General features: G+C 35.1%; 71 protein-coding genes. 61 read left to right on the forward strand and 10 right to left on the reverse strand.

Annotation, left to right across the window (positions count from 1 at the left end):
• The first annotated feature begins 115 nt into the window (after nt 1-115).
• From AC11ZT_RS13895 to AC11ZT_RS14175, 57 genes are all read left to right on the forward strand, one after another.
• Nucleotides 116-370: a hypothetical protein gene (locus tag AC11ZT_RS13895; protein ID WP_484060166.1), complete on the forward strand. Its 255-nt coding sequence runs from the start codon at nt 116-118 to the stop codon at nt 368-370.
• Nucleotides 357-509 (forward strand): DUF6906 family protein, encoded by a 153-nt coding sequence (locus tag AC11ZT_RS13900; RefSeq protein ID WP_484060167.1) that lies wholly within the window; start codon nt 357-359, stop codon nt 507-509. The genes AC11ZT_RS13895 and AC11ZT_RS13900 overlap by 14 nt, the downstream gene beginning before the upstream one ends.
• A 23-nt stretch (nt 510-532) precedes the next feature.
• A complete protein-coding gene (locus AC11ZT_RS13905) occupies nt 533-994 on the forward strand; it encodes a hypothetical protein (protein WP_484060168.1) in 462 nt (153 codons plus the stop codon).
• Between the two features lie 106 nt (nt 995-1,100).
• Nucleotides 1,101-1,256, forward strand: coding sequence for a hypothetical protein (locus AC11ZT_RS13910; RefSeq protein ID WP_484060169.1), 156 nt, complete (start codon nt 1,101-1,103; stop codon nt 1,254-1,256).
• On the forward strand, nt 1,216-1,719 hold the full coding sequence (locus tag AC11ZT_RS13915) for a dUTP diphosphatase (RefSeq protein ID WP_484060170.1): 504 nt from the start codon (nt 1,216-1,218) through the stop codon (nt 1,717-1,719). The genes AC11ZT_RS13910 and AC11ZT_RS13915 overlap by 41 nt, the downstream gene beginning before the upstream one ends.
• A 238-nt stretch (nt 1,720-1,957) precedes the next feature.
• Nucleotides 1,958-2,239 (forward strand): hypothetical protein, encoded by a 282-nt coding sequence (locus tag AC11ZT_RS13920; RefSeq protein WP_484060171.1) that lies wholly within the window; start codon nt 1,958-1,960, stop codon nt 2,237-2,239.
• 11 nt (nt 2,240-2,250) lie between these two features.
• A complete protein-coding gene (locus tag AC11ZT_RS13925) occupies nt 2,251-2,418 on the forward strand; it encodes a DUF3954 domain-containing protein (protein ID WP_484060172.1) in 168 nt (55 codons plus the stop codon).
• Nucleotides 2,415-2,726, forward strand: coding sequence for a hypothetical protein (locus tag AC11ZT_RS13930; RefSeq protein WP_484060173.1), 312 nt, complete (start codon nt 2,415-2,417; stop codon nt 2,724-2,726). The genes AC11ZT_RS13925 and AC11ZT_RS13930 overlap by 4 nt, the downstream gene beginning before the upstream one ends.
• Nucleotides 2,727-2,976: 250 nt before the next feature.
• Complete coding sequence (locus tag AC11ZT_RS13935; protein ID WP_484060174.1) at nt 2,977-3,249, forward strand: AbrB/MazE/SpoVT family DNA-binding domain-containing protein; 273 nt, start codon at nt 2,977-2,979, stop codon at nt 3,247-3,249.
• 136 nt (nt 3,250-3,385) lie between these two features.
• Nucleotides 3,386-3,664 carry a hypothetical protein gene (locus AC11ZT_RS13940; protein WP_484060175.1) on the forward strand — a complete coding sequence of 93 codons (279 nt, stop codon included), beginning with the start codon at nt 3,386-3,388 and terminating at the stop codon, nt 3,662-3,664.
• Nucleotides 3,665-3,698: 34 nt separating this feature from the next.
• Nucleotides 3,699-4,196, forward strand: a complete 498-nt coding sequence (locus tag AC11ZT_RS13945; RefSeq protein WP_484060176.1) for a hypothetical protein — start codon at nt 3,699-3,701, stop codon at nt 4,194-4,196.
• A gap of 46 nt (nt 4,197-4,242) precedes the next feature.
• Complete coding sequence (locus tag AC11ZT_RS13950; protein WP_484060177.1) at nt 4,243-5,217, forward strand: phosphoadenosine phosphosulfate reductase family protein; 975 nt, start codon at nt 4,243-4,245, stop codon at nt 5,215-5,217.
• 95 nt (nt 5,218-5,312) lie between these two features.
• The gene (locus AC11ZT_RS13955) at nt 5,313-5,489 is read left to right on the forward strand and encodes a hypothetical protein (protein ID WP_484060178.1); all 177 of its coding nucleotides are present in this window, start codon (nt 5,313-5,315) and stop codon (nt 5,487-5,489) included.
• Between the two features lie 44 nt (nt 5,490-5,533).
• Nucleotides 5,534-5,875, forward strand: a complete 342-nt coding sequence (locus AC11ZT_RS13960; RefSeq protein ID WP_484060179.1) for a BC1872 family protein — start codon at nt 5,534-5,536, stop codon at nt 5,873-5,875.
• Between the two features lie 21 nt (nt 5,876-5,896).
• A complete protein-coding gene (locus AC11ZT_RS13965) occupies nt 5,897-6,034 on the forward strand; it encodes a hypothetical protein (protein ID WP_484060180.1) in 138 nt (45 codons plus the stop codon).
• A 28-nt stretch (nt 6,035-6,062) separates the two neighbouring features.
• The gene (locus tag AC11ZT_RS13970) at nt 6,063-6,293 is read left to right on the forward strand and encodes a hypothetical protein (protein ID WP_484060181.1); all 231 of its coding nucleotides are present in this window, start codon (nt 6,063-6,065) and stop codon (nt 6,291-6,293) included.
• A gap of 32 nt (nt 6,294-6,325) precedes the next feature.
• Nucleotides 6,326-6,529 carry a hypothetical protein gene (locus AC11ZT_RS13975; RefSeq protein ID WP_484060182.1) on the forward strand — a complete coding sequence of 68 codons (204 nt, stop codon included), beginning with the start codon at nt 6,326-6,328 and terminating at the stop codon, nt 6,527-6,529.
• A gap of 43 nt (nt 6,530-6,572) precedes the next feature.
• Nucleotides 6,573-6,719, forward strand: coding sequence for a hypothetical protein (locus AC11ZT_RS13980; RefSeq protein ID WP_484060183.1), 147 nt, complete (start codon nt 6,573-6,575; stop codon nt 6,717-6,719).
• 43 nt (nt 6,720-6,762) lie between these two features.
• Nucleotides 6,763-7,170 carry a hypothetical protein gene (locus AC11ZT_RS13985; protein WP_484060184.1) on the forward strand — a complete coding sequence of 136 codons (408 nt, stop codon included), beginning with the start codon at nt 6,763-6,765 and terminating at the stop codon, nt 7,168-7,170.
• Between the two features lie 29 nt (nt 7,171-7,199).
• Entirely contained in the window at nt 7,200-7,358 is a 159-nt protein-coding gene (locus AC11ZT_RS13990; protein ID WP_484060185.1) for a hypothetical protein, read from the forward strand.
• Between the two features lie 702 nt (nt 7,359-8,060).
• On the forward strand, nt 8,061-8,375 hold the full coding sequence (locus AC11ZT_RS13995; RefSeq protein WP_484060186.1) for a hypothetical protein: 315 nt from the start codon (nt 8,061-8,063) through the stop codon (nt 8,373-8,375).
• Nucleotides 8,375-8,584 (forward strand): hypothetical protein, encoded by a 210-nt coding sequence (locus AC11ZT_RS14000; protein ID WP_484060187.1) that lies wholly within the window; start codon nt 8,375-8,377, stop codon nt 8,582-8,584. The genes AC11ZT_RS13995 and AC11ZT_RS14000 overlap by 1 nt, the downstream gene beginning before the upstream one ends.
• Before the next feature lie 152 nt (nt 8,585-8,736).
• Nucleotides 8,737-8,898, forward strand: coding sequence for a hypothetical protein (locus AC11ZT_RS14005; RefSeq protein ID WP_484060188.1), 162 nt, complete (start codon nt 8,737-8,739; stop codon nt 8,896-8,898).
• A gap of 62 nt (nt 8,899-8,960) precedes the next feature.
• Nucleotides 8,961-9,578, forward strand: coding sequence for a sigma factor-like helix-turn-helix DNA-binding protein (locus tag AC11ZT_RS14010; protein ID WP_484060189.1), 618 nt, complete (start codon nt 8,961-8,963; stop codon nt 9,576-9,578).
• On the forward strand, nt 9,578-10,135 hold the full coding sequence (locus AC11ZT_RS14015; protein WP_484060190.1) for a site-specific integrase: 558 nt from the start codon (nt 9,578-9,580) through the stop codon (nt 10,133-10,135). The genes AC11ZT_RS14010 and AC11ZT_RS14015 overlap by 1 nt, the downstream gene beginning before the upstream one ends.
• Before the next feature lie 429 nt (nt 10,136-10,564).
• Nucleotides 10,565-11,131 (forward strand): hypothetical protein, encoded by a 567-nt coding sequence (locus tag AC11ZT_RS14020; protein ID WP_484060191.1) that lies wholly within the window; start codon nt 10,565-10,567, stop codon nt 11,129-11,131.
• A complete protein-coding gene (locus tag AC11ZT_RS14025) occupies nt 11,118-12,911 on the forward strand; it encodes a phage terminase large subunit family protein (RefSeq protein WP_484060192.1) in 1,794 nt (597 codons plus the stop codon). The genes AC11ZT_RS14020 and AC11ZT_RS14025 overlap by 14 nt, the downstream gene beginning before the upstream one ends.
• Nucleotides 12,908-13,132 (forward strand): DUF6148 family protein, encoded by a 225-nt coding sequence (locus AC11ZT_RS14030; protein ID WP_484060193.1) that lies wholly within the window; start codon nt 12,908-12,910, stop codon nt 13,130-13,132. Before AC11ZT_RS14025 ends, AC11ZT_RS14030 begins: the two co-directional genes overlap by 4 nt.
• Nucleotides 13,133-13,144: 12 nt before the next feature.
• Nucleotides 13,145-14,722 carry a phage portal protein gene (locus AC11ZT_RS14035; protein ID WP_484060194.1) on the forward strand — a complete coding sequence of 526 codons (1,578 nt, stop codon included), beginning with the start codon at nt 13,145-13,147 and terminating at the stop codon, nt 14,720-14,722.
• Nucleotides 14,723-14,736: 14 nt separating this feature from the next.
• A complete protein-coding gene (locus AC11ZT_RS14040) occupies nt 14,737-15,783 on the forward strand; it encodes a head maturation protease, ClpP-related (RefSeq protein WP_484060195.1) in 1,047 nt (348 codons plus the stop codon).
• Nucleotides 15,783-16,160 carry a head decoration protein gene (locus AC11ZT_RS14045; RefSeq protein WP_484060196.1) on the forward strand — a complete coding sequence of 126 codons (378 nt, stop codon included), beginning with the start codon at nt 15,783-15,785 and terminating at the stop codon, nt 16,158-16,160. Before AC11ZT_RS14040 ends, AC11ZT_RS14045 begins: the two co-directional genes overlap by 1 nt.
• A 14-nt stretch (nt 16,161-16,174) precedes the next feature.
• Nucleotides 16,175-17,212 carry a major capsid protein gene (locus AC11ZT_RS14050; protein ID WP_484060197.1) on the forward strand — a complete coding sequence of 346 codons (1,038 nt, stop codon included), beginning with the start codon at nt 16,175-16,177 and terminating at the stop codon, nt 17,210-17,212.
• A 13-nt stretch (nt 17,213-17,225) separates the two neighbouring features.
• Entirely contained in the window at nt 17,226-17,591 is a 366-nt protein-coding gene (locus AC11ZT_RS14055; RefSeq protein ID WP_484060198.1) for a DUF7210 family protein, read from the forward strand.
• Nucleotides 17,592-17,594: 3 nt separating this feature from the next.
• Nucleotides 17,595-17,915 carry a hypothetical protein gene (locus tag AC11ZT_RS14060; RefSeq protein WP_484060199.1) on the forward strand — a complete coding sequence of 107 codons (321 nt, stop codon included), beginning with the start codon at nt 17,595-17,597 and terminating at the stop codon, nt 17,913-17,915.
• A complete protein-coding gene (locus AC11ZT_RS14065; protein ID WP_484060200.1) occupies nt 17,912-18,484 on the forward strand; it encodes a phage tail protein in 573 nt (190 codons plus the stop codon). The genes AC11ZT_RS14060 and AC11ZT_RS14065 overlap by 4 nt, the downstream gene beginning before the upstream one ends.
• Nucleotides 18,481-18,951: a hypothetical protein gene (locus tag AC11ZT_RS14070; RefSeq protein ID WP_484060201.1), complete on the forward strand. Its 471-nt coding sequence runs from the start codon at nt 18,481-18,483 to the stop codon at nt 18,949-18,951. The genes AC11ZT_RS14065 and AC11ZT_RS14070 overlap by 4 nt, the downstream gene beginning before the upstream one ends.
• Entirely contained in the window at nt 18,948-19,247 is a 300-nt protein-coding gene (locus AC11ZT_RS14075) for a hypothetical protein (protein WP_484060202.1), read from the forward strand. Before AC11ZT_RS14070 ends, AC11ZT_RS14075 begins: the two co-directional genes overlap by 4 nt.
• The gene (locus AC11ZT_RS14080) at nt 19,247-20,704 is read left to right on the forward strand and encodes a phage tail sheath family protein (protein ID WP_484060203.1); all 1,458 of its coding nucleotides are present in this window, start codon (nt 19,247-19,249) and stop codon (nt 20,702-20,704) included. Before AC11ZT_RS14075 ends, AC11ZT_RS14080 begins: the two co-directional genes overlap by 1 nt.
• 2 nt (nt 20,705-20,706) lie before the next feature.
• Nucleotides 20,707-21,225, forward strand: coding sequence for a phage major tail tube protein (locus tag AC11ZT_RS14085; protein WP_484060204.1), 519 nt, complete (start codon nt 20,707-20,709; stop codon nt 21,223-21,225).
• Nucleotides 21,226-21,239: 14 nt separating this feature from the next.
• The gene (locus AC11ZT_RS14090) at nt 21,240-21,536 is read left to right on the forward strand and encodes a hypothetical protein (RefSeq protein ID WP_484060205.1); all 297 of its coding nucleotides are present in this window, start codon (nt 21,240-21,242) and stop codon (nt 21,534-21,536) included.
• Nucleotides 21,537-21,708: 172 nt separating this feature from the next.
• Nucleotides 21,709-25,098 carry a phage tail tape measure protein gene (locus AC11ZT_RS14095; RefSeq protein ID WP_484060206.1) on the forward strand — a complete coding sequence of 1,130 codons (3,390 nt, stop codon included), beginning with the start codon at nt 21,709-21,711 and terminating at the stop codon, nt 25,096-25,098.
• Nucleotides 25,099-25,110: 12 nt separating this feature from the next.
• Nucleotides 25,111-25,392 carry a tail protein X gene (locus AC11ZT_RS14100; protein ID WP_484060207.1) on the forward strand — a complete coding sequence of 94 codons (282 nt, stop codon included), beginning with the start codon at nt 25,111-25,113 and terminating at the stop codon, nt 25,390-25,392.
• The gene (locus AC11ZT_RS14105) at nt 25,389-26,408 is read left to right on the forward strand and encodes a phage late control D family protein (protein ID WP_484060208.1); all 1,020 of its coding nucleotides are present in this window, start codon (nt 25,389-25,391) and stop codon (nt 26,406-26,408) included. Before AC11ZT_RS14100 ends, AC11ZT_RS14105 begins: the two co-directional genes overlap by 4 nt.
• A complete protein-coding gene (locus AC11ZT_RS14110; RefSeq protein WP_484060209.1) occupies nt 26,408-26,869 on the forward strand; it encodes a phage baseplate assembly protein V in 462 nt (153 codons plus the stop codon). Before AC11ZT_RS14105 ends, AC11ZT_RS14110 begins: the two co-directional genes overlap by 1 nt.
• Before the next feature lie 9 nt (nt 26,870-26,878).
• Nucleotides 26,879-27,547 carry a phage tail protein gene (locus AC11ZT_RS14115; protein ID WP_484060210.1) on the forward strand — a complete coding sequence of 223 codons (669 nt, stop codon included), beginning with the start codon at nt 26,879-26,881 and terminating at the stop codon, nt 27,545-27,547.
• Nucleotides 27,548-27,551: 4 nt separating this feature from the next.
• A complete protein-coding gene (locus AC11ZT_RS14120) occupies nt 27,552-27,860 on the forward strand; it encodes a hypothetical protein (RefSeq protein WP_484060211.1) in 309 nt (102 codons plus the stop codon).
• Nucleotides 27,850-28,965, forward strand: coding sequence for a baseplate assembly protein (locus AC11ZT_RS14125; RefSeq protein ID WP_484060212.1), 1,116 nt, complete (start codon nt 27,850-27,852; stop codon nt 28,963-28,965). The genes AC11ZT_RS14120 and AC11ZT_RS14125 overlap by 11 nt, the downstream gene beginning before the upstream one ends.
• A complete protein-coding gene (locus AC11ZT_RS14130; RefSeq protein WP_484060213.1) occupies nt 28,958-29,836 on the forward strand; it encodes a phage tail protein I in 879 nt (292 codons plus the stop codon). Before AC11ZT_RS14125 ends, AC11ZT_RS14130 begins: the two co-directional genes overlap by 8 nt.
• A gap of 3 nt (nt 29,837-29,839) precedes the next feature.
• Nucleotides 29,840-30,142, forward strand: coding sequence for a hemolysin (locus AC11ZT_RS14135; protein ID WP_484060214.1), 303 nt, complete (start codon nt 29,840-29,842; stop codon nt 30,140-30,142).
• The gene (locus AC11ZT_RS14140; RefSeq protein WP_484060215.1) at nt 30,139-30,645 is read left to right on the forward strand and encodes a signal transduction protein; all 507 of its coding nucleotides are present in this window, start codon (nt 30,139-30,141) and stop codon (nt 30,643-30,645) included. The genes AC11ZT_RS14135 and AC11ZT_RS14140 overlap by 4 nt, the downstream gene beginning before the upstream one ends.
• A gap of 56 nt (nt 30,646-30,701) precedes the next feature.
• Entirely contained in the window at nt 30,702-31,070 is a 369-nt protein-coding gene (locus AC11ZT_RS14145) for an AAA family ATPase (protein ID WP_484060216.1), read from the forward strand.
• The gene (locus AC11ZT_RS14150) at nt 31,070-32,062 is read left to right on the forward strand and encodes an SUMF1/EgtB/PvdO family nonheme iron enzyme (protein ID WP_484060217.1); all 993 of its coding nucleotides are present in this window, start codon (nt 31,070-31,072) and stop codon (nt 32,060-32,062) included. The genes AC11ZT_RS14145 and AC11ZT_RS14150 overlap by 1 nt, the downstream gene beginning before the upstream one ends.
• A 67-nt stretch (nt 32,063-32,129) precedes the next feature.
• Nucleotides 32,130-32,474 carry a diversity-generating retroelement protein Avd gene (gene avd / locus AC11ZT_RS14155; RefSeq protein ID WP_484060218.1) on the forward strand — a complete coding sequence of 115 codons (345 nt, stop codon included), beginning with the start codon at nt 32,130-32,132 and terminating at the stop codon, nt 32,472-32,474.
• 333 nt (nt 32,475-32,807) lie between these two features.
• On the forward strand, nt 32,808-33,881 hold the full coding sequence (locus AC11ZT_RS14160; RefSeq protein ID WP_484060219.1) for a reverse transcriptase domain-containing protein: 1,074 nt from the start codon (nt 32,808-32,810) through the stop codon (nt 33,879-33,881).
• A 63-nt stretch (nt 33,882-33,944) separates the two neighbouring features.
• On the forward strand, nt 33,945-34,235 hold the full coding sequence (locus tag AC11ZT_RS14165) for a hypothetical protein (RefSeq protein WP_484060220.1): 291 nt from the start codon (nt 33,945-33,947) through the stop codon (nt 34,233-34,235).
• Nucleotides 34,232-34,447: a PTS mannose transporter subunit IID gene (locus AC11ZT_RS14170; RefSeq protein WP_484060221.1), complete on the forward strand. Its 216-nt coding sequence runs from the start codon at nt 34,232-34,234 to the stop codon at nt 34,445-34,447. Before AC11ZT_RS14165 ends, AC11ZT_RS14170 begins: the two co-directional genes overlap by 4 nt.
• Nucleotides 34,444-35,106, forward strand: a complete 663-nt coding sequence (locus tag AC11ZT_RS14175; protein WP_484060222.1) for an N-acetylmuramoyl-L-alanine amidase — start codon at nt 34,444-34,446, stop codon at nt 35,104-35,106. The genes AC11ZT_RS14170 and AC11ZT_RS14175 overlap by 4 nt, the downstream gene beginning before the upstream one ends.
• A gap of 41 nt (nt 35,107-35,147) precedes the next feature.
• Here the strand turns inward: AC11ZT_RS14175 and AC11ZT_RS14180 are convergent, their stop codons facing one another.
• Both AC11ZT_RS14180 and AC11ZT_RS14185 read right to left on the reverse strand, forming a co-directional pair.
• A complete protein-coding gene (locus tag AC11ZT_RS14180; RefSeq protein ID WP_484060223.1) occupies nt 35,148-35,732 on the reverse strand; it encodes a DUF5067 domain-containing protein in 585 nt (194 codons plus the stop codon).
• A 435-nt stretch (nt 35,733-36,167) separates the two neighbouring features.
• The gene (locus AC11ZT_RS14185) at nt 36,168-36,335 is read right to left on the reverse strand and encodes a hypothetical protein (protein ID WP_484060224.1); all 168 of its coding nucleotides are present in this window, start codon (nt 36,333-36,335) and stop codon (nt 36,168-36,170) included.
• Between the two features lie 296 nt (nt 36,336-36,631).
• Between AC11ZT_RS14185 and AC11ZT_RS14190 the strand changes: the two genes are divergently transcribed.
• On the forward strand, nt 36,632-37,162 hold the full coding sequence (locus AC11ZT_RS14190; RefSeq protein ID WP_484060225.1) for a MerR family transcriptional regulator: 531 nt from the start codon (nt 36,632-36,634) through the stop codon (nt 37,160-37,162).
• A 43-nt stretch (nt 37,163-37,205) separates the two neighbouring features.
• Here the strand turns inward: AC11ZT_RS14190 and yajC are convergent, their stop codons facing one another.
• The 7 genes from yajC to AC11ZT_RS14225 all read right to left on the reverse strand — a co-directional run bounded on the left by yajC (nt 37,206) and on the right by AC11ZT_RS14225 (nt 43,436).
• Nucleotides 37,206-37,556 carry a preprotein translocase subunit YajC gene (yajC, locus tag AC11ZT_RS14195; RefSeq protein WP_484060226.1) on the reverse strand — a complete coding sequence of 117 codons (351 nt, stop codon included), beginning with the start codon at nt 37,554-37,556 and terminating at the stop codon, nt 37,206-37,208.
• A gap of 51 nt (nt 37,557-37,607) precedes the next feature.
• Nucleotides 37,608-38,186, reverse strand: coding sequence for a hypothetical protein (locus AC11ZT_RS14200; RefSeq protein ID WP_484060227.1), 579 nt, complete (start codon nt 38,184-38,186; stop codon nt 37,608-37,610).
• Between the two features lie 319 nt (nt 38,187-38,505).
• Nucleotides 38,506-38,847: a hypothetical protein gene (locus tag AC11ZT_RS14205; protein WP_484060228.1), complete on the reverse strand. Its 342-nt coding sequence runs from the start codon at nt 38,845-38,847 to the stop codon at nt 38,506-38,508.
• 21 nt (nt 38,848-38,868) lie between these two features.
• Nucleotides 38,869-39,987 carry a ParM/StbA family protein gene (locus AC11ZT_RS14210; protein ID WP_484060229.1) on the reverse strand — a complete coding sequence of 373 codons (1,119 nt, stop codon included), beginning with the start codon at nt 39,985-39,987 and terminating at the stop codon, nt 38,869-38,871.
• A 111-nt stretch (nt 39,988-40,098) separates the two neighbouring features.
• Nucleotides 40,099-41,028 (reverse strand): tyrosine-type recombinase/integrase, encoded by a 930-nt coding sequence (locus AC11ZT_RS14215; protein ID WP_484060230.1) that lies wholly within the window; start codon nt 41,026-41,028, stop codon nt 40,099-40,101.
• A 681-nt stretch (nt 41,029-41,709) separates the two neighbouring features.
• Nucleotides 41,710-42,903, reverse strand: a complete 1,194-nt coding sequence (locus tag AC11ZT_RS14220; RefSeq protein ID WP_484060231.1) for a hypothetical protein — start codon at nt 42,901-42,903, stop codon at nt 41,710-41,712.
• Nucleotides 42,904-43,196: 293 nt separating this feature from the next.
• Nucleotides 43,197-43,436 (reverse strand): XRE family transcriptional regulator, encoded by a 240-nt coding sequence (locus tag AC11ZT_RS14225; protein WP_484060232.1) that lies wholly within the window; start codon nt 43,434-43,436, stop codon nt 43,197-43,199.
• 182 nt (nt 43,437-43,618) lie between these two features.
• On the opposite strand from AC11ZT_RS14225, the gene AC11ZT_RS14230 reads away from it, so the two are divergent.
• Both AC11ZT_RS14230 and AC11ZT_RS14235 read left to right on the forward strand, forming a co-directional pair.
• On the forward strand, nt 43,619-44,245 hold the full coding sequence (locus AC11ZT_RS14230; protein ID WP_484060233.1) for an AimR family lysis-lysogeny pheromone receptor: 627 nt from the start codon (nt 43,619-43,621) through the stop codon (nt 44,243-44,245).
• A 368-nt stretch (nt 44,246-44,613) separates the two neighbouring features.
• Complete coding sequence (locus AC11ZT_RS14235) at nt 44,614-44,808, forward strand: hypothetical protein (protein ID WP_484060234.1); 195 nt, start codon at nt 44,614-44,616, stop codon at nt 44,806-44,808.
• A 34-nt stretch (nt 44,809-44,842) separates the two neighbouring features.
• Here AC11ZT_RS14235 and AC11ZT_RS14240 read toward each other — a convergent pair whose 3' ends face one another.
• Nucleotides 44,843-45,199, reverse strand: coding sequence for a helix-turn-helix domain-containing protein (locus tag AC11ZT_RS14240; RefSeq protein ID WP_484060235.1), 357 nt, complete (start codon nt 45,197-45,199; stop codon nt 44,843-44,845).
• 210 nt (nt 45,200-45,409) lie between these two features.
• Here AC11ZT_RS14240 and AC11ZT_RS14245 point away from each other — a divergent pair, with 210 nt between their 5' ends.
• Nucleotides 45,410-45,613 (forward strand): helix-turn-helix transcriptional regulator, encoded by a 204-nt coding sequence (locus tag AC11ZT_RS14245; RefSeq protein ID WP_484060236.1) that lies wholly within the window; start codon nt 45,410-45,412, stop codon nt 45,611-45,613.
• The last annotated feature ends 126 nt before the right edge of the window (nt 45,614-45,739 follow it).

A 45,739-nucleotide genomic window follows, 5' to 3' on the forward strand; every position in this document is an offset into this window, starting at 1 on the left:
ATTTTTTTTTGCCTTATATGTATTCGGTTTGCGTACATTTTTACTGTTTAGATAAAGAAATATACGCAGTTGTGAATGTAACAAAAAATTCACAAATTTTAAAGGTTGTGACTTTATGACAAGTAAATGGCCAATGTGGATTGATATTTTTTACTACGAAAAAGCTTCTGGACTAATCAGGAGATATGTAGGATGTATGAATAATGCCGTTATGATTCTTGAATCTATACATCGACTGGAACTAAGAGAAGAAAACATCGTTCAATGGATGGCTCATGATAAATTGCTACGAACAGATGAAATATCTCAGCTTTTTAGATTATACGAGAAACATAGAAAGGAGATTGAAAGTAAATATGAAAAACGGTAAACGATTAAGTAGAAAGCAAAAGTCTATAGTAAAACAAGTAAATTTAAATCCTGAAAACTGGCTTGTCACTAAAAATCCACCTGGAGAATTACATATCTTACATAAAAATAGTAACAAAACAAGGATCATACCATGTTAGACCTATACATTGCATTAGAGGATATGGATTTTGAATGGTCTAGATCAAAGATAGAAGAGGTACTTGAGTATTGGAATAAAGGCGATTCATTAGAAAAAATAGCTTATTTAGTGAAACGAGATATTGATGAGATTGCTTTATTAATTATGGATCTTGGAAACAAATTATTTAAGCCAAGAAGTAACGGTATTTATTCATCTAATCGTCTAACTAATTTTTCATCAAAAGAAATTCAAAAAAGGAAACGTTTTTTTCGAAATAAGTCTAGTTATTTAGTCTTTTCTAACTGCGGAAAAGAATTTTTTTGGAAAAGTCATGAGATTTTAACAGTCGAACTACTATGGAATACTGGTTTATCAGTTCAAGTGATAGCCAAAAGAATTAAAAGAAAAGCATTTGAAATTATCCTTTTAATTATGGATCGCTGCAAGAAACAATCGATATATCCAAGAAATCATGGATTAGGAGAACGTCATGTTGGATGAAATCGCTGATTTAACAAATAACCTAGAAACATTTAAGCAACTGCTTGAAGTACAAGATATTGAGGAAATAGATGGGTTTGTTCATAAATAGAAAGGAAGTCACCAGATGAAATGGGAAAAGGCAACTTTAGAACAATTACTTGTCATTCTTTATCATGAAGACTGCCCTTTTTATTTAAAAAAACAAGCATATGAAGATATATATAGGAGGATGTCAATACATGGATTACCAATTCAAACATTTACTTTCACAGCAAGCTGAACTTGATAAACAGATCATATCCAAAAAGAATTTACCAGAAGAGGACCGTCTTTTGAAAAAAGTAGTGGCATTTAATACAGAATTAGCCGAATTTGTAAATGAACTACCTGAATACTTTAAATTTTGGAGTAATAAGTCAAATGATTATAAAAAAGCCATTGTGGAATATGTAGATGGTCTTCATTTTATTTTGAGTATGGCCAATGACATTGGGTTTAAAAATTTGACATTAACACCATATGAAATAGCGGTCTATTCAAAAAAACACTTTATTAATCAAATGATTTATTTGTATTTTGTGTCTAGTAGATTAGCATCGATGAGAAAACCCATTTATATTGAAATGTTATTAGCTGCCTATATCGGATTAGGTAACTTAGTTGGATTTAAATGGGATGATGTCGTACAAGCCTATTTAGATAAGAATAAGGTGAATCATGAAAGACAAGAAAATAACTACTAATAAAGTAGGAAAAACAAGTCAATGTTCATGCTGCACAAGAGTATTCATTATAACCAATCAAGAACAAGTGAACTATTGCAGTACAAAATGTGAAAAGGAACATGATCTTTTTAGGCAGGTGATTCGATGAATCAGATCGATTATCAAAGACAAATTATCCGCGAAGAATATGTAAGCGAAAGCGAAATTCATCAAGCGGCAAAAGAAATCAAAATGGAAATGAAAAGGAGTGCTCCATATGGGGGAAACAGAAGGTCAAGAGTTACTGAACAAGCAAGAAGAGCAAATTCTATCTCTTCAACAAGAAAATAAAACCTTATCAAATGAATTACTTGAATTAAAACAATCCTATAAAGAATTAGATGAGTTAAATGAAAAAAATCAACAAGAACTACGTAAACGAATAGTAAAAGAAGTAGCTTATTCTAAAGCTCTTACTCATATTTTACATAATCACAAATTTACTATAGAAGAAATTGATCCAATCAGCGAGGCTTTGCTTGCATCGTTACAAGGATAAGGGGTGTCCATATGTCAGAAAAAGTAGATCAAGCGTATTTAGTTGTTGATGATAAAACGATCCATTTAAATCCACCAGAATCCGGTTTTGGAAAACAAGAAATCACCTGGGCAGATGGGAAAATAATCGCTTTTGATACAACAAGTAAAAATAAAGTAAGAAAGGGGAAATGTATATGACAGCGATCATGATTGGGATTCTTCCCATACTCATTTTAATATCATTACTTTCATTAGCTATTATTGCAGTCGATCAAAAAAAAGAAAAAAAGATGTATCAGTTAGAAATGGACCAATTTCGTAGAGAAATGGAAAAATTAAAAAAACAAGCACATATAGCTGAATTCAATGCGAAGGTTGCATCAAATATGGTGAATGTAGCTGGAGGAGAAATTTATAAGTTTAGAAATAATATCACATTTGTCGAAAGTGCGATTCGAAAATCGGTTCGAAAGAAAAAAATTCGTTCAAAAAAGAGAAAAAAATAAGCTTCATTATTCATGATTTTATGCACATCGTTCAAACTAATAACAACTTCCTTAAAAAGGTAAATGTTGATGTATCAACGATTTGAAGAGAATGCATAAAAGACAATAAATTTATCATTTGTAAACACCTTGATATAAATGGGTTTGTTGATAAATTAACTGCCGAAAATGTCTATTATGTAAACTAGTAATGTATAAGAGTGTATACAATATTCATATTTATTTTGTCAAATCGAATGGAGGATTCGTAATGAAGGGAACTGGAGTTGTAAGAAAATTAGATGATTTAGGACGTGTTGTAATACCTGTAGAAATTCGAAGGAATAACGGGTGGAGCGAAAATCAACCACTTGAAGTTTTGGTAGAAGAAGACAAAGTCATTTTAAAAGCTTTTAAATCTTCAGAGTTTAGTAACCATAAAACAAATGCTGTAAACAATCTAAACGAAGTATTAAAAAATGCCTCTGAAACAGATCGCAAGTTGATTCGAGAAGCGTTGCAATTTTTAGAAGAGTGGAAATAGCAAACAGAATCAGGTGTTTTAAATACCTGGTTCCTAATAAGCAGAGGATGAGTGACACTATACAGTTCACATGTTCTTTCCCCCTGAACCATCCTCTGTTTATTAGGAATTTTTAAATAAGAAAGGAGATTACACAATGGGAGCTGTCATTCAATATATGAATCAAAATGGAAAAAGTTTTGAAAGATCCTGGTGTAATAGAAATAATTTAAAGTTCAACGCTTTAGTAAAGTGTTTTGTCCAGTATCAAGGAGAACATAAGATTCATATTATTGAAAAACCGTCTACAAGACAAGCTACATTTTACGAATGTTGTAGATTTGCTGAAAAAATAAAAAGTGAATATGGCGATAATTTAAAACAGTTAATCATCTGGAATTTAGATGAACTTAAATCGAAATCAAATTGGTTTTAAACGAAAGAAATTTAATGGTTAGGAGGTATTAGTAATGCAAGGAGTTTGTATTGATCCCTGGCAGTCATTAATGATACAGAAAGATCAAAAATATTATTTATTCGAGCATGGACCGAATAATTATTTAGTTAGCAAATTTAATAAGAAAAGTTCCCATTTCGGAAGCTTTCAACGGAAATATTTTAAATTAATTCAAGAGAATAAAGAAGAATGGCCAGATGAACCAGATTGTTCAAATGGTTTTTATGAGTTAGATCCTGATAAGACATATAAGGCACGTTTAATCTGGAGGAAACCCGGTTATAAAATGACTGAATTAGGATTTTATTATATAAAACCTAAAAAAACTCATTGTTATTTTTGGCATGATCCACAGATGGAACATGCTGGAGGTTGTTATCCATTACATTGGTTTTGTGATTTTATTGAATACACACATGCGGAAATATGTGAGGAACAAGTGATTAAAGAACAATATCATCAAGAATTGCCACCAGATGATTGGCAGCAATTAAATTTGTTTGATTTTTAAGTACATATTCGACACAGAAAGTGTAGCAAAGGAAGAAGGTTTTTTCTTGAAGAACCATATCATATTTTTCAGTGGCGGGAAGTCCTCCTTTTCTGTTGCTGATTGGGTAAAGAATAACTATCCAGATGATAATATCGTCCTCTATTTCACTGATACGCTTTGGGAAGATGAGGATCTATATAGATTCATTTACGAAGCAAGCGACAAATTAGAATTACCTTTGCTTTATCACAGCCGGGGGATCACGCCGCCACAGTTAATGGTCCTACAAAGATTTATGGCTAATAGTAGAGTGGGAACGTGCAGCAAAGAACTGAAAATGAAGGTATCTGCCGATTACTTGAAAAAAGGTATCGTTCCAGAGATTGAAAAGTGGTACAACAAGGAATTTTTAAAGAGTGAGAGTTTTATAGAAGGAGCGACACTGTATTTTGGAATAGGATTCGAGGAAATGCATCGGGAAGGACCAATAAGAGCAAATTGGAAGCAGTTTGATGTATGTATGCCTCATATCGAAAACATTATTGATAACGATGAAATTCTAAAGAAATACAATATTAGACAACCAAGGTTGTACGACATGCAATTCGCTCATAACAACTGCAAGGGTAGATGTGTAAAGGCTGGGCAAGGCCATTTTAAAAATTTGCTGATGAAGGATGAAAAAACTTATCTTCAATTGATGGAGCAAGAAATTGTAATAAGTGACTATATCAGATATACGAAACAGCCTGCTATTAAAAGTGGGAAATCAAAGGATTACATGTTTAAAGATGTTTATGAGTTTATCTCCACTGGAAAGAAATCAGACAAGATAAAAAATATACTTGAAGGTCACAAATATTTAAAAAATGCTCGATTTGGAGAAGACAAGAATGGAAATGACATTAAAAAACCATACACTTTCATGAAAACTAAATCGCTAGTGGAATTAGAAAGAGATCCTATCCAGTGTGATATATGGGACATTGGTGGTTGTGGGTGCTATGTCGATTATGAAGATGCATTTTCCATGGGTTGAATGTTCATGTTTGGATCCTGAATAATGTCTGTGGATCCGTTTGATTATTCGTATTTTATAAATGACACATTATGTTTAGGAAGGGATGGATTTCGATGATTGCTAAATGTATAGATAATAGTCATACATGGAGAAATGTTCTTACAATAGACAAAGAATATGATGTTATAGAGTTATATAATGACCCGAATGCAGGATATAAGATGATAAAAATCAAATGTGATGATGAGGAAATTAGACCTTATAGAGCAAATAGATTTATTTTAGGCTGATGCACATTACGAAGATTTAGCGCAATAAGAAAGAAGGAGAGTTAATGGATAATCGCATGATAGATCGGATGATTGCTGAAAAACTGATGGGATGGGAATATGAAGAAGACCGTTATGGTGCAGGATGGAAAAATGATAGAGGTTTATATTCTCATAGAGTTAATTGTTGGAATCCTTCAACTCGTATTGAGCAGGCTCAAGAAGTCATTAATAAACTTTGTTATGAAAAAGTTGAAACGGGATTTAAACTAGAACTTTTTTATAAAGGATATTGGGCCACTTTTAATATCAATGGAAAAGAATACTTTAGTGGTCAACAAATTTCAGATTCTTTGGCAATATGTATAGCTGCATTGAAGTCAGTAGGTATAGATTATGCCAGATAAAATAAGAGAGAAGGTCGAGAAGTGATAGTTGAGTATAAAGGTCAAAGATATTCAGTTATTGGCGAATCTGAAACAGTTTATATAGCCACTGAACCATTTTTTGAGGTAGATGGAGACACTATTCATATCCCTAAAGAAGAAGCAAAAATTATCAAGTAGTAGAAAGGGCATGTAGAAGGAGTAAATCATGAAGGAATTATTCGAAACATATAATAGACATGCTTTAAAACTAGGACTAAGAATGGAGATTTATCATTCGAGCATTGTTGATTGGAGAATAACGATAGAGCAGAAAGAAATTAGATTAAAGCAGGATTCTGTAATTGTCGATGTACAGAATTGTGATTATGAATATGTTTTAGCAAAAGCTCAAGTTGAACTGAAAGAATGGCTATCCAAAAATAATGGCGGTTACTGAATATTACGTTACAAAAATGAAGGAGGTAAACGATGGCAAAGATAATTATTAATACTGAGTTTGCGAAGTCTGTTGAAAGATTGTTGAGTAAAGGGAAAGACCCTTTGTATGAATATTCGTGTTATGAGTGTGGTGCAGAGTATGTTACTGAAGATCGAGATCTTATATATTGCAACTCCGAGAAGTGTTTAGATAAAGATCATCGTTTACATGGACCATATCTATTTGAACAATGATTCATATTCCGACCATTAACAGTACATTGAAAGGATGACAAAAATGGAGAAAATGAAATTCCATTGGGAAAAAGGAGAAAAGTCAGGTCACTTTACTGTTACAGCTTGTAGTATTGACAAGTGTATTGAAATAGCCAAAGAAGAGATAGAAAAAGATGGTGGAGAAATGGTTGATTGGTATTCAATTTAATTCGTAGTTTGTTAAAACTTTGATATAGGAAGGAACATGAATTTTGAAGCAGATTGAAGTTATGGTTTCACCAGACGCAGAGGAATTCTATTTAGCGTGCAGCACTGGTTGGGCAAAGGTAGTAGGTCACTTAATTGAAGTTGGAGAATTACAATTTAGTGCTGTTCCAATAAAAGACTTTATACGAGTCTCAGAAGTTGAATCAGGTGCAAAACTATTAGATATACCTGTACCCGAAACAATTGAAAGTTATGAGGAAACATTAATGTTTCTAGAAATAAATGTATCGGCAAATATCGTAATGTTGATTGAGAAAGCTGGTATTGAAAAAGTACAAAATAAAATTAATCTCATGAAGAAAACTGTTTTTGATAAATTTGGGCAGAAACCTACCGGTCAAAAAATTAATACAGAATGGATTAAAGCAGACGTAAGTGATGTATTGAATTAATATACATCACATTAGAAGGGAGTAAAAGGATGGCTAATACAGATGGTATGACAAAGAAGTTTACAGTGATCAAGGATAGTGATATATGGAATGCCAATGCTGTCGCTAGAACTCAACTAGAATGTGCTTTAGATTCTATCAAAGCAGATAGGAAAAGGAAGGCAAGAAAGAAAATACTTACCTTGTAATCAATATAGACGAGCCTTATGCAAATGAAGTTATTAAAATAATGAAACAGCATGGTCACTGGGGTTAAACTAATGCAAATATATATTGGAAAAGGTCGTTGTGCTTATTGTTTACAGAATAAAAAAGTTGTGAAGATTGGCAGTTATGATGCAAAACAAGCACTATGTAGAAAATGCTTAAAGGATCTTTCTGAAGATAAAGATCTTAAATGATAGTGTTGTGTTCCGTAGAAATAACTAAGTAAGAGGCGATTTAAAACTATGCTAAAAGACACTAATTATTATGTGTGTCCAAAATGTAAATCTCGTTCAGGAGACACAATGATACCAACTGGAAGACTATACGGAAACTATACTGAGTATCATTTGAATGAAGAATGTAAATGCAGAAAATGTAGTTGGATTGGTACATTTACTAATATGGATAAAGAAAAAGATTCATAAAGTTTAATACGTAATATGAGGAATGATATAAGGAGATGTAGATTTTAAAATAAACAAAGAGGATTTTGCATATTGTGAAAGCAAACGTCAAAACGAACAAATAATTCGTTCTATTGTCGTAACTTGCGAAATATCATATAGCATACATACAATGCTATGATTTTATATCATCCTATAAATCGGTGAAATCATAGCAGACAACACCTAAAAAAGAAGAAGATTCATGCCATATTTTAATAGATTAGGAGAACATATAGGATGGAATTACAAAATGCTTTAACATTCGCTACACCAAAAGGTTTATCGTTAGAAGATATGTCAAAGGTACAAAATCAATTAATCGGTGAATTTGATTGGTTAGCGCCTCGCGATTTAACCGTACAAAATATCATTCAATCCGAAAAGGATGGAACCATTACATTTCTATATGGGGATGAACCATATGAACAAATCGTTTGTATCACGTTTGATAAAAATGGGGAAAATCTGTTTGTTCATTCGAACGACGCAGATGTAGCCATTGATATCTATAAATCATTATGTGAACTCGAATGGGGATGGGTGGAGATCTAATGCATGCAGCTATCAAACCAAGAAAAATGAGGCCAACGATTGTCAGTCGTCGGAGAAAAGAAGAAGCTGAGAAAGCCATTGATGAACTACTGATGAGAGGATTTATCGTAATGTATCCCTTAACACGTTGCACAAATGGGTGTTATGTCGCCAAGTTAAAACGAAATGAATCCATTACTGAAAGTAATCAAACCGATCATTCTTCATGAAACAAATAGTTAATGCGCCTGAGCGCGTTATAGCGACATGCTACCGAATCAAACAAAATACGAATTGTCTGGCCAGACCTGGAGGACATCATTTGGAAACGGAAATCCCGTTCAAATGATGTCCTCTTTTTTTATGCCAAGGAGGAGTTTATATGTCCAATCAACCATCTAATCAACGAAAAATGAAGCATGTCATCAAATGGACCGTTCATCCTATGCGAAGAGATAAACGAACAGGAGCCACGCGTCCTGTACCAATGGATTCCTATACAAAATATGCATTCGATGAAATCGAAAGACAGTTCAAAAAATGAGGAGCTTAAAGTACTCACTTACATGTTCTTTATAAAGAAATTCAGCTAGGAGGTGACTTGTTTTGTCCATTTATGAAGCCGCAACATCCATCGAAGACTTACTGATCCAATACAAGGATACACTGAAAGATACAAAGAAAATCATCGCTTCTTTAGAAAAAGAAATCGAACCTTACAAACGGATCTATGATGATACGGATCAACCGAAAGAAAGTAGAATGCAAGCAAAAGAAGAGGCCACTCCTCTTCTACATGACAAAACAATCTATGCCAGTATGAAAAATGAAATCGAATTTGCGATGGAGTGGATGAAAACAGGTCACTGTCCGAACCACACAAGAGGCATCGAGAGACGGGCTTCTTATGAAAAAGAAAAACCATTCGATCCTTTAGTCATGCAGAAGTTTTTTAGAAGTGAAGAGAATACATACGAATGGGACCGGGAACCGAAGCAACAGGTCATCGGAACCTATGATAAAACGATGGTAAAGGAAGTCTTATCTGTCTTAACGGACCGGGAAAAAGAAGCCTATCTCTTATCAAGAGGTCATGCATTTACCCAACGGAAAGTGGCGGATATGATGGGCGTCACGCGTGATAGCATCAAAACGATGTTAAAACGAGCTGAGAAGAAAATCGGAAAGAAGGTTGTGCAGCTGAAAGAAAGGAGTGGGGCCTGATGGAATATGTTCAACCGATTCGAGATATGGAAACCGTTGAGAAAATGAAAGCGTATCTGAAAGAAAAGAATGAACGGGATTATGTCATGTTCATGGTGGGGATTAACACAGGCTTACGAATCTCCGATATTTTAGATTTAAAAGTAGGGGATGTGAAAGGAGACTACATTCGAAGAAAAGAAATCAAGACAGGAAAAGGAAGAAGAACACCGATTAATAAGAGTTTACGAAAGGCACTTGATCCGTATATCAAAGGAAAAGACGACGAGGACTACTTAATCAAAAGCCGGCAAAAGAATCAAGAAGGACTGGTGAAAAGTATTAATCGAACGACGGCCTACCGGATTGTGAAAGAAGCAGCACTTCATGCTGGATTTAAAGATAATTGCGGGACTCATACGATGCGAAAAACATTCGGCTACATGCATTATCAACAAGAAGGGAACCTAGCAGCCTTACAGAAAATTTTCAATCATGACAATGAACTCGTGACGATGACCTACATTGGACTCGAGGATGACTACTTAGATAAAACAATTATGGGACTGAATCTCTAACCCCATTGCGTTTTATCTTTTTTTATTCACAAATCTCTTTAGTGCAACACAATCTTTCGATTGTTCACTCATGAATAAAATATTTTTAAAAACCAGTGATAGCAAGGGATGAAGAGGCGTAAACGACTGCAACACTATTCTAAGATATGATGCACTGAAAAATATCTGTCCCCCAAATGCCCCTAATAAGTGAAAGAGTAAAATGTAAACATTTATATAAAAGTGGGTTGAAGCCTTGATACAGATGGGTTTTCACCACTTTTTTAACAGTTGGAATAATCAGGGAAAAACAATGGGTCCTCCTGGCGATTTGAAAAGCCTACGGGTGCATACGACCCCAAAAAGCGTCCAGTTTCTGGGCGCAAAAGCCGATTGCGGATTCAGGAGCCAAGCCTCTTGGGAAATAATTTCAAAAGGAGGGGTGGAGCCTTGACACAAAAGGATTCTGAAAATGAAAAATACATTATCACAACAAGCGAAATGTGCGAAATCCTTGGGTTAAAATCCAGAAGAATTCAGCAATTAGCGAACGAAAAAGCGCTTGTGAAAGTTGGATTTGGTAAATTTCACCTTCCTGCCTCGATTTCTGCTTATATCGAGTATCAAGTGAATAAGGTGAAGCCGACAGGAGAAGAAATTGACAATGGAGTGGAAACGGCGCTTTGGACTCGGGCCAGAAAAGAAAAAACCCAGCTGGAAGTCCAGATTATTAAAGGAGAATTACACCGATCAAGCGATGTCGAGCGTGTCATGAATGATATGTTAGGGGGATTTCGGGCGAAATTATTGTCGCTTCCAACGAAACTTGCCCCAAAAATCGTCGGGCAAACCGAGATTCCGGCGGTCAAAGACCTCTTAAAAGAAGCGATTTATGAAGCGATGAATGAATTATCCGATTATGATCCTCAAGTTTTCTATGATTATAGTACGGATAAAATGTTCTTAGAAGAAGAGGTCGAAATAGAAGGAAATCAAGCGCATCATGAACGGAAATAATCCGAAAAAGGACACGATTTCTCTTTTTACACGCTTGGCAAAAGACATTTTATCGCCGCCTCCTGATTTAACGGTAGCCGAATGGGCGGATTCTTACCGGAAACTATCGAGCGAATCGAGTGCAGAACCGGGTCAATGGAATACAGACCGGGCTCCTTATCAACGAGAGATTATGAATGCCATTACAGACCCGAAGTATGAGGACATTGTCATCATGGCCAGTGCCCAGGTCGGGAAAAGTGAATTGATTTTGAATGCGGTCGGATATCATATTGATTTTGACCCGGCTCCGATGTTAATCATTCAACCAACCGAGCAAAAGGCAAAAGATTTTTCAAAAGAACGGTTAGCACCGATGATTCGAGATACACCGAACCTACGAAATAAAGTAGCGGATTCGAAAACGAGAGACGGGGGAAACACCACCTTACAAAAAACCTTCCCGGGTGGATATGTCGCACTTGGTGGAGCAAATGCCCCGAGCGGTCTTGCTTCTCGTCCGATTCGGATTCTGCTTGCGGATGAAATCGACCGATTCCCGGCGAGTGCTGGAAGTGAAGGGGACCCGTTAGATCTCGCCGAAAAACGGACGAACAACTTTTATAATCGGAAAAAGATTAAAGTATCGACTCCAACCAATAAAGGAAGTTCACGGATTGAAGCCGAGTTTTTATTGAGTACAAAAGAATATTATCACTTGCCTTGCCCGAATTGCGGAGAGTATCAGCCGTTACGCTGGGAACAGATTGACTTTGAAAGTGAGTGTCATCGATGCCGAGAGTGTGGGATGCTTCATAATGAGTATCAGTGGAAAAACCAAAAGGGAAAATGGGTAGCAGAAGACCCGGACGCGTCGATTCGAGGATTTCATTTAAATGAATTGTTAAGTCCTTGGCGGAAATGGCGAGAAATTATTGAGGCGTTTAAAAAAGCCAAAATAAAAGGAAACGAAGCCATGAAAGTATGGGTGAATACCTCTCTTGGCGAAACATGGGAAGAAGAAGGGCAAGAGCTGGACCAAGATGATTTATTTAATCGCCGGGAAGAGTATGAAGCGGATGTACCCGAACCCGTCAAACTCTTAACAGCTGCCGTCGATGTGCAGGATGATCGCTTTGAAATTGAAGTAGTTGGATGGGGCGCTGGAAAAGAATCATGGGGCATCGAATACCATCAACTATACGGGGACTTGAAACAGCAAAAGATATGGGAAGAGCTGGATGAGTATTTGTCTCGCACATGGGAAAAAGAAGACGGCCGTAAGTTTGGAATTGCTTGTACCTGTATGGATAGTGGCGGTCACTTTACACAAGAAGTCTACCAGTTTACGAAACCAAGAGAAGCCCGTCGCATTTATGCGATTAAAGGGAAATCTGTTCAAATGGGCGAATATGTGCCTCTGATTGCTGGATATATCAGACCGAAACCAAGTAAAACGCTTCTCATTCATTTAGGCGTCAATGATGGGAAATCTCGGGTCATGTCGAATCTACAATTAGTCGATTTTGGTCCGAACTACTGTCATTTCCCGGAAGGACGTGGGTATGGTCCCAAATATTTTGAAGGGTTAACCGCCGAACGACTCGAGACAAGGTATTCAAAAGGGGTACCGTATCAAGTATGGAAAAAGATTCGGGCCCGAAACGAACCACTCGATTTACGGGTGTATAATACGGCAGCGCTTGAGATTTTAAACCCGAATCTCGAAAAAGAATATACGCTTATCCCGAAACGAAAGGTCCGAAAACGAAAAGTAGCCTCGAAAGGAGTGAGTAAATGAATGGGATTACATTAGAACGAGCAAACATTCACTTAAATGCTTGGCTCGATGCGGAGCTTGCGGTGACAACCGGGCAAAGCTACAGCCTCGGGACGAGGCAACTTACACGAGCGAATCTAACGGAAATTAGTAAACAAATCACGTTTTGGCGAAATGAAGTAGCAAAGTTAAGTGGGAATAGTCGAAAGAGAGTCATGCGCTATGTGCCACGCGACTTATAGAGGTGAAAATGGATGAATATTTTGGACAAAATGGTGGAAGCCGTGTCACCGAACCTGGCATTGAAGCGTTCCGTTGCCAGGCAACGATTGAAAGTGCTCAATCAAGGGTACGGGGACCACGGAGCGAACACAAAGAAAAAAAGTACAATTGGCTGGCAAAGTCTTTCCGGTTCGGCGCTTGAGGATATTGAGTACAACATCCCGAAATTGCGTGAACGTTCTCGTGATTTGTATATGGGATCACCTCTTGCGACAGGTTCCCTAAAAACCATGCGAACGAACGTGATTGGGTCCGGGTTAAAGCTCAATGCCCAAATCGACTATGAATATTTAGGGATGACCTTAGAAGAAGCCGATCTTTGGGAAACAAAAGTCGAAAGAGAATTTTCCCTATGGGCCGAATCCATCACATGCGATGCACAAAGGATGAACAATTTTTATGAACTGCAGCAATTAGCCTTTTTATCTTGGTTGATGAGTGGGGATTGTTTTGTTTTATTACCGGTTATCCAACGAGTGGGCATGCCCTATGATTTACGGGTTCAAGTGATTGAAGCAGATCGTATTTGTAATCCAGATACCTACATTCATTCGTATGATCATAAGATCGTGAATGGAGTCGAAATCAATACAAGAGGCGAAATCATCGCCTATCATATTGCCCAAAACCATCCTCATTCGCTCTCCCACCAGAAAAATACCTGGACACGGGTTGAAAAGTTTGGAGCGAAAACAGGAAGACCGAATGTGATTCATTTAATGGAATCCGAACGACCGGAACAACGGAGAGGCGTTCCCATTTTAGCGCCTGTTGTCGAAAGTTTAAAACAATTATCTCGTTATACGGATGCAGAACTGATGGCAGCGGTGATTTCAGGGATGTATACCGTATTTGTCACAACCGAATCCAAGGATAAAAACGATGGATTTGGGATGGGCCTTCCTGATGAGGAATTAGTAGATGAAGAAGATGATACCTCTTTAGAAATCGGGAACGGATCTGTTTTATTTTTAGGAGAAAATGAAAAAATCCAAGAGTCAAACCCCGGTCGACCGAATACCGCGTTTGATGGATTTGTCACAAGCATTTGCCGACAAATTGGGGCAGCCATTGAAATTCCTTATGAATTGTTGTTAAAAAACTTCACTTCTTCTTATTCGGCGAGCCGAGGCGCACTACTGGAAGCATGGAAAATGTTCCGAATGAGACGGAATTGGATGGCAAATGATTTCTGTCAGCCAATTTATGAAGAATTTTTAGCGGAAGGGATAGCGAAAGGACGAATTTCAGCCCCTGGTTTTTTCTCGGACCCACTCGCACGAAAAGCTTACTGTACAGCGGAGTGGAATGGACCGTCTCAAGGTCAAATTGACCCATTAAAAGAAGTGAATGCAGCAGAAAAACGGGTTGCTAATGGATTTAGTACACGAGCAAGAGAAACGGTCGAACTAACAGGTGGTGATTTTTATAAAAATCATCGTCAACGAGTGGTCGAAGAACAGTTGCGAAGAGAAGGCGGTGTCATTGAGGATGGAAATCCAGTCCTACCCGTTGAACCACAAGAACCGATTGATCCAATAGAAGATTGAGGGGAGGTGAGAAGATGAAAATTAACATTAAAGGACCGATTATTTCGAATAGCGAGCAATGGATCTATGATTGGTTTGGTATTGATGCCACGAGTCCAGGGAAAGTCATCCAATTGTTAGATGAAGCAAAAAATAAAGATATCGAAGTCGACATTAATAGTGGCGGCGGCTCTGTATTTGATGCTTCTGAAATTTATACGGCGTTAAAAGAGTATAAAGGATTTGTAACAGGGAAAATCGTCGGAATTGCGGCAAGTGCAGCCTCTGTTATTGCAATGGCATCAGACAAATTATTGATGTCTCCGACAGGACAAATGATGGTTCATAATGCGTCCACTACCTCGCAAGGCGATTATCGTGATATGGATAAAACATCATCCTTTTTACAAAACGTCAATCAAACGATTGCGAATGCCTACAGTATGAAAAGTGGAAAGCCCTATACGGAATTATTGGACATGATGGATGAAGAAACCTGGATGACACCACAGCAAGCCTTACAGTATAACCTGATTGATGAAGTCATGTTTGAAAACCAAGCACCAGGCATCACGGCCAGCACGAATCAAATCATGTTGCCGCAAGAAGTCATTGATAAAGTGCGGAATGAAATGGGCAGACAGTCGATGCCGATGGCTGTAAACCAAGTGAATCCCCAAAAGGAGGCGGAAAAACCGATGAATTTGGAAGAATTAAAAAACAATCACCCTGATTTATATGAGCAAGTGAAAAACGAAGGCTATCAAGCCGGAGTCAAAGCGGAAAATAGCCGCATTAAAGCCGTTGAAGATGTAGCCATTACAGGATATGAAGAATTAGTGAATAAAACGAAATTTGAAACGATGGATTCAGCTGAAACACTCGCGATGAACATCATCAAAGCACAAAAAGAGCAAGGACAAACTTTTTTAAATCAGCGAGCTGAAGATGCCGGGACGCTTGATAATGTAGAAGGAAGCGCAGCGCCTGAAAATGGCGGAGAAGATGATGCGGCAAAAGCAGAAAACACAGGAAAAAGCATTGCGGGCTTTATTAACAAAATGCGAGGAGGTCATCAATAATGCCAGAACAATTAGTAACGACACAAGGAACTTTTACAGGTGACAATTTATTCGCTGGAGTCGTACAAAACGTTGTAACGGACGCGATTACAGTAAAAATGGGTGCTTCTTACGTGAGAGGGTCTGTTATAGCACTAGATGCAGCAGGAAAGGCGGTTCTAGTTGATTCGGCATCTGTTACAGAATCGATTAAAAAACCATATGGTATTTTAACAGATGATGTCGATACAACGGCTGCTGATGTGATGTCTACTGTTTATCTTACAGGAGAATTCAACGAGGATGAATTGACATTCGGTGGAACAGATACAAAGGCTACTCATAAAGTGGCATTACGTGAAATCGGCATTTTTCTAAAATCAAACCAAAAAGCCTAGGAGGAAACTAGACCATGACAATTAATTTATATGATACTAGAACACTATTAGCGGCTATTGAGTCTATGATGCCCGTACGAACTTATTTAAAAGATACCTTTTTTCCAGTACCTCAAACATTTACAACCAAACATGTAGATGTAGAGTATCGTAAAGGTCGCAGAAAAATGGCTCCATTTGTCTCCCCACGACTTGCTGGGAAAGTGGAAGACCGCCAAGGATTTACAACAAAAACATTTGAGCCAGCTGTTGTGAAGCCATTACGTATTTTAACAGGTGATGATATTAACAAGCGATCATTTGGGGAAAATATCTATTCTACGAAGAGTCCTAGTGACCGTGCCATTGAAATGGTAGCAAAAGACTTAATGGAAATGGATGAGGAAATTACTCGCCGTGAAGAATGGATGGCCTCTCAAATTCTATTCACTGGGAAGGTAGATATTATTGGTGATGGAGTAGATCAACAGCTTGATTTTGGTTTTACCAATAAGGAAACATTAAGCGGTACCGATTTATGGTCGGATACAACGAATAGTGACCCGATCGCTGACTTAAAACAATGGCGTTTAGCTATTATTCAAAAGTCAGGCGTGACACCAGATGTCGCGATTTTTGCATCCGATGTCATCGATGCCTTTACGAATCATCCAGCTGTACAAAAAGTCATGGATAACAACCGAATTATTTTAGGTAAAATTGAACCTCGTACTCTTCCAAATGGAGTCACATTCATCGGTTCTATTTCTTCTCTAGGTTTAGATATTTATAGTTACGATGAATGGTATTTTGACGAAATTACGCAAACAGAAAAACCAATGGTGCCAGCTGGTAACATTATGATTGGTTCTACTCGTGCTCGTTCTTCTATGTTGTACGGGGCTGTGACGTTAACGGATATCAGAACAAGTGGTTTTATGACGTATGAAGGGGCTCGTATTCCTGACTCATGGATTGAAAAAAGCCCAGCTTCCAGGTTCATTCAATTACACAGTAAACCACTTCCAGTTCCGCATGAAGTCGATTCTTGGTATGTAGCAAAAGTGCTTTAAGGGGTGATGAAACGTGGCTATTAAATTAAAAGGGAATGTCCGACATAATAGAACACTCTATCGTGCTGGGGACATCATCGAAAAAGTGAAAAAAGAAGAAGCACAGCGTCTCGTTGATTTAGGAGTCGCTTTTTTTGTTGGAAATATACCGGATTCAAAAGTGGAACCGGATGATTCAGAAGAGAATTCAGCCAATCTTTCCCCACTCGATGAGGAAGACCCAGCTACACTTTTAGATGAAAGCTTTTCTTATGAGGAGTTAAAAGAAACAGCAGCAGCGGTTGGCATGGAATTCAAAGGCAACATTGGAAAGAAAGGTTTAATCGCGCTGATCATCGAACAAAACAAGATCGATTTGTTTTTTGAAGATGAGGAATAAAACATGCCTAAGCTGAATGAGTATTTTACATCAGACTTAGACAATACGTTCTTTAATTCAGGAGAATTCGCAACAGAAGAGACAATCGATGGAGTGCCCATGCTTGTTGTTATCGATGATGATCAATTGCAAAGGTACAATTTAAAAAATGGTGGAGAAGGGCTTGCACAAGGCGAGCTTCTTTTTCATGTCCAGACATCCAATTTTACGGAACTACCATTCGTCGAGAAGCGGTTGCTGTTTAATAGCGATATTTATGAAATTATTCACCTTTCAGAAAATGAAGGCATGTACACCATTACGCTGGCGAGGTACTACACATGAAAGAAGATCTAGTCAGTTTAGATGAAAAACTATTAAAAGAAGTCCAAGACAAGCTTGGTTCTTTTTCTAAAAAAGCGCCGAATGTACTAGTGAGTGCTCTGAATCGGACCGTGACCAATGTAGCCTCTAATGTAAGCAAGGAAGTAAGAAAAGAGTATACCATCAAAGCGGCAGATATTAAGAGCACATTAACGAAGACCAAAGCAAGTCGTTCGAATCTAAGCGCGGTTGTACAGTCACAAGGCGAGTTACTTCCACTGGATAAGTTCAAAGTTTCACCTCGAACGGTACAGCCGAATAGAAAAAAAGCAATCAAAGTAGGCATCAAGAAAACCGGATTAAAACCCATTTTGCATGCATTTGTGGCAGATGTGAACGGAATAAAAGTATTTGAAAGGAAAGGTAAATCACGTTTACCCGTCCGAAAATTGTTTGGTCCATCCATACCTCAGATGTTAAAAAATGAAGAAGTGCGAAATCGCATCAATCAAGAAAGCTCTGATACCTTTTATCGCCGTTTAGATCATGAAATTAATCGGATTCTTGAAAAAGGAAGTGCTTCATCGTGATTCCTATTCCATTACAAGAGGCCTTAGAATCCAAATTGAAAGAACTATTCACCAGTAGGGAATTTAAAAATCCACTAGGTGGAGAAAATGTAGCTTTGAATATATATAATCAAAGCTTGCCAAAACGAAGTAAAAATGAAATTAGTTTGTATCCATACGTCATTATTAAGCTATCTGAAGGTGAACAAGTAACCTCTACTTCTCCTGATGTGGTCAAAATCATGTTCATTATAGGGGTATTTGATAATGACAACGAGAATCAGGGACATCGTGAAGTGACGAAAATCATGAATCGAATAGCTGAAAATCTCAAGAAACATCCATTGGTTGATAGGGAATACGATTTGATTTATCCATTCCGGTGGGTAATTCATGATGAAGACACGAGCCCCTATTATTTTGGTGGAATTGAAACGATGTGGAATGCTGCTACATTCTCTCGTGAAGATGTGGAGGATTTAATATGAGCGAAACAACGACTAATCGAACAATAAAAGCAACTAAAACGCAAAAAACAGTAGAAAAACAAACGGTGATGTATGTGGGTGCCAGTTTAAATAACGGAAGACTTCACCAATTTTCGGTATTTAATAACGGGTTCCCTGCTTTCCTAACCGAAGATATTGAAAAATGTCCGGCCATTAAGGCACTGATGGTTCCTATTTTAGAATCTGGTGAAGCTAGGCAACGATTATCGCAGCAAGGAACTGCAGAACATACTTTAAACTCACAAATCATTCAATACGTAAGGAGTGAAAATTAATGCCATATGAACACGGGATTACGATTCAAGAGAACGCAACATCCGTCACACCTCCTATAAAAACAAGTGCTGGAGTACAGGTCGTAGTAGGTACAGCTCCTATTCATTTATCACAAGATCCAACGGCTGCCGTTAATAAACCGATTTTGGCTTTTACGTATGATGAAGTAGTTAAAAAGTTAGGAGATAGCGATGATTTTGCCAAGTATACACTTTGTGAATCCATCTATGCCTCTTTTAAACTATTTAAAGTGGCTCCAGTTATTTTTATTAACGTACTGGACCCGGCTATTCATAAAACAGCTGTACCAGATGCTACTGTATCCTTATCAAATGGAGACGGAATGATAGATGCAGAAGGCGTATTGCTTAATACCGTAGTGGTGAAAAGTACAGATGGAATCACAACTTATGTAAAAAATACAGATTATACGATTGCATTTAATACCAATGGAAAACCTGTCATTTCTGTTGTATCAACAGGAGCTATTACGGCTGGAACAGCAAGTGTAAAAGTCACATATGACAAATTAAATCCGAGCGCCGTAACGGAAACTGATATCATCGGTGGATATGACGCAGCAACTGGAAAGTATACAGGTATTGAACTTGTTCGCCAAGTATTTCCTATGTTTAATCTAATTCCAGGGCTTATTTTGGCTCCTGGTTGGAGTCATATCCCAGAAGTGGGCCTTGCTATTGATGCGAAAAGCAGAAAAATTAATGGAAGCTTCAATTGCATGAACATTTTAGACGTGGATACAAGCACAGTAAAAAAATACGAAGATGTATCAGTGTGGAAGTCTACCAATAGCTACACAAGTGAAAAAAGTGTGGTTTTATGGCCTAAAGTAAAAATTGGAGAAAAGGTTTTACACTTTAGTGCTGTTCAAGCGGCATTAATGGCCTTTACGGATGCAAGTAACGAAGATGTTCCATCTGTATCACCATCTAATAAACGTTTACCAATTTCAGCTACAGTTATCGCTGATGGAACAGAAGTATTCCTTGAACAAACTCAAGCGAACTTCCTAAACGGCAATGGTATTTGTACAGCAATCAATTGGAACGGATGGAGAACGTGGGGGAATAACACAGCTATTTATCCAAGTTCAACCGACCCTAAAGACCGATTTATTTCTATTCGTCGCGTATTTGACTGGTGGGGCAATACTTTCATCTTAACGTATTTTGATAAAGTGGATGATAATACGGATTATCGTCTAATCGAAAATGTTGTAGACAGCGAAAACCTAAGAGCTAATGGATTCCAAGCTCGCGGTCAAATTGCTGGTGCTTCTATTGAATTTAGACAAGAACTAAATCCAATCACCGATATCTTGAATGGCAATATTATTTTCATTCAAAAAATTGGCGCGTTTACACCAGCTGAAAATATCGTTAACATTTTAGAATTTGACCCTACTATTCTAAGCAATTCGCTAGGAGGTAATTAATAATGGCTAATCAGATTCCAGAGAAAGTTGTTAATTACAATGTATATGATGATACAGAAAAGTTAATAGGTATTTCAGGTGAAGTCACGATGCCTAATTTAGAAGCCATGTCGGAAACAATTTCTGGTGCCGGTATTTTAGGAGAATACGACAGCCCGAATCCAGGTCATTTTGGACCTATGACCATTGAATTTGCTTTTCGAACACTTTTTAAGAGTTCGTTTTCATTAATGAGGTATCGAGGACGCTCTTTAGTATTACGCGCTGCACAACAAAGCTACGACGTGTCCTCTGGACAAGCTGCCCATCGTGGGTTGAAAATCACTCTTAAAATGCTTCCAAAAGGACTTGAGTTGGGTAAACTTGCAGTCGGTGCAGCTACAGAGTCAAAGAATACATTTGAAGTTATTTACATCAAAGTTGAAGAAGCGGGACAAGTTCTATTAGAGCTTGATAAACTTAATTTTATTTGCAAAATTGACGGAGAAGATATCTTACAAAATATTAATAAATTAATCTAAGCGAGGGATAACTAATGGCTAAAACAAATGAAAATGTAATTGAATTTAAAAATACTTATAATTTCGAAGGAACAGAAATTAAAGAAATAGACCTTACTCCTTTAGAAACATTAACAGCTAATGACTTAATCGAAGCTGATAAAATCTTTGGAGCGTCAGGTCAATTTGCTGTTGTAAACGAGGCATCTCTTGGTTATACAATCATCATTGCTTCTAAAGCTACAAATAAACCTATCGAATTCTTTAATCAATTATTTGCCTCTGATGCGATTAAAGTTAAAAACAAGGTGATGGGTTTTTTGAACAATTAGGGGTTATTGAGAAAAGAGAACAAAAAATAATAAGAGTGATAACAGGACGAATGCTAAGAAAAACATGCATTCGTCTTTCTATTTCTACTTATACGAATTTGTCTTATTTTCTGGGAATGACCTTATTCGAATTAGCTGAATTCATTGATGATATGAAGGAGGCAAAATAACAATGAGTACTGCAAAAGTATATGAAATAGCATTTAAACTCGGTGCTTCTGTTAATTCTTCTGTTAGAACGGCTTTCGCCAACACAAACAAACAATTGTCTAACCTTAGGAAAAATACAGGTGAATTGAGTGGAAAATCTAACCTTCTAAGTGCAGGAATGAAAGGTTTAGCTGGAACAGCAGTGGCAGCTGGTGCAGCGTTTGTTGGATTATGTACTGGAATCGGTGCGGCTGTTATGCAATTTGATGAGTATAATGCCGCCATGAAGCAAATAGAAGCATCAACAGATCCAGCCATTACTAATATAGCTGAAATGAAAGAAATATCGAAAAATCTATACAATAAAAATTTCGGTCAAGACTGGAATGACTTGGCTAATGCTATTTCTCAAACTCAAAGCATAACAGCTTTGTCTGGTAAAGAATTAGAAAAAGCTACTGAAAATGCTCTTGCATATAGGGATGTATGGGGAGCAGATATCTCTGAATCTGTTAAAGCTACTGATACTATGATGCGTAACTTTGGAATATCTAGCGACCAAGCATTTAACTTAATGGCACAAGGAGCGCAACGAGGCCTAAATAAATCAGGTGAATTACTTGATAGTGCAAATGAATATGCTCCACAATTCGCGTCATTAGGCTTTAATGCTAATCAAATGTTTGATGTATTTAGCGCAGGGTTAGAATCAGGTGCCTTTAATCTTGATAAAGTCGGAGATGCAGTAAAAGAGTTTAATATTCGCTCTAAGGATGGTTCTAAAGCCAGTTCAGAAGCTTATCAAGCTTTAGGTATGGATGCTTCTAAAATGACGCAAATATTCGCTAAAGGTGGACTAGAGGCACAAAAATCATTCAATACAGTTGTACAAGCTATTAGCAAAGTAAAAGATCCAGCTGAAAAGAATGCCATTGCTGTTGGACTGTTTGGTACACAAGCGGAGGATTTAGAAAAGAATGTTATTGCTGCTATGGGTACTGCTAGAAGTCAGTTTGATATGACGCAAAAAACCATGGAAAATGTTAAAAATATCAAATATGACACGCTTGGAAATGCGTTGCAAGGAATAGGCCGGCAGATTGAGACAGGATTATTGATGCCGGTTGGTGAAAAGCTTCTTCCGGTATTTCAAAAATTATCCGATTCAATCGGTAAAAACCTACCAGCTATCAAAAAATCATTTTCTAACACGTTTGGACCTGTTGGTAATCTAATTTCCAAAGCATTTGATAATATTGGTCCTGTTTTTGAGTCAATAAAATCAACGGTAGGACCTTTAATAGCTCAAGTTGGCGCAATGGTTATGCCAGTATTCCAACAAATCACCTCATTCTGGGAGAAGAATGGTTCTAAAATAACCAATGCCTTTTCAAATATATTAAAAGTCGGAGGTGCTGTTTTTGGCGGTATAGTCAAAGTGATTCAGTCACTCATTCCAATTGTTCAACCAATCTTATCTAAAATAGTTGGATTTGTTATGGATATATTCGGTCAAGTAGCGGCGTTTTGGAATGAAAATGGAACACAAATTATGCAAGCTGTCCAAAATGTTTTTGGCGGAATAGCTGCCATTATTAAATTTATTTCTCCAGTTATACTTTTTATCGTTAATATGGTATGGGGGAATATAAAGGGCGTTATCCAGGGAGCTCTAAAAATCATTATGGGCGTAGTTAAAATTTTCGCTGGTCTTTTTACTGGTGATTTCGGCAAGATGTGGGAGGGCGTTAAGCAATTATTCAGTGGTGCAATTCAATTCCTCTGGAATGCTGTAAATCTATTATTCTACGGAAAAATACTTGGCGGCATTAGAGCTTTAGCAACAGGCGCTATTTCACGAGTAGTTGGAATGTGGACATCCATCAAGACATTTTTCAGCGGAGGAATCAATAACGTTTGGAAAAATGTTATGGGATTAGGTACGAAAATAAAATTTGGATTTGAAATAGCTAAAACAGCAGCAGTTGATCTAGCTAAATCTATGTGGTCGAATGTAACTAAATGGTTTGACAAAATCGTCGGTGGAGCCAAGTTATTACCTGGAAAAATCGGTTCTGGTATTAAGTCAATGGCTGGAAAAGCTCTCGATGGAGCTATTTCAATGGGTAATAAGTTACTTAAAGGTATCGGAAATATCGTAAATGGTGTTATTAAAGGTCTGAACTGGGCTTCAGCTAAATTAGGTCTAGATATCTCCATTAATCAATGGGATGTACCACAATATGCAAACGGAACAAAAGGACATCCTGGAGGGTTAGCTGTATTAGGTGACGGCGGTGGTCCCGAGCTTTATCGTACCCCACAAGGACATATGGGGTTAAGTCCTGGACATGACACGCTTATGAGCCTTCCTAAAGGGACACAAGTTATTAACGCAAGAGCTACTCAACAAGTTATGAGCTCTATTCCAGCTTATGCTAAAGGTAACGTATTAACTAATGCAGTTAAAACAGGTGCTTCATGGGTAGCTAATAAGGCTTCAGCTGTAAAAGATAAAGCACTAGATATTTGGAGTTATGCATCTGACCCAACAGGACTAATGAAAAAGCTCGTTGAAAAATATGTGGATATACCATCTTTCTCAGGAACGTTTGGGAATATTATGTCTGGTTCTCTTAAATTAGTTAAAAGTAAAGCTACTACTTTCTTAAAAGATAAATTAGGTGATTTCGGAAGCTTTAACGGCAAAGTAGCCGATAATGCACAAGTTAGAGCGTGGGTTACTCAAGCGTTAAATATGACGAATACTCCATTATCTTGGCTACCAGCTATGATGGTTAAAGCTCAAAAAGAATCAGGTTATAATCCAAGAGCCATAAACCTGTGGGATTCAAATGCGAAAGCTGGACATCCGAGTAAAGGTCTATTTCAAACAATTGACTCTACCTTCAGTGCTTACAAAATGAATGGTATGAATGATATCTATAATCCAGTGCATAATGCAGTGGCTGCCATTCGTTACATCAAGTCGCGGTATGGAAATGTATTTAATACGCCAGGTATTAAATCTATGGCTAAAGGCGGAGCTTATAAAGGATATGCAAAAGGTGGAAAAGTTCCAAATTCACAATGGGCATGGGTTGGTGAACAAGGACCCGAATTGATGAACTTGCGTGGTGGTTCAAAGATTTTTCCAAATGAGAAAAGTAAATCGATGATTTCTAATTTGCTTTCATTTGGAAATTCTAACAAAGACACGAATAATCAGTCTATTAAAAATAGCAATATGACTGATCAATTTGTATTCGCTCCAGTGATTCATGTTCCAGAACGTGCTGATAAGACGGAAATAGAATCATTTGTAAAATCCATGATTGGTGATCAATACGAAGAGTTTAAGAAAATGATGAAACAATACAATAAGGACAAAAAAAGACTCGCTTTTGACTAGGAGGGGATTAATTTGAAAATTTATACGACAATTAGTGGAGATACTTTCGATAAAATCGCCTATGATCAGTTAGGAAGCGAGTATCTTTTTCCGTTGATTATAGAAGAAAATCAGCAATACCGTGATGTACTCATTTTTTCGTCAGGTGTCGAGCTTACTATTCCAGAAGTAGAACTAGATGATTACGATAATATTCCTGAGTGGATGTCGGGTGATTTAGAAGACGTATCTGGTGTCGTTACTAAAGAAGATGAAACCACTCCAATTGTTGTCTTAGATGGTGTGGACTCATGAGTAATGGAAGACGTATCGGTTTAGATGTGCTATATGATAATCAAACAATTACTGCAGATATTGCCCCATTTATCATAGATGTCTCATTTACAGATAATTTTTCTGGACAAGCTGATTCCATATCGATTTCACTTGGTGATCGTGAACGAAAATGGACGAATAGTTGGATGCCGAAGAAAGGCGCTTCATTAGAAGCGTCTCTTATTATTTATTCCGATTGGGGAAGTACAAAAACTTCTAAAAGAAAACTTGGTCATTTTGACATTGATGATATTAATACGGGCGGTCCACCTAATAAAGTAACTGTAAACGGTACATCTGTACCTGAATCTAGTTCTCTAAAAGGACAAAAAAAGTATAGGTCTTGGGAGAAGACTACGTTTAAAAAGGTTGCAGAAGATATTTCAGCTAAGAATAAGCTAAAATTATATTTTAGTTCAAATGAAAATCCAACTTACGATAGACTAGATCAGGAAAATGAAACAGATGTAGCGTTTTTAATGCGCATTTGTAATGATAATGGTTTTTCTTTGAAAGTAGCAAATAAGAGTATATCTATCTTTGATGAAATAAAATTTGAAAAAGAAGCTGCTATAGATACCATTAAGCGTACTGATCCACGGGTGAAAGATTATACAGGAAATGATACTCTTACTGGTATTTATAAAGCGTGCAAAGTGTCTTATACAAATACCAAAACAAAAAAAACTATCTCGTATACATTCGCTCCTCCAAAACCTCCTAAAACGGATAAAATTCTATTCGTTAATGAGGAAGCTAAAACTAAATCAGAAGCTATTAAGTTAGCGAAAAAGAATCTTCGGGCTGAAAATAAAGACGGCACTACATTTTCTTTGAAATTAGCTGGTTTTGCTTTGTATTATGCTGGTCAAACAATCAATCTAAAAGAATTTGGTGGTTTTGATGGAAAATATATCATTACTTCAGTAAACGGTAAAGTCGGTGGCGGCTCGGAGACATCCATGGAGCTTAGAAAATGCCTGGAGGGATACTAATGAACAAACCTATCCAGACAGGAAGAATATCAGCTATATATCCAGAACGATGTACAGCAAGGGTATATTTTGAGGATTTAGATAACACATCTAGAGAATTGCCTATTGTCGGTAGAGGTTCACAAAATACTAAAGATTATTGGATGCCTACTGTTGGCGAGCAGGCTATTTGTCTTTTTCTGTCTGATAAATCTAGGGAAGGGTTTATTATTGGGACATTCTTTAGTGATCAAGATAAACCTCCTGTAGCAGATAAAAACAAAAGACATTTTAAATTTGAAGATGGCACCACCATTGAGTATGATTCAAAAACTAAAACTTTAGCAATTGATTGCAAAGGACCTATCACTATCAAAGCGTTAGGAAATATTACGGTATCAGGTGATGTAGTTGCGGATGGAATTAGTTTAAAGAATCATACACATTCAGGAGTATATGGTGAAACTTCTTCGCCAAATTGAGGTGATTAAATGGCGAAAATAGGTAGCTTCGGCGGCGTAAATTTCGAAGTGTCTTCAAAAAAAGTTCTTAATTTTAGCGAGTTTTCCAGGAGTGGTAGCTCTCGATGGTCTATCCACGATATAAACCTTAAGAAACCAATGCCTGAATTTTTAGGACCTGGACAAGATAGTTTATCACTTAAAATCAAGTTAAATGCATATCATGGTGTTAATCCAGAATCTACTTTGAAAAAATTAAGAGATTTTAAGGATAAAGGCAAGTATGGATCATTTGTCATCGGAACCGAACCTATTTCATCAAATTATTGGTACCTGGAAGATGTTTCTGAAGTTTATAACAATATCGATGGAAAAGGTAGAATTATCTCTATTGAAGCAACACTAAGTATTAAAGAATATCCTAAGCCTGTTGCTGCTAATGTAAAGAAAAAAGTTAAATTTAAAAAGACTGGAACAAATACATCTAAGAAGAAAGTATTAGGAACTATAACAATTAAAGCAAGTATGTTAAATTGCCGAGCTTCACCTTCACTAAAAGGAAAAGTTGTAAAAGTACTTAAAAAAAATCAAAAGTATAAAGTGTACGGGACCAAAAAAACAGATATTACTTGGTATAACCTTGGTGGAGGAAAATGGGTTTCTTCCTCAACTAAATATGTAAGTTTTAAAAAGGAGTGATATTTTGGCTATTTATGAAGTATCCTCTTTGGATTCAATTGATTATGGAGCTATAGGCAATGCAGCCGTACTGCAAAGTGTTCGATTTGCTTTAGCATCATTAATTAATACATGTTATATGGATCGAGCTTTTGGGTTAGAAGCAACGGTAGATGATCCACTCAACCAAGTTGCTATAAACTATTCATCTACTATTATTGATTTTCTTGAAAGCACTATTCCAGATATAACCGTTAAAGAGGTAGGTTTTGAAACAAAAATCGAAACTGGTCATATATATCCGCGAGTAAAGGTGGTGATTAATGATGGCTAGATTTGGATTACCAGATATCGATTTTTTAGAAGTAGATGCGGAAGAGCTAGAAAATTTAGCTGTATCTAAGTTTGAGGATTTGCAAAAAGTCACTTTAACCGACGCAGACCCGCGGAGGAAATTCATTCAAGCTAATGTTTTTATAGCAACTTTACTTGCTAATAACATTGATTTTACAGGGAAGCAAAATTTATTAGCTTATGCTGTAGACAACCATTTGGAGCATTTAGGAGTTAAAAAGAATGTTCCTCGTTTGGGTCCTATTGCATCCAGTGCAATCTTTAGGTTTGAAGTGGAACCTCCAGAAGATTTCACCATATCTGTAGGCACGAGATTTTCAATAAATGACCTTTTCTTTACAACGACAGAAGAAAAACTAGTAACTGTCGGAATGACATCCGTAGATATAGCTGGCGAATGTGAAGAAGCAGGAACGGTAGGGAATGGATTTTTACCTGGTCAAATTAATAGTTTAGTTGACCCATTACCTTGGGTGTCGTCGGCTTATAACATTTCAAAAACAGATGGTGGAGTTGATTGGGAAGAAGATGATGATTATGCTGATCGTATTCGCCAATCAAACGCTCAATATAGTACAGCGGGTCCAGAAGACGCTTATCGTTATCACGCTATGTCTACGGATGCTTCTATAGTCGATGTAGAAGTAACAAGCCCTAGTCCTGGGACTATACTCATTGTTCCTTTATTAAAGAATGGTGAAATACCTAACCAAGAGATTATTGACTTAATTCAAGCAAAATTAAGCAACAAACAGGTCAGGCCATTAACGGATTATGTGACTGTCGAACAACCGGAGGAGATATCCTATGATATTGACGTTACCTATTATGTTTCGTCTGATAAATCTAATGTATTGCCAGATGTACAAACATCCGTAAATCAAGCTATAGCTGATTATCAAATTTGGCAAAAAAACAAACTAGGAAGAGGTATTGATCCAAGTGAATTAATTTCTTTAATAAAAGCATCTGGAGCAAAGCGAGTAAGTGTTACTAGCCCAAGCTCATTTGTGGCGCTTAATAAAAACCAAGTGGCTAAATCAAGTGCTATTTCGGTTACTTTTGGAGGAATAGAAGATGATTAAAACTCTGAGTGATTTTCAACTTCGTGATTTTCTTCCAGAGGCATTAAAAAGCGAATCTGATTCTGTAGCCATTGCTGATGCTTTAACGCCTGTCTTTCAATATATTTATGAAAAAACAAACTTATTAAAACAATATGACGGTATTCCTGACCGTTTACTTGATTTTATCGCATATGAGGAAAATGTTGATTTTTACGATACCGACATGAGTATTACTGAAAAAAGAGCATTGATTGATAAATCTCAAAAAGTGCATCAATTAAAAGGAACGCCAGCTGCAGTTGAAGAAATTGCAGCTATTTTCTTTAATGACGCAAAAGTTATGGAATGGTTTGAATATGGTGGCGATCCATTTCATTTTAAAATTGAAGCTGATGATGATTTTAAAGATGAGACAAACATAGCTAAAATGTATCGGCTTGTAGAATCAGTTAAAAACAAACGGTCAAGACTTGAAGCGATTTGGTTCAAAAAAAGCAATGGTTTATATTTCATTGTAGTTAAAAACGATAAATTAAGAATTAAGCCAGTTTTAAGTTTTTATTCTGGAATGAACATGCCAGGCAGTACGTTTGTTAAAAATACATCACTAAATAGCTCTACGAAAAATGGTTTATCAACTGTCCCGTTTTCTGGAGAGTTACGAATAGGTTCGAAAAATGATGTATTGACTGGTACAACATTATCTAGTTACCCATCAATACAAAATCAAATTAATTACGGTGATGGTTTATTTGACAGAATCAAAAGTTATCCAGGGCAATCCCAATCAGCACAGACGATAGATAATACAACAATCAGCCCGATGGTTCAAGATGGCGAATCTACTATTGGTTATTGCGGCAAGACATACGCATCGAAAGGAGAATGATGGATGCTTACGACAGATGCAAAAAATATGATTGCTAAGTTTATTGATGATACCGTCGTTTCAGCTGATTACACAGTGAATGGAGTAACTTATCCAGCTAAATTTAGGCGATCAATTGTATCAGTAAATTCAGTAACGAAACATGTTTATTTAACAACCAAGGACCCAATTGGAATAGTAACAAGAGTTCGATTGTTAACTGCTAACGGTACAGTTTTTGACCAAAATACTATTTCGAAAGTGCATGAAAAAAATAAAGGTCGTTTATTTACATTTGAATATAAAGTTGAGGAGGTAATCGGATGACTATTCCTGATTTACGTAGTAAAAATTATGAGCCTCTATTATGGGAAGATCGTGTACTAAATGAGACAACAGGAGCTGTCATTGTTGAAGGCACACCAGTAGATGAAACAAATCAAAATAACCTAGAAATAGGTATTTTAACTGCTCATCTAGATATCGGCTTGCTTTCATCTTTTTTAATGCAGCAAACTAACCTTAATCGGCTAGAAATCGCTAAATATAAGAATCAACGACTACAGCAAGGTCAAGAAACGCTTACATCAAGCGATACAAATACTTATTTTAGAACGAGCGATCCGTTCGTGACGGTAGCATTAACCGGGTATGCTCAAATTAATGCTCCTAACTACGATGTACAATTAACGGTTGTAAGTGCAGATGATGACGGTAAAATCGGTCAATTAATCGCTTATGACAAAACTCAAAATGGATTTAAAGTTAAGATGACTGGTTCAGCGAAGACAGTCTCTTTTTTATGGACAATAATCAATCCTAATGTGTAATCAAGATTCGTAAAATACGAGTCTTTTTTATTTTAAAAATAGAGGAGGAACAAATTATGATCATCACTCAAGTTAATAATGGTCCTAAAGCAGAGTATTCGTTACAAGGCACAGTTTTAACCATCGGTAATCAAGTACCAATCGACTTAGAAATCCGTCAAACAGATACGCAAAATGTGGTAGATGTTTGCTTAGATAATCAACTGCAAACAATGCGCGAAGGATTAGGAGCTTGGTATGTAGCTACTATCATTATTCCGCCAACTCAAATATTATTGGTTGAATCCGGGGAGTTTGATGAAAATGACAATCCAATCATGGTCGAAACAGAGTTGCCGTTAGATGTGAACAAAGTGGAATTACGTTTATGGAGTTTGCCAGAAGAAACACAAACTACTACTAATACTGAAGGAGTGCTTGCATAATGCCATTTATTTTATCAGTGAAAGATACGTATAGACAAGCAGTAGAGGCAGCGACAGACGGTAAAAATACAGTAATGTATGATGATAAAGGGAATCCATCTATCATGGTATGCATACCTCGTTTTAATCTATCTGATGTAATCACAGGAGCTCCAGCTACACCTCATCCAGCGTTTATTGTGGATGGTGTCGTTAAGAATGAAATTTGGATTTCTAAATTCCAAAATATCGTGCATGATAATCGTGCTTATAGCATTCCAGGCGTAGATCCTAAAACCTATACAACATTTGACCAATCCAGAACATATTGCACGAATAAAGGTACAGGATGGCATTTAATGACGAATGCAGAATGGGCAGCTATTTCATTATGGTGCAAGAAAAACGGCACTATGCCACGAGGAAATAACAATTATGGAGCAGATATTTCGGCAGCTCACGAAAAAGGTCGTGAAACATATAAATCGGGCGCTAATACAGGCCGTGTTGCTACCGGTTCAGGTCCGGCTTCTTGGTCACACGATGGTACAAATGCAGGTATTTTTGATCTTAACGGTAACGTGTGGGAGTGGAACGACGGTTTAAAAATTGTCGACGGTAAAATTTACGTTCATCAAGACAATGACTTCACTACTCCAGATGACATTTTGCAGTGGGTTGATACAGGAGCTTCATTCGACAATGTGAGTGGTCTTGTTCTTAACTCTTCTAGAACAGCCGCAGCTGCTACAGGTTTAAGCAAGACATTTGAAACGTTAGCTCCTGCTTCCGGATACACAGTACCTGATTTACTAAAATATTTAGCGATTTCCCCTATCGACGCGAGCCATGGAGGAGATTCGATATATGTTACTACTGAGGGTGAGCGTGTTGCGTTTCGTGGTGGCTCTTGGGTTTATGGCGCTAGTGCTGGGGTGTTCACTCTGAACTTGGACTGCTTGCGTTCGGATTCGGGTGACGGCCTCGGCTTCCGTTCCGCGTACGTAATCTGAGTTCTGTTATCTGAAAATCTGTTAGAGTCCGCGATAGCGGGCTCTTTATTTTTGAAAGGTGTTTGTAATGGTGAACAAAGAAGATTTAAAAATACTGCAGAAAACGTACGACATGATTGAATATGGATATATCGCTTTGCGGCAATATCCAAAGTCGGAAAAGCATACACTTGCAGCAGAAACAAAGCGTTGTATGTATGATTTATTGAGATTGATGATTAGAGCGAATAAACGATATTACAAGAAGACTACACTTCAAGATATCGACATCGAACTAGAAAATTTACGATACGTTATCAGGTTAGCTAACGGGCTTGGATTCCTTCCGTTTAAGCAATACGAAAATTGGTCTCGTAAATTGAATGAAATAGGAAAAATGTTAGGCGGATGGATAAAATCTATCAATAATTAATTACATAATCGGGGAATAGGTCATATTTGTGAGCGTATTGCGATTCGTGGTGGCAATTGGAATAATGGCGCTAGTGCTGGAGTGTTCAATCTGAACTTGAACAACTTGCGTTCGAATTCGAATGACAACATCGGCTTCCGTTCCGCGGTTCTCCTCATCAGAAACTTCAAGCCCAATGGGCTTATTGGCAGTGTGAAGGAAAACGGACTTATTCCCCTGCCTTCGGGCAAAATAATAAATTGCTGATAAATTAGTTAGTAGTTTGCAACGATTAAAAAACAGGCGAAAGGTGATACAATCAGCGCTTCCTATACAGAAAGAAGGTAAACATCGATGAAACGATTCAAACATCTATTTGAACAAATAATAGATTATGAGAATCTTTGGAACGCTTACTTAAATGCAAGAAGAGGTAAAAGGTTTAGGGGAGAAGTATTAGAGTTTAGTAACAATGCAGAAGATAATTTGATTCAGATACAAAATGAATTGATTTATAAAACTTATCATGTTGGCAGATATCGAGAATTTTATGTATATGAACCAAAGAAACGATTAATCATGGCGCTACCTTTTCGAGATAGAGTAGTTCAATGGGCGATTTATCAAGTAATAGAACCGTTATTAGATAAACAATTCATCATGGATTCATATGCGTGTAGAAAAGGAATGGGAACTCAAAAGGCTGCGGATCGTCTCCAATATTGGATGAGAAAATTAGAAAGAACGAACTCAAATTCTTATCATTTAAAACTCGATATGTCTAAATATTTTTATCGTATCGACCATGAAGTGTTGCTATCTATTTTAGGAAGAAAGATTCATGACGATGAACTTATGTGGCTATTAGAAGTCATTATTCATTCGGAAGATACTAAATTCGGCATTCCGTTAGGTGACCACAGTTTTGAAAAAGAACGTATTGAAGGAATGGGTATGCCAATAGGTAATCTAACCAGTCAGTTATTCGCTAATCTTTATCTAAATGAACTAGATCAATACGCAAAGCATGAGCTCGGACTACATTGCTACATACGTTACATGGATGACATCATTATTCTTCATGAGAGCAAACAGGAATTATGGAGAATATTAGAAGAAATTGATGCATTCCTTAAATTCGAATTAAAGCTACAGTTGAACAATAAAACATCTATTCGACCGAACTCTACTGGTGTTGAATTTGTAGGCTATCGCATTTGGACAACACACAGAAAACTAAAGAAAGCGACTGTAAAGAAAATGAAAAGTCGTTTGAAATACATAAAAAAATCTTATGCTCGTGGGGAGGTGAATATAGATGAAATACGTTCAACGATTGCCAGCTACTTAGGTTTGATGAAACACGCTAATTCTTATCGTCTAATGAAGAAAATATTAAAAGAATTAGTGTTAACGAGAAATCGTTGATATGTATGAGGTTAACTTGATAACAAGAGTTAACCTTTTTATTTTGTAAAAGAGGTGAATTCGTTGGAAATTCAAATCGGAATTATAAGCGCTCTTGTAGGTATATTGATTACATTATTAACATTTACTCGTAATCGCGATAAAGATGTTAAAAACGATGCGTCAGAATCGGCTGTAATTCGAACAAAATTGGACAATATTAATGCAGGAGTAGAATCTATTAGGATTGATATTAAAGCTAATGAAAATAGAGTCAGCGACTTATCAGAGCGTGTTATTAGGGTTGAGGAAAGTTCAAAGCAAGCACATAAACGAATTGATTCTATCGAATTGAAAGGGGAAATAGAACGATGAAGGATATATTAACACTTTTTGGTGGGTTTCTTACAGCTCTTCTTTTCTTTTTTGGAACTGTAGGAATTAAGTTTGATTGGTTTACGGAAGCGAGTATAAACGCTTTTGTTTTAGTAGTAGGAGCATTTTTTGCTCTAGCAATCAATGTATATGCAGTGTGGAAAAACACTCATACTGGATGGTTTAAAAAGAAAGGAGATGATAAAAAATGATTAATGAAGTAGTTATTTCAAGTGGACATGCTAAATATGTTCGTGGGGCACATGGATACATTGATGAAGTGGATGAAGCTCGAAATGTAGTAGGCAAGGTTTCTTCATATCTTGAAAAGCTAGGTGTAAATGTAACTACTTATCATGATAATACATCTAAAACACAAGCTGAAAATGTAAATGGTATTGTAGCTTATCATAATAGTAAAAAACGTGATTTAGATATCTCTATTCATTTTAATGCTGCTAGTAAAACAAACGATCCGCGCGGTGTTGAAGTTTTATATTACAATCAAGACAATTTGGCTAAAAAAGTATCAGCTTCAATATCTGATGTTAGCAGACTTAAAAACAGAGGTGCTAAAAAGCGGACTGATTTAGGATTCCTAAAACGTACAGACAAGCCAGCTATCTTAATCGAGGTTTGTTTTGTAGATAGTAAAGCAGATGTCGAAACATACAAAGAACATTTTGATGATATTTGCCGAGCTATTTCCGAAACGATTAGCGGTAAAAAGTTAGTTGTTGCCAAGCCTGCTGTAAAAGTATCAGAAAGTAAGCTTTATAAAGTACAAGTTGGGGCTTATAGTGATAATGAGAATGCAGAAAAACTTGCAGCTGAGTTAAAGAAAAAAGGATATAAGCCTGTAATTGTGTAATGTTAAAGCCACTCTCTTAATTGAGAGTGGCTGATAATATTTTATTTCAATTTAACAGTATACTCTCTGATTTGTTCAAAAGTAGCTTGATCTATGCCAATAAAGTTCACGTCATGAGTATCATTATCTAATCCATAAGCTTCCACAAACTCAACAGTTTTTCCAGGTAACAAAGCGTTCGAACTAGCATTCTCTAAATCAACCATTTTATTGTATGTAGCTACATCGTCTTCACTTCCAAATGCATCAAGAAAATAATAGTTTTCGCTAAGATCCACTCGTGAAGTTTCATTTTCTTGTTGAACAAGTAGATTCATAAGAGTATCGGTAGGCACTATATCTTTATCTTTAGTTTTGTTTGTTAGTTTAAAAGTTATAAATAGACCAAATTTGTCCTCTGATGGACTTTGAATAACCTCTGTTTTAGAAACTTTCAAAGTAAATTCTTCAGTTTCTAATGTACCATCCTCAAATGTAACACCTGGCTTATTTTCTTCCACAGCAACTTTAGCAGCTATAGTTTCACTAGTCTTACTTTCCTTTTGGTTATTTTTCTGCGCTTCATCAATATTCCCACAAGCAACAAGAAAAACCAAAGAAAATAATAAAACAAACATTTTTTTCATAAATTTTACCTCCTTTTATGAGTAAATCGTACCATTTCATGATAATAATTGTAAGTATATATTCAATTACTAAATATTATATTTATTTATATCTATCATATGATAGATGTGGTACTACCAACGAAACATTGAAAACACACGCTAAGGTATTATTCAGAAAACATCGAGTTACTGAATACCTTATGACTAAATGGTTATGAGACTTTTACTTGTTTTTTGATGTTCAATAACTTATCTCTTTATCTATGTTGAGTTAATAGCAAAGATAAGTTATTGAATATCTATAACAATCTTAATGTATAGAAAACGTGTTTTATCTATGCAGAAATTTGCTTAACATATGTTTTCCGTAAAATGTTGGCGGTGCAATATGTTGAAAAAATATAGTATTCTATTTAAAAGCCCTTCTCTAATGAGATGGGCTTTTAAATAGAATTATTTTTCGACTACTTTATCGATTTCTTCAAATATTAATCCTGGAATAATTCTATTTTTGACAGATTTATTTAAAATTTTATTTAAATCAATGTACCCATTAGTTATGTATAATTCAGAACCTCCTAATGTAATTAACTTATGTACGACATTTTTCAATTCATTCATTTCAAAATTCCCCCTGTAAACATAATCCATTATCTATATAATACACGAATGTACGTTCTATTTGATGTAAAAAATGAATAAATATAATGACATGTTTTATTCGAAACGAATAAAAATATAAACAAACAATGATATAACGACAAAACGGTATTATAATAGTCTATTAGTTTATCATTAACGTATTTATATAACGCCTTATGTTATGGAAAATATGACGCTATATAATCTATATAACAAGCGTTATAAAAAAGGAATTTTTTAACATTTTGTAGAAGTGTTATAACGAGGTGAATGACATGTCTGAAGAGAAAATAACTATTTATTCAAGTAATGATGTTGCTACCTTGTTAAAAGTCCAAAGTTCAACTTTAAGAAAATATTGTCTAATGCTAGAACGAGAAGGATATACAATTTATAAAAATGAACAAGGAATAAGAGGGTTTTTTGATAAAGATGTCATAGTACTAAAAAAGATCATAGCGACTAAAAAACACCCTGATATGACACTAGAACAGGCATGTGGAGTTGTTGTATCCTGGGTTAAGCAAAAAGATATAACGGATAGTGATATAAGTGTTATAACGCCTAATACGAGTTATAACGATGGTTATGATGAAATCATAAGACAATTTAATAAGCTGCAGGAATTTAACGAAGTCTTATTAGAACAACTAAAGAAACAGCAACAACAAATTGATCATAAAATAGAAGATGGTTATCATGAAATTATTGCTGCTATTAAAGAATCAAAAGAACAGTTAAAATTACAAGTAACAGAAAAGAATGAAGAACCTAAAAAAAAGAAAAAATGGTGGCTGTGGACATAAAAAAGAGCATCATTTAGATGCTCTTTTTCTACGTATAACGTATTTAAATCTTTGAAATTTCTTTAATTTTACTTCGTTTGAACGTTTTATCAATGTCTGGAACAAAAATATTTATCGTAATAAAGTCGCTATCTATCGATACAATAAAACCTATATATGGATTAGTACCGTCATCTAATAAAACTTTATCTCCTTTTTTTAGTGTATCTATCTCATTTACTTCATGTTGTTTCGCCCATTGTTCATCAACCCAAATCTTTGCTTCGCAATCGATACATTGATAAAGATACTCTCCATCCTCTTCTTCACCAATAAACTTAGCTAATGTCTTTTTATATGTTTGTGGATTGCAACTAGGACAAATTTCTTTAATTAATTTTGGAATTTCACTCATCGTAAACCCTGCTTTCAATGTTTTTTTGATATTAAATCTTCGGAATATGCATTAACTGACCTTTATTTTCAACTGCTCTGATGCCATTTTTAAGCCAACTAAATAACCTATAATTCTATGGGGAATCATATCTCCAATATTGTAAATCCACTCCCAATAATCGCCGTCAAGATCACTAATAAACTCATGGTATTTTTCATTAACATATTCATAAGCCCATTCTTCTTTATTAGAACAATTCCTAGCAGATTCAATCATATCTTCAAATTCTTCGTGGTCAAAAACGGCTTCATCTTCAATTAATTGTTCCTTCCATTCCATAAGACGATTGACTGCTTTATCCCCGTCATAATCTCGTCTTTCCTTAGAATAAGCTGTTAATTTTTCTTCAAAATAACCAACATGAATGTCATCAAATGAATGGACGCTAGCCTTCCAAGTTAGCCAAAAAACAGCTTCTCCAATGTCACCACTAATATACATTTTGTTCCCATCGAATACATAACGGCAATAGTATGTGTTAGTACCTGGTCTTTTCCATTCAAGCACCTGTAATTCGCCGTGTTGCGTAAGTGTAGCTTCATGTTGTGAGAACCATTTTTCTTTAATTTTCAGTTCTATATTTTCCATGAGTTCAACTTCCTTTCTTATTTCGTATTTTATGTAAAGCCTGCTACTTAAAATATATTTACTATATTATTCTAAATTTATATAAGTGTTTCGATAAATGCCGGAATTATAATTCCAATTGTAACTGCAGAGAATATCAATAAAAATCCATAGAAATAAGTAAAATCTTGAATAGTTATTTTTTCTTCGTCAAAAAAATATAAATTTATTTTCTTAAAAAAGTTTGGTATAATATTTATTAACATATAAAGAAATTCCTTTCGATCCCTATCTGTATTGCGAGTACAGATGGGGATTTTTATTTTTTATTAACTTACTATTAATCTTCCTCGATTAATCCTTGATAGATGCTAAGATCAATTTCTTCTTCTTTTACTTTTTCATTTTGTGTATCAGTCATCATAATAGATATAAAAGATGCAATTGATTGTGTAAGTGCGCTCTTTTGCTCACTATTTAAAGCTATTGGAAGACTAACATTTAATATGTTACTATTACCGTTTATTTCTTCCTTTATTTTTGACACTAGTAGATCAAGAAGGTATTTATTACGTTTAACACCATGATCTGTATTAATATAATCAAGAACTTCCTGATCAATATTAGTAGGTATTCGAAGTGAAAATGTGGAACCGGGTACAAGTTTTTTTAATTCTTTCATACGATTCAATCCTTTTTCGGATTATTTTGTCTTTTCTTCTTGCCTTTTCGTTTTTAATACAAGTAATTTTTGATAAGCTTTTGCAATACTCCAAATACTTTCTTCCGCATTATCTAAGAACCTTAAATCAAATTTAGAATCATTTCTGTTTATATCTATTAAAAAATGTTTTAAAACATTTGCAGTGCCACCAACAATATACGAACAATCTAAATTTCCAACTTTTGCCCATGTACGTTTTAAATAGTTATATTGTTCTTTAGCGAATAGAAGCAGGTATTTATCTACAATTGGCTTAATTGATATAATTTGATCATAAGGACGAACAGAGTATGGATTGTTATCAGAAGTAATGTTTTCAACTAGTTCACGTCTTGTTTTAAATCTAAATCGGTATTCACTAAAAATCCCATCGATAATATCATCTAGTACAGGACCAATTCCAAGTGGTAATCCTGTTGAATAGTCGCTATCAATCTTTCCGTTTCGAATAACAGCTAAATCTGTCGTATTTCCACCCATGTCATCAATAAGTATATTTTTTCTAAGAAGTTCTGTATTACGAGGCATATATTTATCATCCATTGTGATATTAATCATGGCAGCGTGTCCTTCTGTATTAACATATACTTCATTGAAAGATATATTAACTTTCTTACCTGCATATTTAGGTGTTTTTATAAATTCAACTTGATGAATTCCATCTTTTAATTTAGTAGCAAACGCTTTACGTGCTCCATCAATTTTTGATTCATCAATCGGAAGTCCGGTTGATAATGTATAGCTAACCTTTAAATTAGATTCATTTGGATTCTCTTCTACAGCATCAAGTGCTATAGAAGTAAGTAATACAATCAACGCCTGATCAGATTCTCCTTTACGATCAATAATATTACTTTGTGAAGCAACTGTAGAACGAGAAGCGAGTTCTCCTACTGCGTAGGTTCCACTTTCTTTAAGAGAATCAGATGTTACTTTTACATGTAATTCAGAAATAGGATCACCCTCTTCACCAGCCAGTAAAGCTCCACGATCTGTTTTAACAACTACGTTCGGTATATAAAGTTTTTTACCATTAAGTCCTCCAAAAATTCCTTTTAAAGCATCAAATCCAGCATCCACAGAAGCCGTTCTTTCCATATCTATTTCCCCCTCTTATTATGGTAATTTATTCTACATTTAGAATGTAACACAAAAGTAACACAAAAATCAATAGATATAAATAAAAAGTATTACATTTGTGTCACTTTTTTATTCAAAGTCTAAATATTGTTTATATCTTCTCAATGAAAAAGAATTGGTAAAACCAAAGTGAACAACAAGATCTTTATCTGGAACTCTATTGTTTAATGCTTCAATAATACAAGTATTTCTCAAATTGACAGAACTTATTTTACGCAATCCAGCTCGATCCACTTCATCCTTAATCATTTTTTGTATCGCACGAATAGAGAGACGTTTAGGTACACCAAGCTGATAATCAAACTGATAGCTTAGAGAACGATTATTAAAGGCAATAAATAATGGATCTGTCGTTCTATAACGCGGCCGTAATAGCTGAGGAATGCTATTAAAGTATTTAAGTAGGATTTTGGTATGCTCTGTTTCTAATATAACGCGTCTTGTAGCACGTTCTGAACGAATCTGAATGACTTGCTGAGCAAAGTTTACATCGTTCATATCAATGGAATGAATTTCCGAAGGTGTTAGACCATAGAATCGTATTAATAGCGTTATAGACACGTTACGATCTATTAAGCAGTTTCTAGCAATAGGTAAACTATCAATCGAATGAACATGAGCTTTCATACTACGAGTTAATACAGACCATTCATGCGGTGTTATAAAGTCTGTAGCGCATAAGCTACGTTTTATAGGAGTATTTACTAACATAGGAATAGAGAAGCTACTTATATCTAGATGTATAAACAGACGGTTTAAAACGCTAGTCAGTCTGCGTATTGTATCGTCAGAATAATTACGTGTATTAAGATATTCGTAAAAACTAGATAATTCATCTTTAGTAAGCGACTGGATAGCAGCTGCATTATTTTGCTGCTTAAGATTGGCAATCCAATCGGAGAAAATAAGTAAATCAGATTGATATTGTTTTAAAGTTCGAGATTTACGGCCATTTTTACTTAGTTCATTTAAAAATGAAGTGATGTAGTCTAGGACCATTATAATCACACCCTTATATAATAATCTTACGCACCCAACAAGGTTATTATACTCCTACCAGCATATAATAAAAGAACACATATATATTAGTAGCAAGGGAAGATTTTAATCTTTTATCTTGCTCGTTTGAATGCGTAAAATTATGAATCATGATAGGTTTTTATTATTTTAATCATTTTAAAATTCGCATAGCGATATGTCCATTTGAGAAAGACATTTTATATGTAAAAAATCAATAAAAGTAAAGTTTCAATATAGATAAGAAATCACAATAAAGATAAAAAGATATCAATAAAGATAAGGGGATTTTTAAAAAACAAATAGGATCTTACAGTATCAACGGATTGATGTAATTTATAAGTAGACTTTAAATTGATTATCCACATTTATCACAAGACGCCTATCATTTTACTAACACTACTAGTAAACATCTATCATACATCTATAGATATAGTAGACATCTATCGATTGTTTATAAATTTAGTAAGCATCTACCGATAATCGAAATTTATAGCTAAATAGATAGATATGCCAAAAACTAAAAATTAAGCATAAAAAAAGATGATTTCCGGTAATAGAAAATCATCTAATAAACTATGTATTTAAAAAAACGCATCAAAAATAGCCCTGGAAAATAGTATTTTTTTCGCAAGGATTATGTTTATATATTTTTTAAAAAAATTAAGCTAACAATTCTTTTTTATGTTCACGATACTTAATCCATATAGTTGGAACAGGGGAATCGGTCATTTTATAAAAGGATTCAATATCTATAAATAACTTATTTTGATCTAAAAATTTAAAAACATATTCTTGTAGTTTAGCATTTAAAAATCCACCAAGATTTTTAAGTTTATTTCCAGATCTCAAAAAGCTTTCGAGTGATTCTAAAGCATACTGCATAGAATCTCTTAAAAGAATCGTTTTTTGCTTCTTATCCTTAACAAAATGAGCAATCTCTTTTACTGCCCCTTTATAAGCGCTTCGAATACCAATCCGATCTTTTTGAAACATTTGTAATTCAAGTAATTTAATACGATAATCTGCATCTTTTAGAGCTTTCGTTGCTTCTACATCAATCGCTTCTTTTTCAATAATGCATCCTGGAGCAATATGTATTTCATATTTTTTAATATGTAATTGTGTAACAGCCTTTCTTAGACGCGAAATAACATTTTCGCGAGGCTTTCTTTCTTCAACATTAACTGGTTTGAAAGTAAAAATAGGGGATAGGACATCTAAGATTTCTCTAACACGTTTGGAACTACTTTTTCTTAGTTTTTCTTTTAGTGTTTTAGTTGTTAATTCATACGTGAATTCAAGAGCTGACACTTTTTCTTTAATCAGTTTATGTCTAAATGCGTTGAAAATTTCAAGCATGACAATAATACCTTTTGCTGATTTTTTTGTGACAAGGTTGGCCAATACAGTTGTATGAAGCAATTCAAAAGGAACTGTAAAATAATTTAGTTTTTTAGTGCTTAAATATTCTTCTCTTGCTAAATTATTTTCTGCATATCCAACAACTTCATATTGTGTTTTATTTTCCGATTGAATTTCTTTTACTAATCCACGATCAAGTAGCTGATTCATTCCATTTGAACCAGTTGCGCGAGGAATATTTAATAATTTTGAAATGGTAGATACATGAAAGTCTGCATCTAAAACACCAGCACTATTACATTGAGAAAAAAGACCAACATATAATGCAGCTGCTGAAGCATCCAAACCTTTTTCGTATCCAAGTGAGGAATATTCGTAGACTTGATCTCTTAATTGATTTAAAGCATATTGAAAAAATTTGAATCCATTCATTTTAAATTTCTTTTTAGATGTATCATTAGACATAAAAATACCTGAGTTGCTATTTGTCATTTTCATACTCTCCCGTCTATCCGACAAAAGAAACGACCAAAGCTCCCAGGAATTTTTAAAACTTCTTAATTGTACTTGATAATTATTCGAGTACAGTTTATACTAATATTAATTGATTTCACCTATGGAGAATAGGTTTTTGTTGGGAGCTCTACTGTTGACGCAGTAGGGTTTTTTCTTTGTCTATGTATTTATATAATTATAAAAAATAAAAATTCTATTTCCAAGTATATATTCAATGTACGCAAATTGCAATGATAAAATCAAGACTGTCCAGATGAATGGACAGTCTTTTATTTCTTATAGCTAATTATATCAGTAATTGTGAAGGTTTGTGAAATACCTTTTTCTTTAGCAAGATCATTAATCGCATCTAATAGACTTGTAATCGTTTGTTTATGTATTCTAGTTGTTGTATTATCGATCATATGATAAACCGTATTCGGAGGAATTTTCGCTTGAACAGCTACTTTATTTGGAGTAACTCCTATTTTATTAATCGTTGTATCTAGACAAAAAAATGTATCACCCACGTTGCATTACCTACCTTATAACATTCCATAATTTTAATAATTAACTAATTTTAACACCAATAAACATAAAATAACATAATTATATATATATATATTCCTATTTTCGACATATAAATCGTTTATCTTGAAAAGTTTATCGTTAAAGTATAAACTTTCAATATAAATTTTTCGGGGGTTGTCGAATGGATAAATTGCTTTTAAAAGTAAAGAATATAGCACACACTGAAAAAATTACTAATAAAATGATAGCTACTAAATTATCCGTATCAGAAGGAATGATCACAAATTATCTGAATGGTACGAATCGAATAAGTGGGAATAAGTTCGCAGATATCATTTCGATGATTTGTGAAAACAGAACAGATGATATCGAACATTATATACTGGAATATGCAGATAAAATAAACAAAGAAGATTTTATTGTAGAACTTATTGAATGGTGTCATCATGCTGATATGTATTATCTGCAATTAAAGCTTCTAAATAAATTTGAACATCATACAAACCCTATATTTTTTTATTATAGATTACTTTCTAAACGAGATTTCCGAAACATAACACCCATTCATTTTTATCTAGATATCATTAATATGAAATATAAGTCAAACAAAATAGCTGAGTATAAAGCGATCGAAATGATCGCTCTTTTATATGCTAATTACGATTTGCATAATTTTAATATGTTATTTATCGTTGAAGAAGCGTTAAAAAATCTGACCGATATGAAAAATAAATATTTAAAGGAGTCTTATAAATATAGAGTATTAACCATACAAACGATGTTTAGGGAAGCCATTAATAACGGATAAAGTAATTTTATATAAAAAATGGATATATATTCTTTTTAAAAAAATTCACAAAATGTTAAATATTGATAAGATTCGTCCTTTAACTGTTGAATATTTCCTGGATGTTAACTTACAATATCTATATGACCATAAAATTATAAAAAACGTAATAATAGTATAAAATATAAGTAAAAAGTACTATTGCTTATTGCGTACATTTATACTTATGCTATAATTTTATTGTATGCATTTTGAATATATTCGAATTTGTGGTAATTAGGAAAGACATCATTCTCTTTAGATGGTGTCTTTATTAATACATAGAATTATTTAGTGTTTTGTAAAATCGACTAAATACTAAATTGTTAACATCCAAGGGGGCCGTACAATTGGAAGAGGTTATTAAGAAAATTTTAAAACTAGCGTTAGATAGCAAAATGAAGTTGGAATGCTACATTACGGAAAAAGGATTGGATCTTTCCTTAGTATTAGACGAATTATTTAAACTAGAGAGAATCTCAAAAGAGGAATTTAACAGCATGCAAGAGGAATTTATGAGTATGAAAGCACAACTAATATTTTAAATAAAAAAAGAACAGTCAAATGACTTGTTCTTTTTTAATTTGTTTTATTTTCTTCAGATAAAAACGAGCTGATAATTCTTGCGATCATGGCTTGATCTTGTTCTTTTATTTTTTTTCCGTTATATACTAGTTCGTTCGATTCTAATAATTCATATAAGTCATTTGTAGGTGATGGATTTTCTGTTTTTCCTGTTATATAGTCAACTGTTGTATTAAAAAGTGTAGCAAATTGTACAAGCTTATCAGGATCTGGTTTTCTTGTACCAGCTTCATATCCATTATATGTAGATCTAGCTATATCTATTTTATTTGTTATATAATCAACTTTCATTTTTTTAGTCTTTCGAAGATATTTTAAACGCTCCCCTATAATGTTTTCGTTTTTTACCATTTGGTCATCTCTCCTGATTTTATATACTATAATCAATTATCTTTAAAAATGATTCTTATTGCAACAAAAATAAATTACAAAACGCAAACAATTTTTTCTTTTTATGTATATTTTTAATTAAATAATTGTTGAAATGTACGCGAAATGAATATAAAATAAGAATAGATCAAACGATTCTAAAAGAAACGTTCACTAAAGGAGAATTCAGATATGCAAGACAAAAAAGAAAGAAGGGATCTTTTAATTTCTGAACGTAAAAGGAGGAATCTCAGTCAAGAACAAGTGTCAGATAAACTAGAAATATCTAGAAGCCACTATTCCAATATTGAAAATAATATAAGAATCCCTAGTCTTACATTAGCTCTTAAAATTTCTGACTTTTTTGGAATAGATTTGAAAAAATTAGTAAAGTGATTTTTTTTTGCCTTATATGTATTCGGTTTGCGTACATTTTTACTGTTTAGATAAAGAAATATACGCAGTTGTGAATGTAACAAAAAATTCACAAATTTTAAAGGTTGTGACTTTATGACAAGTAAA

It is taken from the genome of Ectobacillus sp. (genome assembly GCF_056992975.1).

Excerpts from the sequence above, each read along its gene's own strand:
- AC11ZT_RS14175 (WP_484060222.1), top strand. The coding sequence starts at position 34,444 with ATGATTAATGAAGTAGTTATTTCAAGTGGACATGCTAAATATGTTCGT.
- AC11ZT_RS13960 (WP_484060179.1), top strand. The coding sequence starts at position 5,534 with ATGGATAATCGCATGATAGATCGGATGATTGCTGAAAAACTGATGGGA.
- AC11ZT_RS14045 (WP_484060196.1), top strand. The coding sequence starts at position 15,783 with ATGCCAGAACAATTAGTAACGACACAAGGAACTTTTACAGGTGACAAT.
- AC11ZT_RS14240 (WP_484060235.1), bottom strand. The coding sequence starts at position 45,199 with ATGGTAAAAAACGAAAACATTATAGGGGAGCGTTTAAAATATCTTCGA.
- AC11ZT_RS13915 (WP_484060170.1), top strand. The coding sequence starts at position 1,216 with ATGGATTACCAATTCAAACATTTACTTTCACAGCAAGCTGAACTTGAT.
- AC11ZT_RS14025 (WP_484060192.1), top strand. The coding sequence starts at position 11,118 with ATGAACGGAAATAATCCGAAAAAGGACACGATTTCTCTTTTTACACGC.
- AC11ZT_RS13900 (WP_484060167.1), top strand. The coding sequence starts at position 357 with ATGAAAAACGGTAAACGATTAAGTAGAAAGCAAAAGTCTATAGTAAAA.
- AC11ZT_RS13905 (WP_484060168.1), top strand. The coding sequence starts at position 533 with ATGGATTTTGAATGGTCTAGATCAAAGATAGAAGAGGTACTTGAGTAT.
- AC11ZT_RS14190 (WP_484060225.1), top strand. The coding sequence starts at position 36,632 with ATGTCTGAAGAGAAAATAACTATTTATTCAAGTAATGATGTTGCTACC.
- AC11ZT_RS14095 (WP_484060206.1), top strand. The coding sequence starts at position 21,709 with ATGAGTACTGCAAAAGTATATGAAATAGCATTTAAACTCGGTGCTTCT.
- AC11ZT_RS13945 (WP_484060176.1), top strand. The coding sequence starts at position 3,699 with ATGCAAGGAGTTTGTATTGATCCCTGGCAGTCATTAATGATACAGAAA.
- AC11ZT_RS14015 (WP_484060190.1), top strand. The coding sequence starts at position 9,578 with ATGGAATATGTTCAACCGATTCGAGATATGGAAACCGTTGAGAAAATG.
- AC11ZT_RS14115 (WP_484060210.1), top strand. The coding sequence starts at position 26,879 with ATGGCGAAAATAGGTAGCTTCGGCGGCGTAAATTTCGAAGTGTCTTCA.
- AC11ZT_RS14215 (WP_484060230.1), bottom strand. The coding sequence starts at position 41,028 with ATGGTCCTAGACTACATCACTTCATTTTTAAATGAACTAAGTAAAAAT.
- AC11ZT_RS14030 (WP_484060193.1), top strand. The coding sequence starts at position 12,908 with ATGAATGGGATTACATTAGAACGAGCAAACATTCACTTAAATGCTTGG.
- AC11ZT_RS14105 (WP_484060208.1), top strand. The coding sequence starts at position 25,389 with ATGAGTAATGGAAGACGTATCGGTTTAGATGTGCTATATGATAATCAA.
- AC11ZT_RS14085 (WP_484060204.1), top strand. The coding sequence starts at position 20,707 with ATGGCTAATCAGATTCCAGAGAAAGTTGTTAATTACAATGTATATGAT.
- AC11ZT_RS14180 (WP_484060223.1), bottom strand. The coding sequence starts at position 35,732 with ATGAAAAAAATGTTTGTTTTATTATTTTCTTTGGTTTTTCTTGTTGCT.
- AC11ZT_RS13970 (WP_484060181.1), top strand. The coding sequence starts at position 6,063 with ATGAAGGAATTATTCGAAACATATAATAGACATGCTTTAAAACTAGGA.
- AC11ZT_RS14145 (WP_484060216.1), top strand. The coding sequence starts at position 30,702 with ATGATCATCACTCAAGTTAATAATGGTCCTAAAGCAGAGTATTCGTTA.
- AC11ZT_RS13975 (WP_484060182.1), top strand. The coding sequence starts at position 6,326 with ATGGCAAAGATAATTATTAATACTGAGTTTGCGAAGTCTGTTGAAAGA.
- AC11ZT_RS13910 (WP_484060169.1), top strand. The coding sequence starts at position 1,101 with ATGAAATGGGAAAAGGCAACTTTAGAACAATTACTTGTCATTCTTTAT.
- yajC (WP_484060226.1), bottom strand. The coding sequence starts at position 37,556 with ATGAGTGAAATTCCAAAATTAATTAAAGAAATTTGTCCTAGTTGCAAT.
- AC11ZT_RS14060 (WP_484060199.1), top strand. The coding sequence starts at position 17,595 with ATGCCTAAGCTGAATGAGTATTTTACATCAGACTTAGACAATACGTTC.
- AC11ZT_RS14245 (WP_484060236.1), top strand. The coding sequence starts at position 45,410 with ATGCAAGACAAAAAAGAAAGAAGGGATCTTTTAATTTCTGAACGTAAA.
- AC11ZT_RS14230 (WP_484060233.1), top strand. The coding sequence starts at position 43,619 with ATGGATAAATTGCTTTTAAAAGTAAAGAATATAGCACACACTGAAAAA.
- AC11ZT_RS14000 (WP_484060187.1), top strand. The coding sequence starts at position 8,375 with ATGCATGCAGCTATCAAACCAAGAAAAATGAGGCCAACGATTGTCAGT.
- AC11ZT_RS14210 (WP_484060229.1), bottom strand. The coding sequence starts at position 39,987 with ATGGAAAGAACGGCTTCTGTGGATGCTGGATTTGATGCTTTAAAAGGA.
- AC11ZT_RS13935 (WP_484060174.1), top strand. The coding sequence starts at position 2,977 with ATGAAGGGAACTGGAGTTGTAAGAAAATTAGATGATTTAGGACGTGTT.
- AC11ZT_RS14090 (WP_484060205.1), top strand. The coding sequence starts at position 21,240 with ATGGCTAAAACAAATGAAAATGTAATTGAATTTAAAAATACTTATAAT.
- AC11ZT_RS14150 (WP_484060217.1), top strand. The coding sequence starts at position 31,070 with ATGCCATTTATTTTATCAGTGAAAGATACGTATAGACAAGCAGTAGAG.
- AC11ZT_RS13930 (WP_484060173.1), top strand. The coding sequence starts at position 2,415 with ATGACAGCGATCATGATTGGGATTCTTCCCATACTCATTTTAATATCA.
- AC11ZT_RS13940 (WP_484060175.1), top strand. The coding sequence starts at position 3,386 with ATGGGAGCTGTCATTCAATATATGAATCAAAATGGAAAAAGTTTTGAA.
- AC11ZT_RS14075 (WP_484060202.1), top strand. The coding sequence starts at position 18,948 with ATGAGCGAAACAACGACTAATCGAACAATAAAAGCAACTAAAACGCAA.
- AC11ZT_RS14220 (WP_484060231.1), bottom strand. The coding sequence starts at position 42,903 with ATGACAAATAGCAACTCAGGTATTTTTATGTCTAATGATACATCTAAA.
- AC11ZT_RS14050 (WP_484060197.1), top strand. The coding sequence starts at position 16,175 with ATGACAATTAATTTATATGATACTAGAACACTATTAGCGGCTATTGAG.
- AC11ZT_RS14170 (WP_484060221.1), top strand. The coding sequence starts at position 34,232 with ATGAAGGATATATTAACACTTTTTGGTGGGTTTCTTACAGCTCTTCTT.
- AC11ZT_RS13980 (WP_484060183.1), top strand. The coding sequence starts at position 6,573 with ATGGAGAAAATGAAATTCCATTGGGAAAAAGGAGAAAAGTCAGGTCAC.
- AC11ZT_RS14185 (WP_484060224.1), bottom strand. The coding sequence starts at position 36,335 with ATGAATGAATTGAAAAATGTCGTACATAAGTTAATTACATTAGGAGGT.
- AC11ZT_RS13955 (WP_484060178.1), top strand. The coding sequence starts at position 5,313 with ATGATTGCTAAATGTATAGATAATAGTCATACATGGAGAAATGTTCTT.
- AC11ZT_RS14065 (WP_484060200.1), top strand. The coding sequence starts at position 17,912 with ATGAAAGAAGATCTAGTCAGTTTAGATGAAAAACTATTAAAAGAAGTC.
- AC11ZT_RS13920 (WP_484060171.1), top strand. The coding sequence starts at position 1,958 with ATGGGGGAAACAGAAGGTCAAGAGTTACTGAACAAGCAAGAAGAGCAA.
- AC11ZT_RS14135 (WP_484060214.1), top strand. The coding sequence starts at position 29,840 with ATGCTTACGACAGATGCAAAAAATATGATTGCTAAGTTTATTGATGAT.
- AC11ZT_RS14005 (WP_484060188.1), top strand. The coding sequence starts at position 8,737 with ATGTCCAATCAACCATCTAATCAACGAAAAATGAAGCATGTCATCAAA.
- AC11ZT_RS13990 (WP_484060185.1), top strand. The coding sequence starts at position 7,200 with ATGGCTAATACAGATGGTATGACAAAGAAGTTTACAGTGATCAAGGAT.
- AC11ZT_RS14200 (WP_484060227.1), bottom strand. The coding sequence starts at position 38,186 with ATGGAAAATATAGAACTGAAAATTAAAGAAAAATGGTTCTCACAACAT.
- AC11ZT_RS14035 (WP_484060194.1), top strand. The coding sequence starts at position 13,145 with ATGAATATTTTGGACAAAATGGTGGAAGCCGTGTCACCGAACCTGGCA.
- AC11ZT_RS14125 (WP_484060212.1), top strand. The coding sequence starts at position 27,850 with ATGATGGCTAGATTTGGATTACCAGATATCGATTTTTTAGAAGTAGAT.
- AC11ZT_RS14160 (WP_484060219.1), top strand. The coding sequence starts at position 32,808 with ATGAAACGATTCAAACATCTATTTGAACAAATAATAGATTATGAGAAT.
- AC11ZT_RS13895 (WP_484060166.1), top strand. The coding sequence starts at position 116 with ATGACAAGTAAATGGCCAATGTGGATTGATATTTTTTACTACGAAAAA.
- AC11ZT_RS13995 (WP_484060186.1), top strand. The coding sequence starts at position 8,061 with ATGGAATTACAAAATGCTTTAACATTCGCTACACCAAAAGGTTTATCG.
- AC11ZT_RS13925 (WP_484060172.1), top strand. The coding sequence starts at position 2,251 with ATGTCAGAAAAAGTAGATCAAGCGTATTTAGTTGTTGATGATAAAACG.
- AC11ZT_RS14080 (WP_484060203.1), top strand. The coding sequence starts at position 19,247 with ATGCCATATGAACACGGGATTACGATTCAAGAGAACGCAACATCCGTC.
- AC11ZT_RS14110 (WP_484060209.1), top strand. The coding sequence starts at position 26,408 with ATGAACAAACCTATCCAGACAGGAAGAATATCAGCTATATATCCAGAA.
- avd (WP_484060218.1), top strand. The coding sequence starts at position 32,130 with ATGGTGAACAAAGAAGATTTAAAAATACTGCAGAAAACGTACGACATG.
- AC11ZT_RS14130 (WP_484060213.1), top strand. The coding sequence starts at position 28,958 with ATGATTAAAACTCTGAGTGATTTTCAACTTCGTGATTTTCTTCCAGAG.
- AC11ZT_RS14040 (WP_484060195.1), top strand. The coding sequence starts at position 14,737 with ATGAAAATTAACATTAAAGGACCGATTATTTCGAATAGCGAGCAATGG.
- AC11ZT_RS14205 (WP_484060228.1), bottom strand. The coding sequence starts at position 38,847 with ATGAAAGAATTAAAAAAACTTGTACCCGGTTCCACATTTTCACTTCGA.
- AC11ZT_RS14140 (WP_484060215.1), top strand. The coding sequence starts at position 30,139 with ATGACTATTCCTGATTTACGTAGTAAAAATTATGAGCCTCTATTATGG.